This is a genomic window from Streptomyces sp. NBC_00038, from assembly GCF_026343635.1.
Lineage (GTDB): Bacteria > Actinomycetota > Actinomycetes > Streptomycetales > Streptomycetaceae > Streptomyces.
Genome location: NZ_JAPELQ010000001.1, coordinates 3149742 through 3206707, shown reverse-complemented (window position 1 = coordinate 3206707; position 56966 = coordinate 3149742). Strand labels below are relative to the sequence as shown.

General features: G+C 70.0%; 53 protein-coding genes, 1 other RNA gene and 2 pseudogenes (2 of these 56 cut by a window edge). 32 read left to right on the top strand and 24 right to left on the bottom strand.

The window, feature by feature from the left end:
- Positions 1-673: the 5' portion of a serine protease gene (locus OG219_RS14700; protein ID WP_266826649.1), read on the bottom strand. It extends 449 nt beyond the left edge of the window; only the first 673 of its 1122 coding nucleotides appear in the window; the start codon lies at positions 671-673; its stop codon lies beyond the left edge, outside the window.
- Positions 674-833: 160 nt separating this feature from the next.
- On the bottom strand, positions 834-1178 hold the full coding sequence (locus OG219_RS14695; RefSeq protein ID WP_266826647.1) for a hypothetical protein: 345 nt from the start codon (positions 1176-1178) through the stop codon (positions 834-836).
- Between the two features lie 158 nt (positions 1179-1336).
- Between OG219_RS14695 and OG219_RS14690 the strand changes: the two genes are divergently transcribed.
- Together OG219_RS14690 and OG219_RS14685 are read left to right on the top strand one after the other, a co-directional pair.
- The gene (locus OG219_RS14690; protein ID WP_266826645.1) at positions 1337-2794 is read left to right on the top strand and encodes an aldehyde dehydrogenase; all 1458 of its coding nucleotides are present in this window, start codon (positions 1337-1339) and stop codon (positions 2792-2794) included.
- 2 nt (positions 2795-2796) lie between these two features.
- The gene (locus tag OG219_RS14685; protein ID WP_266826643.1) at positions 2797-3030 is read left to right on the top strand and encodes a ferredoxin; all 234 of its coding nucleotides are present in this window, start codon (positions 2797-2799) and stop codon (positions 3028-3030) included.
- Positions 3031-3035: 5 nt separating this feature from the next.
- Here the strand turns inward: OG219_RS14685 and OG219_RS14680 are convergent, their stop codons facing one another.
- Entirely contained in the window at positions 3036-3728 is a 693-nt protein-coding gene (locus tag OG219_RS14680) for a TetR family transcriptional regulator (protein WP_266826641.1), read from the bottom strand.
- Between the two features lie 250 nt (positions 3729-3978).
- Here OG219_RS14680 and OG219_RS14675 point away from each other — a divergent pair, with 250 nt between their 5' ends.
- Genes OG219_RS14675 through OG219_RS14665 form a run of 3 tightly spaced genes read left to right on the top strand, consistent with a single transcriptional unit; the run spans position 3979 to position 7210 of the window.
- Entirely contained in the window at positions 3979-5403 is a 1425-nt protein-coding gene (locus tag OG219_RS14675) for a glycosyltransferase family 4 protein (protein WP_266826639.1), read from the top strand.
- Positions 5397-6143, top strand: a complete 747-nt coding sequence (locus tag OG219_RS14670) for a class I SAM-dependent methyltransferase (protein ID WP_266826637.1) — start codon at positions 5397-5399, stop codon at positions 6141-6143. The genes OG219_RS14675 and OG219_RS14670 overlap by 7 nt, the downstream gene beginning before the upstream one ends.
- Complete coding sequence (locus OG219_RS14665; RefSeq protein ID WP_266826635.1) at positions 6140-7210, top strand: prenyltransferase/squalene oxidase repeat-containing protein; 1071 nt, start codon at positions 6140-6142, stop codon at positions 7208-7210. The genes OG219_RS14670 and OG219_RS14665 overlap by 4 nt, the downstream gene beginning before the upstream one ends.
- A 27-nt stretch (positions 7211-7237) precedes the next feature.
- Here the strand turns inward: OG219_RS14665 and OG219_RS14660 are convergent, their stop codons facing one another.
- Positions 7238-7525, bottom strand: a complete 288-nt coding sequence (locus tag OG219_RS14660) for a hypothetical protein (RefSeq protein ID WP_266463580.1) — start codon at positions 7523-7525, stop codon at positions 7238-7240.
- A gap of 101 nt (positions 7526-7626) precedes the next feature.
- Entirely contained in the window at positions 7627-8394 is a 768-nt protein-coding gene (locus OG219_RS14655) for a pirin-like bicupin family protein (RefSeq protein ID WP_266826633.1), read from the bottom strand.
- 218 nt (positions 8395-8612) lie between these two features.
- On the opposite strand from OG219_RS14655, the gene OG219_RS14650 reads away from it, so the two are divergent.
- The 4 genes from OG219_RS14650 to OG219_RS14635 all read left to right on the top strand — a co-directional run bounded on the left by OG219_RS14650 (position 8613) and on the right by OG219_RS14635 (position 10527).
- Positions 8613-8747, top strand: a complete 135-nt coding sequence (locus tag OG219_RS14650; RefSeq protein ID WP_266826631.1) for a hypothetical protein — start codon at positions 8613-8615, stop codon at positions 8745-8747.
- Between the two features lie 18 nt (positions 8748-8765).
- Positions 8766-9110 carry a MarR family winged helix-turn-helix transcriptional regulator gene (locus OG219_RS14645; protein ID WP_266826629.1) on the top strand — a complete coding sequence of 115 codons (345 nt, stop codon included), beginning with the start codon at positions 8766-8768 and terminating at the stop codon, positions 9108-9110.
- A 272-nt stretch (positions 9111-9382) separates the two neighbouring features.
- Positions 9383-9802 (top strand): ester cyclase, encoded by a 420-nt coding sequence (locus OG219_RS14640; protein WP_266826627.1) that lies wholly within the window; start codon positions 9383-9385, stop codon positions 9800-9802.
- Positions 9803-9990: 188 nt separating this feature from the next.
- On the top strand, positions 9991-10527 hold the full coding sequence (locus tag OG219_RS14635; protein ID WP_266826625.1) for a nuclear transport factor 2 family protein: 537 nt from the start codon (positions 9991-9993) through the stop codon (positions 10525-10527).
- A gap of 204 nt (positions 10528-10731) precedes the next feature.
- On the opposite strand, the gene OG219_RS14630 is transcribed toward OG219_RS14635, so the two are convergent.
- The 6 genes from OG219_RS14630 to OG219_RS14605 all read right to left on the bottom strand — a co-directional run bounded on the left by OG219_RS14630 (position 10732) and on the right by OG219_RS14605 (position 17082).
- The gene (locus OG219_RS14630) at positions 10732-11742 is read right to left on the bottom strand and encodes an LLM class F420-dependent oxidoreductase (protein ID WP_266826623.1); all 1011 of its coding nucleotides are present in this window, start codon (positions 11740-11742) and stop codon (positions 10732-10734) included.
- A gap of 116 nt (positions 11743-11858) precedes the next feature.
- Positions 11859-12695: a DUF5336 domain-containing protein gene (locus OG219_RS14625; protein ID WP_266826621.1), complete on the bottom strand. Its 837-nt coding sequence runs from the start codon at positions 12693-12695 to the stop codon at positions 11859-11861.
- 161 nt (positions 12696-12856) lie between these two features.
- Complete coding sequence (locus tag OG219_RS14620) at positions 12857-13798, bottom strand: N-acetylmuramoyl-L-alanine amidase (RefSeq protein WP_266826619.1); 942 nt, start codon at positions 13796-13798, stop codon at positions 12857-12859.
- A gap of 71 nt (positions 13799-13869) precedes the next feature.
- Positions 13870-14508, bottom strand: a complete 639-nt coding sequence (locus OG219_RS14615) for a LysE family translocator (protein WP_266826617.1) — start codon at positions 14506-14508, stop codon at positions 13870-13872.
- Positions 14509-14581: 73 nt separating this feature from the next.
- Complete coding sequence (locus OG219_RS14610) at positions 14582-15232, bottom strand: class I SAM-dependent methyltransferase (RefSeq protein ID WP_266826615.1); 651 nt, start codon at positions 15230-15232, stop codon at positions 14582-14584.
- A gap of 110 nt (positions 15233-15342) precedes the next feature.
- A complete protein-coding gene (locus OG219_RS14605) occupies positions 15343-17082 on the bottom strand; it encodes an MFS transporter (RefSeq protein WP_266826613.1) in 1740 nt (579 codons plus the stop codon).
- A gap of 239 nt (positions 17083-17321) precedes the next feature.
- Between OG219_RS14605 and OG219_RS14600 the strand changes: the two genes are divergently transcribed.
- Positions 17322-19484 (top strand): acyl-CoA dehydrogenase, encoded by a 2163-nt coding sequence (locus tag OG219_RS14600; RefSeq protein ID WP_266826611.1) that lies wholly within the window; start codon positions 17322-17324, stop codon positions 19482-19484.
- A gap of 112 nt (positions 19485-19596) precedes the next feature.
- Here the strand turns inward: OG219_RS14600 and OG219_RS14595 are convergent, their stop codons facing one another.
- Together OG219_RS14595 and OG219_RS14590 are read right to left on the bottom strand one after the other, a co-directional pair.
- Complete coding sequence (locus tag OG219_RS14595; protein WP_266836095.1) at positions 19597-20229, bottom strand: response regulator transcription factor; 633 nt, start codon at positions 20227-20229, stop codon at positions 19597-19599.
- Positions 20230-20280: 51 nt separating this feature from the next.
- On the bottom strand, positions 20281-21501 hold the full coding sequence (locus OG219_RS14590; RefSeq protein ID WP_266826609.1) for a sensor histidine kinase: 1221 nt from the start codon (positions 21499-21501) through the stop codon (positions 20281-20283).
- Between the two features lie 322 nt (positions 21502-21823).
- Here OG219_RS14590 and OG219_RS14585 point away from each other — a divergent pair, with 322 nt between their 5' ends.
- The 3 genes from OG219_RS14585 to OG219_RS14575 all read left to right on the top strand — a co-directional run bounded on the left by OG219_RS14585 (position 21824) and on the right by OG219_RS14575 (position 24854).
- Positions 21824-22699, top strand: coding sequence for a MaoC/PaaZ C-terminal domain-containing protein (locus tag OG219_RS14585; RefSeq protein ID WP_266826607.1), 876 nt, complete (start codon positions 21824-21826; stop codon positions 22697-22699).
- Between the two features lie 98 nt (positions 22700-22797).
- Complete coding sequence (locus OG219_RS14580) at positions 22798-23874, top strand: Zn-dependent alcohol dehydrogenase (protein ID WP_266826606.1); 1077 nt, start codon at positions 22798-22800, stop codon at positions 23872-23874.
- Between the two features lie 41 nt (positions 23875-23915).
- On the top strand, positions 23916-24854 hold the full coding sequence (locus OG219_RS14575; protein ID WP_266826604.1) for a 3-oxoacyl-ACP reductase: 939 nt from the start codon (positions 23916-23918) through the stop codon (positions 24852-24854).
- Between the two features lie 111 nt (positions 24855-24965).
- On the opposite strand, the gene OG219_RS14570 is transcribed toward OG219_RS14575, so the two are convergent.
- On the bottom strand, positions 24966-25118 hold the full coding sequence (locus OG219_RS14570) for a hypothetical protein (RefSeq protein WP_266826602.1): 153 nt from the start codon (positions 25116-25118) through the stop codon (positions 24966-24968).
- Positions 25119-25163: 45 nt separating this feature from the next.
- Positions 25164-26447, bottom strand: coding sequence for a hypothetical protein (locus tag OG219_RS14565; RefSeq protein ID WP_266826600.1), 1284 nt, complete (start codon positions 26445-26447; stop codon positions 25164-25166).
- 303 nt (positions 26448-26750) lie between these two features.
- Between OG219_RS14565 and OG219_RS14560 the strand changes: the two genes are divergently transcribed.
- Genes OG219_RS14560 through OG219_RS14550 form a run of 3 tightly spaced genes read left to right on the top strand, consistent with a single transcriptional unit; the run spans position 26751 to position 29873 of the window.
- Positions 26751-27602, top strand: coding sequence for a Nif3-like dinuclear metal center hexameric protein (locus tag OG219_RS14560; RefSeq protein WP_266826598.1), 852 nt, complete (start codon positions 26751-26753; stop codon positions 27600-27602).
- Positions 27599-28342 carry a zinc ribbon domain-containing protein gene (locus OG219_RS14555; RefSeq protein ID WP_266836094.1) on the top strand — a complete coding sequence of 248 codons (744 nt, stop codon included), beginning with the start codon at positions 27599-27601 and terminating at the stop codon, positions 28340-28342. The genes OG219_RS14560 and OG219_RS14555 overlap by 4 nt, the downstream gene beginning before the upstream one ends.
- Positions 28343-28382: 40 nt before the next feature.
- A complete protein-coding gene (locus tag OG219_RS14550) occupies positions 28383-29873 on the top strand; it encodes a bifunctional RNase H/acid phosphatase (RefSeq protein WP_266826596.1) in 1491 nt (496 codons plus the stop codon).
- Positions 29874-29919: 46 nt separating this feature from the next.
- On the opposite strand, the gene eda is transcribed toward OG219_RS14550, so the two are convergent.
- Together eda and yaaA are read right to left on the bottom strand one after the other, a co-directional pair.
- Positions 29920-30564: a bifunctional 4-hydroxy-2-oxoglutarate aldolase/2-dehydro-3-deoxy-phosphogluconate aldolase gene (gene eda, locus OG219_RS14545; RefSeq protein ID WP_266826594.1), complete on the bottom strand. Its 645-nt coding sequence runs from the start codon at positions 30562-30564 to the stop codon at positions 29920-29922.
- A gap of 73 nt (positions 30565-30637) precedes the next feature.
- Positions 30638-31438 carry a peroxide stress protein YaaA gene (gene yaaA, locus OG219_RS14540; RefSeq protein WP_266826592.1) on the bottom strand — a complete coding sequence of 267 codons (801 nt, stop codon included), beginning with the start codon at positions 31436-31438 and terminating at the stop codon, positions 30638-30640.
- A gap of 197 nt (positions 31439-31635) precedes the next feature.
- Here yaaA and OG219_RS14535 point away from each other — a divergent pair, with 197 nt between their 5' ends.
- The gene (locus OG219_RS14535) at positions 31636-33084 is read left to right on the top strand and encodes an RNB domain-containing ribonuclease (protein ID WP_266826590.1); all 1449 of its coding nucleotides are present in this window, start codon (positions 31636-31638) and stop codon (positions 33082-33084) included.
- Here OG219_RS14535 and OG219_RS14530 read toward each other — a convergent pair.
- Positions 33035-33649, bottom strand: a complete 615-nt coding sequence (locus OG219_RS14530) for a hypothetical protein (RefSeq protein ID WP_266826588.1) — start codon at positions 33647-33649, stop codon at positions 33035-33037. The genes OG219_RS14535 and OG219_RS14530 overlap by 50 nt on opposite strands.
- On the bottom strand, positions 33646-34422 hold the full coding sequence (locus OG219_RS14525) for a MerR family transcriptional regulator (protein ID WP_266826586.1): 777 nt from the start codon (positions 34420-34422) through the stop codon (positions 33646-33648). The genes OG219_RS14530 and OG219_RS14525 overlap by 4 nt, the downstream gene beginning before the upstream one ends.
- A gap of 175 nt (positions 34423-34597) precedes the next feature.
- On the opposite strand from OG219_RS14525, the gene OG219_RS14520 reads away from it, so the two are divergent.
- From OG219_RS14520 to OG219_RS14490, 6 genes and pseudogenes are all read left to right on the top strand, one after another.
- Positions 34598-35173, top strand: coding sequence for a Uma2 family endonuclease (locus tag OG219_RS14520; protein WP_266826584.1), 576 nt, complete (start codon positions 34598-34600; stop codon positions 35171-35173).
- A 109-nt stretch (positions 35174-35282) separates the two neighbouring features.
- Positions 35283-36104, top strand: a complete 822-nt coding sequence (locus tag OG219_RS14515) for an AraC family transcriptional regulator (protein WP_266826582.1) — start codon at positions 35283-35285, stop codon at positions 36102-36104.
- A gap of 69 nt (positions 36105-36173) precedes the next feature.
- Positions 36174-36953 (top strand): annotated as a pseudogene (locus tag OG219_RS48255) (DMT family transporter); the annotation flags it as partial.
- 118 nt (positions 36954-37071) lie between these two features.
- Positions 37072-37477, top strand: an RNA gene (rnpB, locus tag OG219_RS14500) — RNase P RNA component class A.
- Between the two features lie 316 nt (positions 37478-37793).
- Positions 37794-38018, top strand: coding sequence for a hypothetical protein (locus OG219_RS14495; protein WP_266826576.1), 225 nt, complete (start codon positions 37794-37796; stop codon positions 38016-38018).
- A gap of 314 nt (positions 38019-38332) precedes the next feature.
- The gene (locus tag OG219_RS14490; protein WP_266826574.1) at positions 38333-41635 is read left to right on the top strand and encodes a type ISP restriction/modification enzyme; all 3303 of its coding nucleotides are present in this window, start codon (positions 38333-38335) and stop codon (positions 41633-41635) included.
- A gap of 112 nt (positions 41636-41747) precedes the next feature.
- Here OG219_RS14490 and OG219_RS14485 read toward each other — a convergent pair whose 3' ends face one another.
- Positions 41748-41945: a DUF397 domain-containing protein gene (locus OG219_RS14485; RefSeq protein WP_266826572.1), complete on the bottom strand. Its 198-nt coding sequence runs from the start codon at positions 41943-41945 to the stop codon at positions 41748-41750.
- A complete protein-coding gene (locus OG219_RS14480) occupies positions 41942-42868 on the bottom strand; it encodes a helix-turn-helix transcriptional regulator (protein ID WP_266826570.1) in 927 nt (308 codons plus the stop codon). Before OG219_RS14480 ends, OG219_RS14485 begins: the two co-directional genes overlap by 4 nt.
- A 147-nt stretch (positions 42869-43015) precedes the next feature.
- Between OG219_RS14480 and OG219_RS14475 the strand changes: the two genes are divergently transcribed.
- The 3 genes from OG219_RS14475 to OG219_RS48115 are packed head-to-tail and all read left to right on the top strand — an operon-like array spanning position 43016 to position 44281.
- Entirely contained in the window at positions 43016-43516 is a 501-nt protein-coding gene (locus OG219_RS14475; protein ID WP_266826568.1) for an ATP-binding protein, read from the top strand.
- 13 nt (positions 43517-43529) lie between these two features.
- The gene (locus OG219_RS48120; protein WP_323183275.1) at positions 43530-44162 is read left to right on the top strand and encodes a type II toxin-antitoxin system prevent-host-death family antitoxin; all 633 of its coding nucleotides are present in this window, start codon (positions 43530-43532) and stop codon (positions 44160-44162) included.
- On the top strand, positions 44141-44281 hold the full coding sequence (locus OG219_RS48115) for a hypothetical protein (protein WP_323183274.1): 141 nt from the start codon (positions 44141-44143) through the stop codon (positions 44279-44281). The genes OG219_RS48120 and OG219_RS48115 overlap by 22 nt, the downstream gene beginning before the upstream one ends.
- 26 nt (positions 44282-44307) lie before the next feature.
- Here OG219_RS48115 and OG219_RS14460 read toward each other — a convergent pair whose 3' ends face one another.
- The 3 genes from OG219_RS14460 to OG219_RS14450 form a co-directional block, all read right to left on the bottom strand.
- Positions 44308-46875: a DUF262 domain-containing protein gene (locus OG219_RS14460; RefSeq protein WP_266826566.1), complete on the bottom strand. Its 2568-nt coding sequence runs from the start codon at positions 46873-46875 to the stop codon at positions 44308-44310.
- 81 nt (positions 46876-46956) lie between these two features.
- A complete protein-coding gene (locus OG219_RS14455) occupies positions 46957-47139 on the bottom strand; it encodes a hypothetical protein (protein ID WP_266826564.1) in 183 nt (60 codons plus the stop codon).
- Between the two features lie 231 nt (positions 47140-47370).
- Positions 47371-48816 carry a DUF234 domain-containing protein gene (locus OG219_RS14450; protein ID WP_266826562.1) on the bottom strand — a complete coding sequence of 482 codons (1446 nt, stop codon included), beginning with the start codon at positions 48814-48816 and terminating at the stop codon, positions 47371-47373.
- Between the two features lie 786 nt (positions 48817-49602).
- On the opposite strand from OG219_RS14450, the pseudogene OG219_RS14445 reads away from it, so the two are divergent.
- From OG219_RS14445 to OG219_RS14420, 6 genes and pseudogenes are all read left to right on the top strand, one after another.
- A pseudogene (locus OG219_RS14445) lies at positions 49603-51570 on the top strand (hypothetical protein); the annotation flags it as partial.
- Positions 51571-51743: 173 nt separating this feature from the next.
- Positions 51744-53318, top strand: coding sequence for a GT4 family glycosyltransferase PelF (gene pelF, locus OG219_RS14440; protein ID WP_266826560.1), 1575 nt, complete (start codon positions 51744-51746; stop codon positions 53316-53318).
- The gene (locus OG219_RS14435; RefSeq protein WP_266826558.1) at positions 53315-53830 is read left to right on the top strand and encodes a hypothetical protein; all 516 of its coding nucleotides are present in this window, start codon (positions 53315-53317) and stop codon (positions 53828-53830) included. The genes pelF and OG219_RS14435 overlap by 4 nt, the downstream gene beginning before the upstream one ends.
- The gene (locus OG219_RS14430; protein ID WP_266826556.1) at positions 53827-55305 is read left to right on the top strand and encodes a hypothetical protein; all 1479 of its coding nucleotides are present in this window, start codon (positions 53827-53829) and stop codon (positions 55303-55305) included. The genes OG219_RS14435 and OG219_RS14430 overlap by 4 nt, the downstream gene beginning before the upstream one ends.
- A 48-nt stretch (positions 55306-55353) precedes the next feature.
- Positions 55354-56373 (top strand): SDR family NAD(P)-dependent oxidoreductase, encoded by a 1020-nt coding sequence (locus OG219_RS14425; protein WP_266826554.1) that lies wholly within the window; start codon positions 55354-55356, stop codon positions 56371-56373.
- A gap of 113 nt (positions 56374-56486) precedes the next feature.
- On the top strand, positions 56487-56966 hold the 5' portion of the coding sequence (locus OG219_RS14420) for a sugar phosphate nucleotidyltransferase (protein WP_266826552.1). 234 nt of this gene lie beyond the right edge of the window; 480 of the gene's 714 nt are visible here — the first part of the coding sequence; it begins with the start codon at positions 56487-56489; its stop codon lies off the right edge, out of view.

Here is a 56966-nt window from a genome sequence, read left to right as displayed (position 1 = left end):
CCTCCTCCAGCCATTCGGTGGGCGCGTACTCCCGGTCCGCGACCCAGACGCCCCACGGCTCCTGGCCGTCCTTGTAGCCCGGGATGAACTGGAAGTTGCTGAACCAACCCGCGTCCCCGCTGCCGTCGCCCAGGTGGACGCAGTGGGCCGCGGTCCAGATGGTGTTCGCGGTGTCCGAAACGATCACCGACGCGGAGCAGGCGCCCGGGCTGCCGTCGGGTTCGGTGTAGAAGAGCTTGCCCACGACGACGTTGGGGATGGAGGTGGAGGCCGGGACGTCCTGGGCGACTGCGATGTCGGCGGCCGCTGCCGCCTGGGTGGAGACGGTGGAGGAGACGGTGGCGAGGGTGGGCGATGCGGCTCCGGCGGCGGGCTGGACCGCGTCGGCGGAAGCGGTGACATGCTCGGCGTCGGCGGCGGACGTGCCCGCGAGGGCCCGCTCGCTCTTGACGTTCCCGGCGGGCACTGAGGGCAGCCGCTCGGGGGCGGCGAGTGCTCTCTTCATCCGCTCAGGGGTCCAGTAGGCCAGGACCTCCTCGGGCGACTTGGTCTCGACGTCGACGCCGACGCCGGACGGGGTCGCCGCCGGGGCTGCCGCCGAGGCCGGGGCGACCAGGCCTGCCAGCAGTACGGCGGTACAGGCCGCGGTGGTGGTCAGGAGCTTGAGTTTCATCTGCCTTGTCCTTTATTTGTGACGCGGGCATGACATATCGCACGCAGGATGGATGCCGCGTGATGGATGTCGGGTGGTGCGTGAGGAGTGACGCGTGGCGAGTGACGGGTGATGCGCGGTGGAGGTGCTCAACCCGCCGTGGCTTGACGGGAGTTGCCGATTACCAGCAGTCCGGGTCGAACAGAACCTTCAGGCCTTCGCACGGGTACACGGTCGGCATGTCGGCAGGCTCCGCGTACTGGACGATGGCCCGCTGCCAGCCCGTCCGGATCTCCGCGGTGCTCATCTTCGAGGTGTCGGGAAGCTGCTCCCCGTGCTCTGTGAGCGTCTCGCCCCAGTCGCGGATCATCTCGTCCCGGGTGGCGGGCGTCGCCGTCTGGCTGGACACCCCGGGGTGCTGCGCCTCTCCGTTCGCCGAAACGGCCCACCCGGCGCCGCAGACGGTGAGTGCCACAACCGCCACGGCGATCGCCCACCGGCGGCCCCGCCCACTGCTGTTCGCCATCCCCGTTTACCTCCCCTTGACTTGATCATCGTAGAGCCGGGGAGATCCGGAAGGTGTGGCGAAGTGGTGTGAGGGCCGTGGACTCCTCCGAGTGGAACTGGTATCAGTTTCCATATCTGATGAACCGTCAGGGAACGTCCCCGGAGAGGCAGTCGGCCATGACCGAGCTCGTGGAACACGGACAGCTGTTCATAGGCGGGGAGTTGACGGACCCGCTGGGCAAGGACGTCATCGAGGTGATCTCGCCGCACACGGAAGAGGTCATCGGACGCGTCCCGCACGCGTCGACGGCGGACGTCGACCGGGCCGTCGCCGTCGCGCGGCAGGCCTTCGACGAGGGGCCCTGGCCGCGGATGAGCCTCGACGAGCGGGTGGAGGTGGTGAGCCGGATCAAGGACGGGATCGCCGTACGCCACGAGGAGATCGCCCGCGTCATCTCCTCCGAGAACGGCTCCCCGTACTCCTGGAGCGTCCTCGCGCAGGCCCTCGGCGCGATGATGGTGTGGGACGCGGCGATCACGGTCGCGCGCGGTTTCACGTACGAGGAGACGCGCGACGGGGTCCTCGGGAAGATCCTCGTGCGGCGGGAGCCGGTGGGCGTGGTCGCGGCCGTCGTCCCGTGGAACGTGCCGCAGTTCGTGGCGGCCGCCAAGCTCGCCCCCGCGCTCCTCGCCGGCTGCACCGTCATACTCAAGCCGTCGCCCGAATCACCCCTGGACGCCTATCTGTTGGGGGAGATCGCGAAGGACGCCGGGCTGCCGGAGGGCGTCCTGTCGATCCTCCCGGCGGACCGCGAGGTGAGCGAGTACCTGGTCGGGCACCCCGGGATCGACAAGGTGTCCTTCACCGGGTCCGTCGGGGCGGGCAGGCGCGTGATGGAGGTCGCCTCGCGCAATCTCACCCGCGTGACACTGGAGTTGGGCGGCAAGTCGGCGGCGGTGGTCCTGCCGGACGCGGACATCGCGACGTCCGTCCCCGGGATCGTCGGGGCGGCCTGGATGAACAACGGGCAGGCGTGCGTCGCCCAGACCCGCATCCTGCTGCCCCGCTCGCGCTACGACGAGTTCGCGGACGCCTTCGCCGCGGCGGCGAGCGCGCTGGTCGTCGGCGACCCGCTGGACCCGGCGACCCAGGTCGGCCCGCTGGTCGCGAAGCGGCAGCAGCAGCGGAACTTCGACTACATCCGCATCGGCCAGGAGGAGGGCGCCAAGGTCCTCACCGGCGGCGGCCGTCCGCCCGGTCTCGACCGCGGCTGGTACGTCGAGCCGACCCTCTTCGGCGACGTCGACAACTCCATGCGGATCGCCCGCGAAGAGATCTTCGGCCCGGTGATCTGCCTCCTTCCCTACGGTGACGAGGACGAGGCGCTGAAGATCGCCAACGACTCCGACTACGGGCTGAGCGGCAGCGTGTGGACGGCCGACGTCGGGCACGGCATCGAGTTCGCCCGCGGGGTCCGTACCGGCACGTACAACGTGAACACCTTCAGCCTCGACATGCTCGGCCCCTTCGGCGGCTACAAGAACTCAGGGCTGGGGCGGGAGTTCGGGCCCGAGGGCCTCAGCGAGTTCCTGGAGCACAAGATGATCCACCTGCCGGCCGGCTGGGAGGCGTAGCAATGGGCGACCGCTGGCAGATCGAGGTCGACCGCTCCCTCTGCATCGGCTCGGCCCAGTGCGTCCACCTCGCCCCGGACGCGTTCCGCCTCGACACCGGCATGCAGTCCCACCCGGCCGACCCGGAGACCGACGCCAACGAGAAGATCCTGGAGGCGGCGGAGGGGTGCCCGGTGGAGGCGATCATGATCACACTGCTGGGGAGCGGGGAGCCGGTGTTCCCGCCAGAGGAGTAGCCCGGTCAGTGCTGGTCACGTGGGTCCGTGAGGTCGATCAGGCGGCAGACCGTCTCGATGTCGATCTTGACCTGGGCGATGGAGGCTCGGCCGGAGAGCCAGGTGATGAGGGCCGAGTGCCAGGTGTGCTCGATGACGCGGACGGCGGAGAGCTGGGCGGGGGTGGGGTCGTCGAGGCCCATCGCGTCGAGGATGATCACCGTGGTCATCCGGGAGACCTGGTCGACCTCGGGGCTGACGCTGCGGTCCGCGAAGGTGAGCGCGCGGACCATGGCGTCGGCGAGGTGGGGCTCGCGCTGCAGGGCGCGGAAGGCCCGCATCAGGGTCTCCGCGACGCGCTCGGCGGCCGTGTCCCCGGCCGGCGGCTTCTTGCGCAGGGTGCCGTGCATGTGTTCCAGCTGGTCCTGCATGGTGGCGACCAGCAGATGGACCTTCGACGGGAAGTAGCGGTAGAGGGTGCCGAGGGCGACCTGCGAGGACTCCGCGACCTCGCGCATCTGCACCGCGTCGAAGCCGCCCCGGCTGGCCAGTTGCGCGCTCGCGTGCAGGATCCTGCGGCGGCGCGCCTCCTGCCGCTCGGTGAGCGGGGGAGAGGCGGGGAACTCGGTGGAGTGCGTGGTGGTGCGCGGGGGGTGCGGCGCGGCGGATCCCGAGCCCGGTCGCGCGCTGTTCGTGTCCGCCTTGGCTTCCGCAGGCATGGTTCCCGTTCCGTGACATTCCGTGACATCAGCGAGAGGAGCGACGAGTCGGCGCAGCAGCGTATTCGACCGCGGTGCGGACCGGGCGACCATGCCACCTCGTCGTGGCGTGAATCACCTGATCCACCGCTCACAGCGGCGCTACCTGCCGGTAGATTCAATGCTCCTTGAACGATCAAGTCTGAAACTTGTTCTAGATTAGCGTCCCGGCGTAATCTCGCGGGAAAGTGCAGGGAGAAGGGGGCCGAGAGTGACCGCTGAGGCCATGGAGGCGGGCCCCGGGGAGGGTGCGGCCGCCGACGGCGAACGACCGTTGCGCATCGCGCTCCTCACGTACAAGGGGAACCCGTTCTGCGGCGGCCAGGGTGTGTACGTACGACACCTCTCGCGCGAGCTCGCCCGACTCGGACACCATGTCGAGGTCATCGGCTCCCAGCCCTATCCGGTGCTGGACGAAGGCCTGCCCGCCCTGAGCCTCACCGAGCTGCCCAGCCTCGACCTGTACCGCCAGCCCGACCCCTTTCGCACCCCCAGGCGCGGTGAGTACCGGGACTGGGTCGACGCGCTGGAGGTCGGCACGATGTGGACCGGCGGCTTTCCCGAGCCGCTGACGTTCTCGCTGCGCGCCCGCCACCATCTCCGGGCCCGGCGCGGCGAGTTCGACGTCATCCACGACAACCAGACGCTGGGATACGGGCTGTTGGGCGATGTCGGTGCCCCGCTGGTCACCACCATCCACCACCCCATCACCGTCGACCGGCAGTTGGAGCTGGACGCCGCCGAGGGCTGGAAGCGGCGGATGTCCGTGCGCCGCTGGTACGCCTTCACGCGCATGCAGAAGCGGGTCGCGCGCCGCCTGCCGTCCGTGCTCACCGTCTCCGGTACCTCACGCCAGGAGATCGTCGAACACCTCGGCGTACGCGACGACCGCATCCACGTCGTGCACATCGGCGCGGACACCGACCTTTTCTCGCCGGATCCCGCGGTGCCGCAGGTGCCGGGCCGGATCGTCACCACCTCCAGCGCGGACGTGCCGCTCAAGGGGCTCGTCTTCCTCGTCGAGGCGCTCGCGAAGGTGCGCACCGAGCACCCGGGCGCGCACCTCGTCGTCGTCGGCAGGCGTGCCGAGGACGGGCCCGTCGCCCAGGCCATCGAGCGGTACGGCCTCGAAGGCGCCGTCGAGTTCGTCAAGGGGATCTCCGACGCCGAACTCGTCGACCTCGTACGGTCGGCCGAGGTCGCCTGTGTGCCCTCCCTGTACGAGGGGTTCTCCCTCCCCGCCGCCGAGGCGATGGCGACGGGCACGCCGCTCGTGGCCACCACCGGCGGGGCCATCCCGGAGGTCGCGGGCCCCGACGGCGAAACCTGCCTCGCCGTGCCCCCCGGCGACTCGGGCGCACTGGCCGCCGCCCTGAGCCGAGTCCTGGGCAACCCGGAACTCCGGGCCCGCCTGGGCTCCGCCGGCCGCGCGCGCGTACTGGCCCGCTTCACCTGGGCCCGAGCCGCCGAGGGCACGGTGACCCGGTACCGCGAGGCAATGACCCGCTCCGCGGCCGAAGCCACTCTCTCCGTGGGCGAACCGCCAAGCCCTCACCGCTCCGCGCCCCAGCCTCCCGGCCGCTCCGCGGCCTCAACAGATCCCGCCCCCGATCGCGAAAGCAGGGCCACGTGCTGACCGTCGACTTCTCCCGGTTCCCGCTCGCCCCGGGCGACCGCGTACTGGACCTCGGATGCGGTGCCGGCCGGCACGCGTTCGAGTGCTACCGGCGCGGTGCCCAGGTAGTGGCGCTGGATCAGAACGGCGAGGAGATCCGCGAGGTCGCCAAGTGGTTCGAGGCGATGAAGGAGGCGGGCGAGGCGCCGGCCGGGGCCACCGCGACGGCCATGGAGGGCGACGCCCTCGCGCTGCCGTTCCCCGACGAGTCCTTCGACGTCGTGATCATCTCCGAGGTCATGGAGCACATCCCGGACGACAAGGGCGTACTCGCGGAGATGGTCCGGGTCCTCAGGCCGGGCGGCCGCATCGCGATCACCGTCCCGCGCTACGGGCCCGAGAAGGTCTGCTGGACGCTGTCCGACGCGTACCACGAGGTCGAGGGCGGCCACATCCGCATCTACAAGGCGGACGAACTGCTGAGCAAGATCAAGGAAGCCGGCCTCCGGCCGTACGGCACCCACCACGCGCACGCCCTCCACAGCCCCTACTGGTGGCTGAAGTGCGCGTTCGGCGTCGACAACGACAAGGCGCTGCCCGTGCGGGCGTACCACAAGCTCCTGGTCTGGGACATCATGAAGAAACCGCTCGCCACCCGGGTCGCGGAGAACGCGCTGAACCCGCTGATCGGCAAGAGCTTCGTGGCGTACGCGACCAAGCCCCACCTGCCCGTCGACTCCGCCGCGGTGGACGCTTCGTGACGACTCCCCGGACAGAACACCTCGTCCTGCCCGGGGTCCTCACCGCCGAGCAGGCTGCCGCCACGGTGCGCGGGATCCTCGCGGTGCAGCGCCCGGACGGTGCCATCCCGTGGTACCGCGGACATCACCTGGACCCGTGGGACCACACCGAGGCGGCCATGGCGTTGGACGCGGCGGGGGAGCACGAGGCGGCTGAGCGCGCCTACGAGTGGCTCGCGCGCCACCAGAACCAGGACGGCTCCTGGTACGCGGCCTACGCCGACGGGGACTTCGAGGACGTCACCGACCGCGGCCTGGAGACCAACTTCTGCGCGTACATCGCGGTGGGCGTCTGGCACCACTATCTCGCGACGGGCGACGACGCGTTCCTGGACCGGATGTGGCCGAACGTCTACGCGGCGATGGAGTTCGTGCTCCGGCTCCAGCAGCCCGGCGGGCAGATCGGCTGGAAGCGCGAGGCCGACGGCCGGGCCGTCGACGACGCGCTGCTGACCGGGAGTTCGTCGATCCACCACGCGCTGCGCTGCGCGCTCGCGATCGCCGAACAGCGTGAAGAGCCGCAGCCCGACTGGGAGTTGGCGGTGGGCGCGCTGCGGCACGCGATCCGCAGGCACCCCGAGCGGTTCCTCGACAAGGACCGCTACTCGATGGACTGGTACTACCCGGTGCTCGGCGGCGCGTTGACCGGCGCCGAGGCCAAGTCCCGTATCGAGGAGGGCTGGAACCGCTTCGTGGTCCCCGGAGTCGGCGTCCGCTGCGTGGTCCCCAACCCGTGGGTGACCGGCGGCGAATCGGCCGAACTGGCCCTGGCGCTCTGGGCCGTGGGCGAATCCGACCGCGCCCTGGAGATCCTCCAGTCCATCCAGCACCTGCGCGACCCGAAGAGCGGCCTGTACTGGACCGGCTACGTCTTCGAGGACCAGGCCATCTGGCCCGAGGAACTCACCAGCTGGACAGCAGGCTCGCTCCTGCTGGCCGTCGCCGCACTGGGCGGCGACGAACCCACCTGCGCCGTCTTCAGCGGCGAACGCCTTCCGACGGGCCTGGACCCCGACTGCTGCCAGTAGCCAGTAGGGGTCCAGGTCCGCGGGGTTTCAGCGCCGGTGCATCCGGTTGGCGACGGCGTGGCCGACGAAGAGGTAGACGATGGCTGCGAGGCCGTAGCCCGCGACGACGCGAGCCCATTCCTCGTCGAACGTGAACAGGTCGCGGGACCAGCCCGCAAGCCACGCCGCCACGTCGTGAACGAACTGCACCAGGTCGTTGGCGCGGTTCGCGTCCATTAGATACATGATGATCCAGAGACCGATGATGACGGCCATCGCATTCGCGACGAGCGCGATGACCGTCCCCGCCGGGTTGGAACGATTCTCAGGGGCCATGCCCTCCGGGTTGCCCGCGAATCCTGGATGAAACCCGTACGGGTTCGCTCAAGTGGCGCGGTCGCCGGCCCCGGGTGACGCCGGCCACTCCACGCTCCCGGTCACATGGCGATGGTGGCGTGCATCTCCCACACGAGGATCTCGGCGGGCTCGGTGGCGCTGACCCGGTGCCCGCCCGTCGCCGTGAAACGCACCGCGTCGCCCTCGTTGAGTTTGCCGGTGCCCTCCAGGTCCACAGAGCCGCGGGCTGTGAACAGGTGCAGGTACGGTGCCTCGGGCAGCATCACATGTTGACCGGGGCGCAGCCGTGCGACGTGCAGCGCGGCATGCCGGTTCTGGATCCGGATGGCGCTGGCGTTCTCGTGCTTGTCCATGCCGGACGCCACCGTGACCAGCCCCCCGGTCAGCAACTCGCCGTCGATTTCCAGCTGTTCGTAGCCCGGCGTGACGCCGGGCTCGTCGGGCAGGACCCACATCTGGATGAAGTGCACCGGGTCGGTGGGACGTTCGCCGGCCAGCCGGTAGGAGTCGTTCTTCTCCGAGTGCAGGATGCCGGTGCCGGCGCTCATTCGCTGGGCCAGACCGGGGTAGACCACGCCGGAGTGGCCGCTGGAATCCTGGTGGACGAGCGAGCCCTGAAGTACCCAGGTGACGATCTCCATGTCCCGATGCGGGTGCGTGTCGAAGCCCGTACCCGGCTGCACCAGATCCTCGTTGTTGACCAGCGGAAGACCGTGGTGCGTGTTGGTCGGATCCGGCTGCTGGGTACCGAGGGAGAACGAGTGTTTGGATTGGAGCCAGGACAGTTTGCTTGCCGACCGGCGGCCGGCCCGCCGTACGTCCACCCTGGGTGTCAGCAGTGCGCTCACGATGCGCTTCCTCTCCGCGCGGGGACCTGGGGGAGAGCGGTACGGGCGCGGCGTCACCGATGGCCATCGGGTCACCGAAAGCTGTTGCTGCCACCCTGCCGGCCCCAGGCAACCAAGACATTCAATATTCAACGTTCGAAGTCTACGCCTGAATCACATGAAGATTCAAGTGATCCGAGCCCCCATCCCGTGTCCGGCGGCCCTGATGCGCTCTCGAAATGTCCACCTCCGACACGTCGCCGCAGGCGGACGAGCGCGCCGACATGTGGCTCACGTCGGCCGAACTGGCGTCATGGATGTCGGTGGCCCGCCTGATGGCCCAACTCCCCTGGGCCCTGGACGCACAGCTGTAGCGCGACGCCGAGCTGAGCATGGTCGAGTACATGACCATGGCCATGCTGGTCAAGGCCCCTGAGCGGACCTTGCGCATGAGTGTGCTGGCCGAGCGCACCAGCACTTCACTGTCCCGGCTGTCGCACCTGGTGAAACGACTGGAAAACCGTGGCTACGTCCGGCGTGAACCGGGCCCGGGTGATGGGCGCTTCACCAACGCCATCCTCCTGCCTGACGGCGTGAGGAAGCTGGAATCGGCGGCGCCCGGCCATGTGGCCCATGTTCGGCAGCTCGTGGTGGACAACCTCTCCGGTGAGCGCCTGCGCCGACTCGGCCAGGATGCCGAGCGCATCGTGCGGCGCATCGACTCCCCCGCACGCTGAACGCGCCGGTCGCGCACCGGGCAGTTGCCTCGCCCTGACTCCGCGGCGGGGCCCGCGCCCTGACGGCGGCGCAGCCCCCACCGCGCCCCCGCCATGCGGCTCGAGTGTTTGACCCGCGTTCGGACCCAGGCCGCCCAACTGCCGCAACGGCAGCCTTGTTTCAATCTATGACTTGAGTGTTAAAGTCATTGGTGTGAAGGCGGAGCTCGAATCCCTCGTGTGCCGGCTCCACCTGCGGGTGGTAACGGCCGTGTGAACCAGGAGGACTGGAAATGCACCCCAATGAGAAGATCGCTCGCCGTTCCTATGAACTTGCCGAAGTGGTGGACGCCGCCGGTTTCATAGACACGTTCACCGAGGACGGGACCTTCAACATGATGACGGTCCCCATCACCTACCGCGGCGCCGAGCTCGGCACGATGGTCGAGAGTCTCGCCGCTGCGTTCCCCGACATGCACCGCGAGCTTCGGCGGGTCTACGTGGTCGGCAAAAACATGGTCATGGTGGAGCTGCGACTGCAAGGCACCCACCTGGGCCCGTTCCGGACGGCCAGCGGCATCCTCCAACCGACCGGCAGGCGCGTCGACGTCCCCACCCTGGACATGATCGAAATCGTCGGCGACAAGATCAAGCGCTTCGACTGCTACCCGATGGGCACCGTCAGGCTCCGGCAGCTCGGCGTGCCGGCCTGACACGGCAGCGCACCGTCGTGCCCGAAGACATCGTCGGCACGGTGCCGTTCCGCACCGGCGACGACGTCGAGTTCGTACGCCACCGACGGCGGCTGCACCCGCAGCCCCGGCCCTGATCAGAGCCACTTGTGTCCGCCCAAAGCCCATCGTGAAAGGCAGTACCGAGCATGCCTGATTTCGATTCTCAAGTGAACCGTCGTTCGTTCCTGGCCGGGTCGGCGAAGATCGCGGCCATCCCGGCGCTCGCTGCCGTGGCCGGCGGTATCCTCGCCGAGCCGGCTGCCGCCGCCGACTCCCAGGGAGAGTCCACGGGGCACCACAACGAGAGCATCGTTCGCCGTGCCTATCAGATCGCCGACGACGTGGACATCCCTGGCTGGACAGCGTTGTTCACCGAGGACGGGACCTTCACCGACGTGTCGGTCCCCTTCACCTACGTCGGCAACACGCTCGACAAGCCGATCGCGGACTACGCGAAGGCGTTCCCCGACATCCACCGTGTGCTTGAGCGGTTTTTCGTGTCCGGCAACATGGTCTTCGTGCAGTTGCGCCTACAGGGCACCCACCTCGGCCCGCTGGTGACGCCCAGCCGCACCATCCCCCCGACCGGCAAGCGCATAGACGCCCCCTGCGCCGACGTGTTCGAACTCGCGCACGGCAAGATCAAGCGGCTCGACCACTACCCCGAGTACACCGTCATCGCCTCGCAGCTCGGCGTGTCCTGAATCGGCGGCAACCCGCGCACTGTCGTGTCCGGCGGCAGGTGTCACCTCATGTGACCTTGTGACCTGGTCGGTTGCAGGTAGGGAGGGGGCACCTTACGCCGTCGTACCGGAGTTCGTCTCGGTCACCGGGAGCTGACGGTCGACGCGGTTGCCATATTCAGCTGAGTTGAGCCCAGCCGAGTTGAGTTGAGTTGAGCCGAGAGGTCAGGAGTTGAGCTCGGCGAGTACCCGGAGTGTGTGCGGGTCGGTCGAGAGCACCAGCAGGTCGGTCACCGGCCCCTTCCGCCACAACTCCAGCCGCTCGGCGATGCGTTCACGCGGGCCGACGAGCGAGATGTCGTCCGCGAAAGCGTCGGGCACGGCGAGTACGGCCTCCTCGCGGCGCCCGGCGAGGAACAGCTCCTGGACGCGCCGGGCCTCCTCCTCGAAGCCCATCCGCGCCATCAGATCGGCGTGGAAGTTGCGGGCCGCGTGCCCCATCCCGCCGATGTAGAAGCCGAGCATCGCCTTCACGGGCAGCAGCCCTTCGGCGAGGTCGTCGCAGACGTGCGCGCGCGCCATGGGGGCGATGAGGAAGCCCTCGGGCAACTCGGTCAGTGAGGCCTCGTACGCCTGCGGACGGGTCGGCGACCAGTACAGCGGCAGCCACCCGTCCGCGATCCGGGTCGTCTGCGCGATGTTCTTCGGGCCCTCGGCGCCCAGCAGGACGGGCAGTTCGGCCCGCAAAGGATGCGTGATGGGCTTGAGCGGCTTGCCGAGACCGGTGCCGTCCGGGCCCCGGTAGGGATGGGAGTGGAAGCGCCCGTCCAGCTCGACGGGGGCTTCACGCCTGAGGACTTGGCGTACGACATCGACGTACTCCCGGGTCGCGGTCAGCGGCGACTTCGGGAACGGGCGCCCGTACCAGCCCTCGACGACCTGCGGCCCCGAAAGGCCGAGGCCCAGCATCATGCGCCCGCCCGAGAGATGGTCGAGGGTGAGCGCGTGCATCGCGGTGGTGGTGGGGGAGCGGGCCGCCATCTGCGCAACCGCCGTCCCCAGCTTGATCCTTGACGTCTGCGCGGCGATCCAGGTCAGCGGCGTGAAGGCGTCGGAGCCCCAGGACTCGGCGGTCCACACGGAGTGGTAGCCGAGGCGCTCCGCCTCCTGCGCGAGCGGTACGTGGTCGGCGGAGGGTCCGCGTCCCCAGTAGCCGAGTGCGAGACCGAGCCGCATGTCTCCTCCAGACGCCGGGTTCTGACGGTGCGTCAGATATAGGCGGATCGAGCGTACGACAACGGCCCCCCGCCCGAAAGGGCGAGGGGCCGTGCGGGATGACCGGAACGCGCGTGTCAGCCGCGCTGGATCCCCGACGTGTCCTGCAGAACACCGCGACGGCCGTCCTGCGTCTGCGCCACCAGGCTCGGGCCGCGCTGCTCGACGGCCAGGTACCAGGTGCCCGGCGCCAGTTCGGCGATCGGCGTCGGCGAACCGTCCTCCGCGTACAGCGGACGCGGCACCGGCACGGCGAACCAGAACGGGGAGAAGTCCCCGGCCGGCTGCTGCATCTGTGGGGCAGGCGCCTGTTGCGGCTGGCTCGGCTGACCGCCGTACGGCTGGCCCTGCTGCGGCTGCGCGCCGTAGGGCTGGCCGGGCTGCTGGGCGCCCGGGTAGCCGTAACCACCCTGCGGCTGACCGCCGTAGGGCTGGGGCGCGGCGGGCTTGGGGGCGGGCAGGAGCGCGCCCTTCAGGGCCGGGACGAGGGGAGTCGCGACGGCCGCACCGGCGAGGACCAGGGTGGCGATGACGATGAGGATCAGGCCGATGCCGGCGTCGACACCGCTGTCCGAGGCGTTACCGACGTTGTCGGTGCCGCCGAGCGGGTCGAAGATGTTCCCCAGCGCGCTCCAGGCGGCGAAGACCGTGAACGCCACGCCGAACGGGCCGAGGTCCAGGCCGGCGACCTTGGGAGGCTGCGGAAGGGCATGGGACACAATGATCAACGCGGCACCGATGATGCCCGCGAAGACGACGCCCATCAACAACGGCCCGCTCTGCCACGCATTCGGGATCTCGTAGTTGTCGGGGGCCCCGTCGATGGAGTAGATCGCGAGGAACGAGGCGATCAAGAGCAATACCGCTGCTCCGATCACCACGCCGTCGCCTCGAGTGAGGGAGCGGATATTCACTTCAGTCGGTCCTTCGTCAGTCGTCTCGTCATCGGTGGAGGCGTCGCTGCCACCATGCCGCCGTAAGGCCCTGGTGTGAAGCGCGGGGGTGGCCCCTCATCGTAAGGACGACACTATCGCCCGCCTCATCAGGGTGTCCGCCGGGTTCGACGCACTGATCGTCACTCGCGCAGAAAACTCATGATTCCATCAGAGATCCCACTTGCGGCCTTCTGCCGCCAAGCCCCGCTGGTCAGCCGGGCAGCGTCCTGGCTGTCGCGCATGTTGCCGCACTCGATGAACACCTTGGGAACCGTTGACAGATTGAGACCGCCGAGATCCGTGCGGACGTCGAGGCCGGTGCCGTCGCCGATGTAGTTGGAGGGCGCGGTGCCGGTCTCGCGGGCGAAGTTGCCCGCGATGCGCTCGCCGAGATCACGGGACGTCGCGACGATCGGACGGGTGTCGGCGGCGCCGTCGTGGACGGTCCCGGGAAGGATCACGTGGAAGCCGCGCTGGCCGGCGCCCGCGCCGTCGGCGTGGATCGAGACGACCGCGTCGGCGTGCGCCTTGTTGCCGATCTCGGCACGCTCGTCGATGCACGGGCCCCAGGAACGGTCGCCGTTCTGGGTGAACTTCACCGTGGCGCCCTGCTGTTGGAGGATCGTACGCAGCCGTCGGGACACGTCGAGCGTGAACTGAGCCTCCGTATAACCCGCGTTGGTCGCCGTGCCCGTGGTGTCGCACTCCTTCGAGTTCGTGCCGATGTCCACCTTGCGGTTGATCTCGGCAGTGTGCTGGAAGTTGCCCGGGTTGTGCCCGGGGTCGATGACGACGACCTTGCCCTTGAGGGGGGTGGGGGCGGCGGGTGCGGACGACGTGGGGCTCGATTCCTTGCTGTCGCTCGCGCCGGTGCTCGACGCCGTCGGTGACCCGGCCGCGGAGGAGGTCGCCCCCCGCGCCTGCTGCGGGGCGGAACCGCCGCCGGAGTCGTCGGCCACCGCCTGCCACACCAGCCACCCGGCCAGTGCACCCGGAACCAGCGCGGCGACCGCGACGGTCAGCGGCCCGCGCCGGGAGCGGCGCGGCTGGGGAGGATCGAAGTCAGGGCCTACGTACGACACGGGTGCCACCCTACGGGGCGGCGTTCCGCGCAGTCCGCAGGGTGCCGGGGACGGCGCGCGAGCCTGCGCGTCTACTCCTTGCGGCCCGTCGCGGCGACCGTCACACCCAGGCCGATCATCGTGAGCCCGCCGACACCGCCGACCAGTGCGAGCCGCCGCGGCGAGTTGGCGAACCAGCTCCGCGCGCCGGCCGCCACCAGTCCCCAGGCGCTGTCGAAAACCACCGCGATGACATTGAAGACCAGCCCGAGCAGCAGCATCTGAGCGCTGACGTGCCCCTGGCTCCGGTCGACGAACTGAGGCAGTACGGCGGCGAAGAACACCATGGTCTTGGGGTTGGCCACGCCGACCGCGAACCCTTCCCACAGCGTGCGCAGACCGCCGCGCGTGGGACCGTCACCGGTGAACGCGGCCTGCAGCGAGCGCCGCTGCCGCACCGCCTTGACGCCGAGGTACACCAGGTACGCGGCGCCCGCCAGCTTCAGCACCGTGAAGACGAGCACCGAGCGCTCCACCACGGCCCCGACCCCGAGCGCCACCGCCACGACGAGCACGCAGGCCCCGAGCGTGTTCCCCACGACCGTCGTCAGCGCGGCACGGCGCCCCTGAGCCAGCGCCCGCCCGATCACGAACAGCACGCTGGGGCCGGGTATCACGATCAGCAGGAACGACATGGCCGCGAAGGCCAGCAGTCGGTCGGCAGGCATCATGCGGCCCAAGTGAACACGGGGGCCGCGCCCGCCTCCAGCCATTTTCCGCCGGGCGGGCCCTGCCTCAGCCGCTTCAGATACCCGGCCCCGTACGCCGCAGCACCCGCAGGGAGTCCGTCACCGACACCTCCGTGAACGCACCGGACTCCAGAGCCCGCAGGTAGACGCGGTACGGAGCCTGCCCGGTGAACTCGTCCGCCGGGTCCGGGAACACGTCGTGGATCAGCAGCAGCCCGCCCTCGGCGACGTGCGGTGCCCAGCCCTCGTAGTCGCCGGACGCGTGCTCGTCGGTGTGACCGCCGTCGATGAAGACGAGGCCGAGGGGGGTGCCCCAGAAGGCGGCGATCTGCGGCGAGCGGCCGACGACCGCGACCACGTGGTCCTCCAGGCCCGCCTTGTGGAGGGTGCGGCGGAAGGTGGGGAGTGTGTCCATGAGGCCGAGTTCCGGGTCGACCGTCGCCGGGTCGTGGTACTCCCAGCCCGGCTGCTGCTCCTCGCTGCCGCGGTGGTGGTCGACCGTGATCGCCGTGACCCCGGCGTCGCGCGCCGCGTCGGCGAGCAGGATCGTGGAGCGTCCGCAGTAGGTGCCGACCTCCAGGAGCGGCAGCCCCAGCCGGCCCGCCTCGACGGCGGCCTCGTACAGCGCGAGCCCCTCACCCGTGGGCATGAACCCCTTGGCGGCCTCGAAGGCGGCGAGAATCTCCGGCTTGGGTGCCGCGGGCATGGGGTTCCTCCATGGGAGCAGTACGGAACAGGGCGTACGTGTGTGTGGGCGCCCCATGGTGCACCAACACCCCCGTCGCCTGGGCGACGGGGGTGCACAGAACACACAGCTCAGGCCCGAACGGCCTCGACCGGCAGCGCCAGGTCCACGTCGACCGCACGCTCGTCCCCGGCGTGCGTCGCCGACGAGGCGAGCGGGCCGTGGCCGGAGGCCTTGGCGGCCAGGACGTACGGGCCCTCGGCGGGTACGGCGAGCACGTAGCTGCCGTCCTCCGCGGACAGGGTCGCGCCCGCCTGGCGGCCGCGCCGGTCGATGAGGGTGACCTTGGCGCGGGCGACGGGGTCGCCGCCGGCGTCGAGGACCCGGCCGCGGAAGCCGCCGAGAATCTCCTGCGCCCGCTCGAGGGCGGCGTCCTCCTCGCTGCTGGCGCGCAGCTGCGGCGCGGTCGCCGGGCGCCCGCGGGGGAGGAAGAGGGCCATCAGCAGGCCGATGGCGACGGCGCCCGTGGCGATCAGGAAGGAGACCCGGAAGCCGTGCATGGTGGGGACGGCGACGCCCCCGACGTTGTTCGCGGTGTTGGCAAGGACCATGCCGATGACGGCGCTGGACACCGATGTACCGATCGACCGCATCAGGGTGTTGAGGCCGTTGGCCGCACCGGTCTCCGAGGCGGGCACTGCGCCGACGATCAGCGCGGGGAGCGAGGAGTACGCGAGGCCGATGCCGGCGCCCAGGACGACCGCGATGACGATGGTCTGCCAGGCGGCGCTCATGAGGCCGAGGCCCGCGCCGTAGCCGATCGCGATGATCAGCATGCCGAGGATCAGGGTGACCTTGGGGCCGTACTTCGCGGAGATCTTGGCGTACACCGGCGCCGTGAACATCATCGTCAGGCCGAGCGGCGCCACGCACAGGCCCGCGACGACCATCGACTGGCCGAGGCCGTAGCCGGTGGACTTCGGCAGCTGGAGCAGCTGCGGCAGGACGAGCGAGACGGCGTAGAAGGCGACGCCGACCATGATCGAGGCGAGGTTGGTGAAGAGCACCGCGCGGCGGGCGGTGGTGCGCAGGTCCACCAGCGGGGCCTTCACGCGCAGCTCCATCACGCCCCACAGGAGGAGGACGACGGCCGCGGCGCCGAACAGGCCGAGCGTGGTGACCGAGGTCCAGCCCCAGTCGCTGCCCTTGGTGATCGGCAGCAGGAAGAGGATGAGGCCCGCGGAGAGTCCTATCGCGCCGAGGACGTCGAAGGTGCCCTTGGCGCGCATCGGGGACTCCGGTACGGCGACGAGGGTGAGGACGATCGAGAGGGTGCCCAGGCCCGCGGCGAGGAAGAAGAGGGCGTGCCAGTCGGCGTGCTGCGCGACCAGGGCCGCGAGCGGCAGCGCGAGTCCGCCGCCGACGCCGATCGAGGAGCTCATCAGGGCCATCGCCGAGCCGAGCTTCTCGCGGGGCAGCATGTCGCGCATCAGGCCGATGCCGAGCGGGATCGCGCCCATGGCGAAGCCCTGCAGGGAACGGCCGACGATCATCACGAGCAGCTGGCTGGTGAAACCGGCGATCAGTGAGCCGACGACCATCACGGACAGGCTCAGGATCAGCATGCGCCGCTTGCCGTACAGGTCACCGAGGCGGCCCATGATCGGGGTGGCCACGGCTCCCGCGAGGAGGGTCGAGGTCATCACCCAGGTGGCGTTGCTGGGCGCGGTGCCGAGCAGCTCCGGCAGGTCCTTGATGACCGGCACCAGCAGGGTCTGCATCACCGCGACAACGATGCCCGCGAAGGCGAGCACCGGCACGATCGCGCCGCTCGGCCTCCGCGTGGGCTGTTCTGTCGTCGTGTGCGTCATTACGTGAGGCCTCCAGGCCGAAGAAAGAGGGGTTGCTCGAAGGGTGAGCGGGGGGTGATCCGTGCGGGATACGTGCAAGGTGAACCCGGTGTGCCCGGGCAACTATTCCGATGCTTCGGCCTGCTAACGAATTCTTGACCTAGTCATGAGGATCTGACCTACCGTCAGAATGGAACGTGTTCTAGTCTTGCGCGCACCTCGGGGGAAAACCCTGGGTCCGGGTCCTTGGGGAGGCACGCATGGGCGGCGTCGGCATCGGGATCACGCCGGAGCAGCGGGAACTGGCCGAAGCGGTACGCGGCTGGATCGCGCGGGCCGCGCCGCCCGAGGAGATCCGCAAACTGCTCGACGCGCCGGCAAGCGGCAGACCCCCCTACTGGGACGGACTCGCCGCACAGGGACTGCTCGCCGTGCACCTTCCGGAGGCGTACGGCGGTGGGGGCGGGAGCCTCGTCGATCTCGCCGTGGTCGTCGAGGAGGCCGCGCGGGGCGCGTTACCGGGGCCGTACGCCGCGAGCGTGCTGGCGTCGGTGGTGCTGGCCCGGGCGGGGGCGTACGGGCTGGTCCGGGCCTTGGGGGAGGGGTCGCGGATCGGGGCCGTGGCCTTGGGCGCGGGGTCGCTGACCGCCGTGGCCGTGGACGAGGGGTTCGTGCTCGACGGGACGGCGCCGCCCGTGCTGTCGGGTGCCGACGCGGATCTGCTGGTCCTGGCGGCCACCCGGCCCGGGGGTGAAACGGTCTGGGTGACGGTGGACGCCGCCGATCTCCTCGTACGTCCCCACGAGAGCGCCGATCCGACGCGGGCGACCGCCGAGGTCCGGGCCCAGGGGGTGCGGGTCCCCGCCGACCGGGTCCTCGACACCGGCTCGGCGCTGGTCCGCGACCTCGCCGCCGTCGTCCTCGCGGCGGACGCCTGCGGTACCGCCGCGTGGGCGCTGGACACCGCCGCCGAGTACGCCAAGGTCCGCGAACAGTTCGGCCACCCCATCGGCCGCTTCCAGGGCGTGAAGCACCTGTGCGCCGACATGCTCGTACGGGTCGAGCAGGCGCGGGCGCTCACCTGGGACGCGGCGCGGGCCTCCCAGGAGCCCGACGGCGTACGGGAGTCGGTCTCCGCCCTCGCGGCCGGAGTCGCCCTCGACGCCGCGTACTCCTGTACCAAGGACTGCGTGCAGATCCTCGGCGGGATCGGGTTCACCTGGGAGCACGACGCCCACCTGTATCTGCGACGAGCCCTGGTTGCTCGGCAGTTGCTCGGGCCCGGCGACGGACACCTGCGGCGGGCGGCCGGGCTCGCGCGGGACGGCGTAAGGCGGGAACTGCGTCTGGAGCTGCCTGAGGAGGCGTCCGCGTACCGGGCGCAGGCGCGGGAGGCCATCGGGGCCGCGCACGGACTCGATCCCGCGGCCGTACGACGGCTCCTCGCACCCACCGGATACGCCGCCCCGCACCTGCCACCGCCGTACGGGCTCGGCGCCGGCCCCGTTCAACAGCTCGCCGTGCAGCAGGAGTTGGCGGCGGCGGACGTGCGGATCAGCGGTCTGGGCATCGCCACCTGGGTCGTACCCTCCCTCGTCGCGTACGGGAGCGACCGGCAGAAGGAGCGCTATCTCCTGCCGACCCTGCGCGGGGACCTCCTCTGGTGCCAGCTCTTCTCGGAGCCGGACGCCGGGTCCGACCTCGCGTCGCTGCGCACCCGCGCCGAGCGGACCGCCGACGGGCGCTGGCGCGTCAACGGGCAGAAGGTGTGGACGAGTTCGGCGCGCTGGGCGGACCACGGGATCCTCCTCGCGCGGACGGATCCGGCCGCCCCCAAGCACCGAGGGCTCACCTACTTCGTCGTCGACATGAAGAACACCGACGGCATCGACATCCGCCCACTGAAGGAGATCACCGGCGACTCCCTTTTCAACGAGGTCTACTTCAACGACGTGCTGCTTCCCGCGGACGCGGTCGTCGGCGAGGTCGACGACGGTTGGCGGGTCGCCCGTAACACCCTGGGCAACGAACGGGTGCACATGGCCGACCAGTTGGACTTCGGGGCGGGGCTTGAAGCGTTGATCGCCCGCGGGGACGGGGTGGACGCGGGGCGCCTCGGCGCACTGATCGCCGAGGGGCACGCGTTGGCCTGCATTGGGCTGCGGACGACTCTGCGGCAGGTTTCGGGGGTGGAGCCGGGGGCGGGGGCCTCGGTGCGGAAGTTGATCCAGACGGTGCATCGGCAGAAGGTTGCCGAGGTGGGGCTCGAACTCCTTGGGCCTGCGGGGGCGTTGTGCGAGGGGGCGGGGGAGCGGGCTGTGCACGGCTTTCTGCTCTCCCGGTGTCTGACTATCGCCGGTGGCACGACGCAGGTTCAGTTGAATGTTGTTGCTGAGCGGATTCTTGGGTTGCCGCGGGACTAGGAGCTGTCGTGTGTGTCGGCTGCGGGTCCGCTGTGGCTGGTCGCGCCCACGCGGCGGAGCCGCATATGGACACAGCCCCGCGCCCCTGAAGGGCGCTCCCGAACCCGGCGTGTCAGAGCCACCCCTGCTGCCGGGCCTCCCTCATCGCCTCCATGCGGTTGCGCGTGGCCGTCTTGCCGATCGCGGCGGAGAGGTAGTTGCGGACGGTCGACTCGGAGAGGTGGAGTTTGGTGGCGATGTCGGCGACGGTGGCGCCGTCCGCCGAGGCGTTCAGTACGTCGCACTCGCGGGCGGTGAGCGGATTGGGCCCGGCGCTCAGCGCGACCGCGGCGAGCGCGGGGTCGATGACGGTCTCACCGGTCAGCACGCGCCGGATCGCCTGGGCGAGTTCCTCCACGGGGCCGTCCTTGACGAGGAAGCCCGCGGCCCCCGCCTCCATGGCCCGCCGCAGATACCCGGGGCGGCCGAAAGTCGTGAGGATCAGCACCCGGCAGTCGGGCGCCTGGTCGCGCAGCTCGGCCGCCGCGTCAAGACCACTCATCCCCGGCAACTCGATGTCCAGCAGCGCCACATCGGGCCGGTGCGTCAAAGCCGCGTCCACGATCGCGTCCCCCGCCGACACCTGCGCCACCACCTGGATGTCCGCCTCCATCCCCAGCAGCAGAGCGAGCGCACCCCGCATCATTCCCTGATCCTCCGCGAGCAGGACGCGAATGGACTTGGCGGGCCGGTGATCCCGGGGCATCTCGTTCACGGGGTCAGAGTATGGGCCGGGGTCGCTGGCGGAGTTCTGGGCTCACCCCCGGTGACCGACCAGCTGTGATTCTCCTGGATCCCTCAGCGGATCCCTCAGCTCTTCCGGATCCACCGGCAGCTCGGCCGACACCGTGAACCCGCCCCGCGAACCCGGTCCCGCCTCCAGCGAGCCCCCGGCCGCCGCGAGCCGTTCCTTGAGGCCCTTGAGTCCGGTGCCCGCGACGGGCTCCTGATGGGTGGAGGAGGCGCCGGTGCCGTCGTCGGTGACGGTCAGGCGGACGCGTTCGGGGGTGCCGTCGACGGTGATGTCGCAGCGGGCGGCGCCGCTGTGCCGTACGACGTTGGTGACGGCCTCGCGGACCACCCAGCCGAGGAGTGCCTCGGTCTGGGGCGCCAGGGGTGTGCCCGACCGGCGGACGGCCGGCTCGACTCCCGCGGCGGACAGCACCGAGCGGGCGCCGTCCAGCTCCGTGGCGAGGCTGCCCTCGCGGTAGCCGGTGACCGCCTCGCGGATCTCCGTGAGGGCCTGGCGGCCGACCGACTCGATGTCCGTGACCTGGACGAGGGCCGCGGTCAGGTCGCGGTGGGCCAGCCGGCGGGCCGCCTCCGACTTCACCACGATCACCGAGAGCGTGTGGCCGAGCAGATCGTGCAGGTCGCGGGAGAAGCGCAGCCGCTCCTTCTCGACCGCGCGGCGCGCCAACTCCTCACGGGCGGCGCGCAGTTCCCGTACCGCGTCGGAGAGGGACAGGATCGCGGCGGTCACCGCGGTGGACAGGAAGGTGCCGTACGCGATGTTCACCGCGGTCCAGCCCTCGTGGAACCAGCCGATGGTCCCCGCGAGCACGCTCAGGCCGACGGCGAGGCGGCCCAGGAGCTTGCCGCGGACCACCGAGCCCACGGCGAGGCCGAGCAGCGGGAAGAACCACAGCCAGGAGTCGCCGTACCCGATGGCGAGACCGCAGGTCAGCAGTCCCATCAGGACGAGCGCGACCCGGGTGGAGCGGGCCTGGCGCCACTCCTTCGCGAAGGCGCGGAACACCACATGGATGTAGAGGGAGTTGAAGGCGAACAGACCCAGACCGCCGATCCAGGGGTTCGGCGTCTTGCCCTGGACGAGGTTGGAGAACGCGCCCATACCCATCAGCAGCCACGGCAGCATCGCGAAGCCGCCGGGCGGCAGGCCCATCTCGTCGGCTCCGGGCTCCCCGGACTTCCGCAGGGTGACCGTCTTGCAGTTCCTCTTCCACGTCCACGCCATCGCTTCTCCCCCTTGGCCATCCTGTCCGTGCGATGGGTACGACGCTACGGATCGGCGGCGCCGCCCGGCAGATGCGTTTGTAAGGAGTTGGGCGGGACAAATGTCACGGCTCGTCGATCCGGCACAGATCTGACATGGTGTCAGGAGGCTTCACAACTACTGGGCGCTGGGCTATACAAGGGGTCGCCGGACTGGAACGCGTTCTAGAAGAGGCGGGTTCCACGGCCCAGTGTCGACCTCGGTGCGGCCGACGGTGCGGACGGCCGCACCGGGGTCTCCATGCCACAACCGGATGACGTACGCGCTAGTGATCAGGAGTCCCATGCCCATTGACGCCGCCAAGGCCGTCGCAGCCGAGCCCCGGGCCGGAGAGATCGCCTGGGGTCACAAGGACGTCCAGCTCTACCACCTCGGCCTCGGCGCGGGCGCCAATCCCGACCGGCCGAGCCCCGCGACCGACCCGGACGAGCTGCGCTACACCCTGGAGTCCAGGCTGCACGTCCTGCCGAGCTTCGCGACCGTCGCGGGCGCGGGCTCCCCGGGCGTGATCGGCGGCCTCTCCATGCCGGGCGTCGAGGTCGACCTCGCCCGCGTCCTGCACGGCGGCCAGAGCATCCGGCTGCACCGCCCTATCCCGGTCGAGGGCAGGGCGACGGCCACCTCGCGGATCGCCGCCGTGTACGACAAGGGCAAGGCCGCGATCCTCGTCATGCGCACCGAAGTCACCGACACCGAGGGCCCGTTGTGGACGAACGACGCCCAGATCTTCGTACGGGGGGAAGGCGGCTGGGGCGGCGACCGCGGCCCATCCGCCCGCCTCGAAACACCGACCGGCCCCGCGGACAAGACCGTTGACCGCCCGGTCCGCGAGGACCAGGCCCTCCTCTACCGGCTCTCCGGCGACTTGAACCCGCTGCACGCCGACCCCGAGTTCGCCAAACTCGCCGGATTCGACCGGCCGATCCTGCACGGGCTGTGCACCTACGGGATCACGCTCAAGGCGGTCGTCGACACGCTGCTCGGCGGGGACGTGACCCGCGTCCGCTCGTACGCCACGCGCTTCGCCGGTGTCGTCTTCCCCGGCGAGACCCTGCGCATCCGGATGTGGCGGCAGGACGCCGGGATCCAGGTGACGGTGACCGCGGTCGAACGGGACGAGGCACCGGTCCTCGCCGACACCCTCGTCGAACACGCCTGACAGTCGTACGTACCTCCGTGACGTTCACCCTTGATGTTCATCCGTGACGTTCAACCCTCTCGTTCTTCCGTGACGTTCTTCCTGAGGGGAGCCGCACCATGCGCGCAGCCGTACAGCACGAGATAGGCCAGGACAAACTGGAAGTCCATGACGACGTCGAGGCCGTGGGCTTCGGTCCCGGCAGGGTGAGGATCCGGGTACGGGCCACGGGGCTGTGCCACTCGGACCTGTCGGCGATGAACGGCGTGCTGCCGCAGCCGGCGCCGTTCGTGCCCGGACACGAGGGCGCCGGTGAGGTCGTCGAGGTCGGCGAGGGCGTCACCAACGTCAAGGCCGGCGACCGCGTCGTCGTCTGCTGGCTGCCGGCCTGCGGAGTCTGTCCCGCCTGCAAGCGCGGCCAGACCGAACTGTGCCTGGCCGGGTTCATGAACGCCGGCACGCCCAACTTCAAGCGCCCCGGCGGAGACGTCTTCGGCTTCGCGGGCACCGGCACCTTCGCCGAGGAGGTCGTCGTCGACGCCGGGTGCGCCGTGCCGATCCCCGACGACGTGCCCTTCGACATCGCCGCCCTCATCGGCTGCGGGGTCACCACCGGACTCGGCGCCGCCCTCAACACCGCCGACGTGGAGGCCGGTTCGTCGGTCGCCGTGATCGGCTGCGGCGGCGTCGGCATCTCCGCGATCCAGGGCGCGCGGCTCAAGGGCGCGGCCGAGATCGTCGCCGTCGACCCGGTCGCCTCCCGCCGCGAGGCCGCGCTGAGGTTCGGCGCCACCCAGGCCGTCTCACCGGACGAACTCCCCGACGCCAAACAGCGGATCACCGCGGGCGAGGGCTTCGACTACGTCTTCGAGGTCGTCGGCCGCTCGGCCACCGCCCGCACCGCGTACGAGAACACCCGGCGCGGCGGCACCCTAGTCATCGTCGGCGCGGGCGCCATGGACGACTTCCTCCAGCTCAACATGTTCGAGCTGTTCTTCGACGAGAAGCGGATCCTGCCCTCGATGTACGGCGGCGGAGACGTCCTGCGTTCGTACGAGCGGACCGTCGCCCTGTGGCGTGCAGGGCGCATCGACCTGGAGGGCCTGATCACCCACCGGGTGCCGCTGGCCGAGATCAACGAGGCGCTGGACCAGATGCGGACGGGCACGGCGCTGCGTACCTGCATCGAGATCTGACCAGGCGACTTCCATGACCGCCACAACCTCTGAGGACCTTGATGTCACTGCCACTTGAGGGGCTGGCCGCGATCGTCACCGGCGCGGGCCGCGGGCTCGGCCGCGTCGAGGCGCTCGAACTCGGCCGGCTCGGCGCGGCCGTCGTCGTCAACGACTACGGCCAGTCCGGGCGCGACGGTTCCGGCGAGGCGTCGGCCACCCCCGCGGAGGAGGTCGCCGCCGAGATCCGTGACGCGGGCGGCCGGTCCTTCGCCCACACCGGGGACGTCGCCGACCACGAACAGGCCCGCGAGCTGGTCGAGTTGGCGGTCACCGAGTTCGGGAAGCTCGACATCCTGGTCAACAACGCGGGCATCCTGCGCGACCGGATGGTCTTCTCGATGTCGGAGGACGAGTGGGACTCGGTCATCCGGGTGCATCTGAAGGGCCACTTCAACACGACCCACTTCGCGTCCGTCCACTGGCGGGCCCGGTCCAAGGCGGCGGGCGGCCCGGTGTACGGGCGGATCGTGAACACCTCCTCGGAGGCGTTCCTCGCGGGCTCGGCCGGACAGCCCAACTACGCCGCCGCCAAAGGCGGGATCGTAGGGCTGACCACGTCCACGGCGCTGGCTCTCGCGAAGTACGGCGTGACCGCGAACGCGATCTGCCCACGCGCCCGGACCCGTATGACGCAGGACGTGTTCGCCGGTCTCGCCGAGCCCGACGACGGCCTGGACCCGCTCGCCCCCGAGCATGTCGCCCCGCTCGTCGGCTACTTGGCCTCGCCCGCCGCCGCGCACGTCAACGGTCAGCTCCTCGTCGTGCACGGCGGCATGGTCGCGATCGTCGAACGCCCGCGGGTGGCAGCGAAGTTCGACAGCAAGCAGGACGCCTTCACCTATGACGAGCTGGATGCGTTGCTCACCCCGCATTACGCCGAGCGGCCGACGGGGGAGACGTTCGCGGCGGCGGAGGTGTTGGGGCTCAAGCGCGGGTAGCCCTTTGCGGGCGGCTACTTAGCTGCTGGTTTGGCGCACGGAACAGCCCCGCTCGCTGTACAGCGAGCGGGGCCGTGGAGTTGCCTTGCCGATTGTGACCGCGACCTGTCGTCAGGCCTTGTTGCCCTGGTCGGACGGCTTGCGGTGGCGGCCCTGCGGGGTCGCGTCCGCGTCGCCGCCGGATACCACCGGGCCGCGGTGCTTGCCGTGGCCTTCGGCCTGGGCGTCAGTGGTCGGCCATTCCATCGTGCTGGTGTCGCTCATCTGGTGTTCACCCCGTAAACAAGATCCTTCTTGTGCCGGGGGATTCTAACCGGCGGTCAGGGCCGGGGTTTCGGCGGGGCTCGGGTTTTTCTCGCCCCCTCCGCCCCTGCCCGTCCCGTCCCTGGGGGCTGCGCCCCCAGACCCCCCTTCGGCCTGGACGGCCTCGTCCTCAAACGCCGGACGGGCTGAATGATCCCGTCCGCTCAAAGGTGCCTGTTGGAGAGGTACCGGGCGGGGTGCGGCCGCCCGTTCCGGCTCCGGGGGAGCGGGCGTGGCCCTCTCCGGTTGCGCCGCGGGCGCCTGTACCTTCGCCACCCCGTACGCCACCGTCCCCGTCGCGTACGGCAGTTGGAGCATGCCATCCCTGCTCCACAGGCCCGCCCCCGTCAACCACCCCTCGGGCGCCGGGAGATGGTGGACCTGACGTTCGGCGGGGCGCCACAGGCCCACCCAGGTGCCGGACGGGCCGTCGATGCGCAGGGCGACCGCGCAGTTCTCCGGCATCAGCACCTGGCCGGGCTGGATCGCGAACGGGGTCACCGTGCAGTCGGCCGGGTGGAGGCTCTCCGGGAAGCGGACCGGCAGGGTGCTGCCGAGGACGCCCCAGCCGAGGCGGTCGTGGCCCGGGGACGGGGCGTCGGAGCGGATGAGGAGCAGTCCGCTGTCGGGGTCCGCGAGGAGCAGCCGGTCGTTGCTGGTCTCGGCGATCTGCAGCAGCGGGGACACCTCGCCGCCGCGCTCCAGGTCGACGACGACCGTCTTGGTGCGACCGTCCTGGCAGCGGTCCAGGGCCAGCAAACGTCCCGTGCCGTCCAGCCAGACCCCGCCCGAGCAGCGGCCCGGCACCTCCGCCAGATGCTCGGGCCCGAAGGCGCCGCCCGCCACCAGCCACACCGCCGTGGACCCCCGTCCCACGGCGAGGGCGTACGCGCGATCCCCGTCCGGCGCGGGCGGCAGCAGCCGCAGCCGGGTGTCCGCGTCGGGGCACTCCACCGCACCGAGTGGCAGTTCGCCGGTGCCGGGCCCGGTCGGGTACAGCAGCGAGAACGCGTGCCGCCCGTCCGCCTCGCGGTGGATCAGGACCCGGCCGTCGGTCAGCGGCAGCACCTCGGTGCCGGGCTCCTCCGGCTGGTGGGCGGGCAGCGGTACTGCGTACGGCTCGGCGCCGTCCAGGGTCCAGCGCTCCGGGTACCAGGACTGGGACTCGCCGTCGAGGGCGAGGCGTGCCGCGTACGTTCCGTCAGCGGTGATCACGCAGGCGGGGCGGGCGGCCGGCTCGTACTCGTTCTCAGCCGCCCCGTTCCCGGGTTCGGTGGCACAGGCCGTCATCGTTCGGTCACCTCCGGCCACGAAACTAGTTTTCGCACGCACAGACGTGGGACCGCCGGGCGCACGTTTCACACATAAGGGTGGCCATGTCCCGATTCGCCTGAGGGAACGGGGGCGGATGTGCTGAACGGGACGGGCGGCGGGGGAGGGGAGTGGGGTGGGTGCAGGGGAGGGACCGTGAGAGGGGAGCGGGGCGACCGCGGCCCGTCCGTCGCCAGGGGCCCGGCCGGATCCGTCGCCGGTGTCCCGGCGGAGTGGCCCGCGGCCGGTGGGGGACCGGCCTGAGCCAGGTAGCCTTTCCCCGTGCCCCGTCTGTCTGAAGTCATCGCCGCGCTCGACGCCCTCTGGCCCCCGGAGCGGGCCGAGGGATGGGACGCGGTCGGCACGGTCTGCGGCGACCCCGACCAGGAGGTCACGCGCGTACTGTTCGCCGTCGACCCCGTCCAGGACATCGTCGACGAGGCGGTGAAGCTGGGCGCCGGCCTGCTGGTCACCCACCACCCGCTCTACCTTCGCGGTACGACGACGGTCGCGGCCGACACCTTCAAGGGCCGCGCCGTGCACACCCTGATCAAGAACGACATTGCGCTGCACGTCGCCCACACGAACGCCGACCGCGCCGACCCGGGAGTCTCCGACGCCCTCGCGGGCGCGCTCGACCTCCGCGTCGTACGACCCCTCGTGCCGGACCCGACCGACCCGGAAGGCCGCCGGGGCCTCGGCCGGGTCTGTGAGCTGGACCACCCGCTCACCGTCCGCGAGCTCGCCGCACGCGCCGCCGAGCGGCTGCCCGCCACCGCGCAGGGCATCCGCGTCGCGGGCGACCCCGAGGCGCTCGTACGGACCGTCGCGGTCAGCGGCGGCTCCGGCGACAGTCTCTTCGACGACGTACGCGCCTCGGGCGTTGACGCCTTCCTCACCGCGGACCTGCGCCACCACCCGGCGTCGGAGGCCCGCGCCCACAGTCCTCTCGCGCTGCTCGACGCGGCGCACTGGGCCACCGAGTGGCCCTGGTGCGAGTTGGCCGCCGCCCAGCTCGACGAGATCTCCGACCGGAAGGGATGGGGACTCCGCGTCCACGTCTCCAAGACGGTCACCGACCCCTGGACCGCCCACGCGGCCTCGACTACCGATACATCAGGAGCCCCCAACTGAACGCCGCGCCCGCCGACCAGATCCGACTCCTCGACGTCCAGTCCCTCGACGCGCGCCTTCAGCAGCTGGCGCACAAGCGCAGGTCGCTGCCCGAGCACGCCGAGATCGAGTCGCTGAACAAGGACCTCACGCAACTGCGCGACCTGCTCGTCGCCGCGCAGACCGAGGAGAGCGACTGCGCCCGCGAGCAGACCAAGGCGGAGCAGGACGTCGACCAGGTGCGCCAGCGCGCCGTCCGCGACCAGCAGCGCCTCGACTCGGGTGCCGTGTCGTCCCCCAAGGACCTGGAGAACCTCCAGCGCGAGATCACCTCCCTCGCCAAGCGGCAGGGCGACCTCGAAGACGTCGTCCTGGAGATCATGGAACGCCGTGAGTCCGCGCAGGAACGGTCCACCGAACTGACCGGGCGGGTCTCCTCCGTCCAGTCGAAGATCGACGACGCGACCGCGCGCCGCGACGCCTCCTACGAGTCGCTCGACGGCGAGACGGCCACGGCGACGAAGGAGCGCGAGGTCATCGCGGGCTCCGTCCCCGCCGACCTCCTCAAGCTCTACGACAAGCTGCGCCAGCAGCAGGGCGGCGTCGGTGCGGCCCGCCTCTACCAGCGCCGCTGCGAGGGCTGCCGCCTGGAGCTCAACATCACCGAGGTCAACGAGGTGAAGGCCGCGTCCCCGGACACGGTGCTCCGCTGCGAGAACTGCCGCCGCATCCTGGTGCGCACGTCCGAGTCCGGTCTCTAAGACCTGCAAGACCTGTAAGACCTGTTAAGGAGCTTGTGCGGTGCGGGAGTTCATCGTCGAGGCCGACGGCGGTTCCCGGGGCAACCCGGGACCCGCGGGCTACGGCTCCGTGGTCATCGACGCGGCCACCGGGGAAACCCTGGCGGAGGCCGCCGAGTACATCGGCGTCGCCACCAACAACGTGGCCGAGTACCGGGGTTTGATCGCCGGCTTGAAGGCGGCCCGCGAACTGGACCCCTCCGCCCCGATCCGCGTCCGCATGGACTCCAAGCTCGTAGTCGAGCAGATGTCGGGCCGCTGGAAGATCAAACACCCCGACATGAAACCCCTGGCGGCGGAGGCGGCCCGCATCCTCCCACCGTCCCAGGTCACATACGAGTGGATCCCTCGCGAGCAGAACAAACACGCCGACCGCCTGGCCAACGAGGCGATGGACGCGGGCAAGCGGGGCGAACAGTGGTCCCCGTCGGCGTCGACGGCAGAGCTGGACACGAGGGCGACGAGGACGGCTGCGCCTGAGCCGTCGGGCCCGCCGGGAGATGCATCGGCGGGCGCGGCAAGGGTAAGGGCGGCAATGGCAGGGCCGGTGCCCTCTGAAGCGCCGGTCTCGGAAACGCCCCTCCAGGGGCGCGGGGAACTGCGCGACCAGCCCCATGCGGCCCGCACTGCGAAGACTTCCGGCAGTTCCCCGTCATCGGGCGGCGCAGCCTCTGACGCGCCGGGTCAGGGAGCGCCCCTTCAGGGGCGCGGGGAACTGCGCGACCAGCCCCATGCGGCCCGCACTCCGAAGACTCCCGCCAGCCCCCCGTCCGGCGGCCCAGCCGCAAAGACCGAAGCCGACGTACGAGCCGCGCGAAACGTGGCGACGACCGCCCCGTCCACCGGCTGGGGCACAGCCCCGGACATGGGCGCCCCCGCGACCTTCGTACTACTGCGCCACGGCGAGACCCCCCTCACCCCGCAAAAGCGATTCTCGGGCAGCGGCGGATCGGACCCGTCCCTGTCGGACGTGGGCCGCGACCAGGCCGAACGAGCCGCCACCGCACTGGCCGCCCGCGGCACGATCCAGGCGATCGTGGCGTCCCCCCTCACCCGCACAAGGCAGACCGCCGCAGCCGTAGCCACCCGCCTGGGCCTCGACGTGACCGTCGAAGACGGCCTCCGCGAGACGGACTTCGGCGCCTGGGAGGGCCTGACCTTCGCGGAGGTACGGGACCGCTACCCCGACGACCTCAACGCCTGGCTGGAGTCGCCGAAGGCAGAACCCACCGGCGGCGGCGAGAGCTTCGAGGCCACCGCCGGCCGTATGGCCATCACCCGCGACAAACTCATCGCCGCGTACGCGGGCCGCACCGTCCTGCTCGTCACCCACGTAACCCCGATCAAGACCCTCGTACGCCTCGCGATCGGCGCCCCGCCGGAGTCCCTGTTCCGCATGGAACTGTCCGCGGCCTCCCTCTCCGCCGTGGCGTACTACGCGGACGGCAACGCGAGCCTGCGCCTGTTCAACGACACGTCCCACCTCCGCTGAGGAGGGCCGGTATCAAGGCCGTAGCCCTCCGCTGAGGGGGTCGACATCAAGGCCGCAGCGCCGCCGCCTCCCGAGCCAGGGACTCGATCCGCCCCCAGTCCCGCGCAGCGACCGCGTCCTCGGGAAGCATCCAACTCCCGCCCACGCACCCGACGTTGGGCAGCGCCAGATACTCCCGCGCGGAGACCGGCCCGATACCGCCCGTAGGGCAGAACCGAGCCTGCGGCAGCGGCCCCGCCAGCGACTTCAGATACGCCGTACCTCCCGCCGCCTCCGCCGGGAAGAACTTCATCTCACGCACCCCCCGCTCCAGCAGCGCCACGACCTCCGAAGTCGTGGACACCCCCGGCAGGAACGGCACCCCGGACCCCTCCATGGCGGCGAGCAGTACGTCCGTCCAGCCCGGACTGACCAGAAAACGCGCCCCCGCGGCCACGCACTCAGCCACCTGATCCGGCGAGAGAACCGTCCCGGCACCCACCACCGCGTCCGGCACCTCCGCCGCGACCGCCCGGATCGCGTCGAGCGCAGCCGGTGTCCGCAGCGTCACCTCGATGGCCCGCAGCCCACCCGCGACCAGCGCCCGCGCGAGCGGCACGGCGTCGGCGGCGTCCGTGACCACGACGACGGGGACGACCGGAGCGAGGTCCAGCACGGAGGCATGCGGAGATGAGGGCAGCGGCGAAGTCATGCCGCTCATCCTGCCCGGGGTGCGCAACATGCGCAAAGGTCATTGCGTATGCTGCAACGCAATTCGGAACGGGTCAGTGAATCTCCGTCACCACCACGTCCAGCGCCCAAGGCCTGCCCGCCTTCCCGGGCGCCGCCACCTCCACCGCGTACCCGAGATCCCGCAACGCCTCCACCAGCCTCGCCGGATCCTTCGGCGCCGCACCCGCCATGAGCAGGCTGCGCACGATCTTCCCCTTGGTCGCCTTGTTGAAGTGGCTGACGACGGACCGCTTCTCGACGCCGTTCACGAGCTGCGAGTGGAGCACCCGTACGGTCGCCGTCCGCTCGGCGACCCCGCCCTTCGGCTTCCAGGCGCCCGTGTACGCGGAGGACCGCAGATCGAGGACGAGCCCGTCACCGGCCGCCTCGGGGAGCGCGGCGGCCATCGGCGTACGCCAGTACGCGCCCAGCGCCCCCAGCGCGGGCAGCTTCACCCCCATCGAGCAGCGGTACGACGGGATCCGGTCGGTCACCCGGACCGCACCCCACAGGCCGGAGAAGACGAGGAGGGAGCGACTCGCGCGGCGCTTGGCCGCCGGGTCGAGCGAGGCGAGGTCCAGGGCGTCGTACAGGACCCCCGTGTAGATCTCCCCGGCCGGGCGCGCACCCGCCGTCCGCAACTCCGTGTTCTTGGCGATCTCGCCGCGCAGACCCTCGCTCAGCCCGAGCACCTCGCGGGCCTTCTCCTCGTCGCCGAGGCACAGCTCGACCAGCTCGTCGAGGACCGCCTGACGCGCCTCGGTGAGCCCCGCCAGCGACAGCGACTCCAGCTTCAGCGCGGTTCCCCGGCCGGAGGGCGCCTTGCCTTCGGAGGGCGGCAACAGCACGAGCACGGTGGTATCTCCCTACGGTGGATCTGGCCCGGGCAAGCCTAAGGGGTACGCGAAAGCGCACCGGGTCGGCGCTCTCGTCGACGAGGACCGCGATCTCGGTCGGACCGGCGCCCGGAGGGTCGGACCGGCCGCCCGCAGTGCCAGTCGATGCCGCCGCCCGGAGTGCCAGTCGATGCGGCGCGGCCTACGCTCGACCCATGCCTCGCCGTCGCATCCGTGTCACCGGCGCAGCCGAGGCCCCCCTGCGGGCCGCCCTGCGCGCACTGCGTACCGAGCTCGACGTACCCGAGAGCTTCCCGCCCGACGTGCTCGAAGAAGCCGCGCGGCCACCCCGCCTGCCCGCCCGCGACGCGACGGACATCCCCCTCTTCACCATCGACCCGCCGACCTCCACGGACCTCGACCAGGCGATGCACCTGTCACGCCGCGAGCGAGGCTTCCGCGTCCGGTACGCGATCGCCGATGTCGCCGCGTTCGTCGCACCCGGCGGCGCCCTGGACGCCGAGGCCCACCGCCGCGTGACGACCCTGTACTTCCCGGACGAGAAGGTCCCGCTGCACCCGGCCCAGCTCTCCGAGGGCACCGCCAGCCTGCTCCCGGACCAGACCTGCCCGGCCGTGCTGTGGACGATCGACCTCGACGCGGACGGCCGTACGGAGACGGTCGACGTGCACCGTGCCCTCGTACGCAGCCGCGCCAAGCTCGACTACGCGCACGTACAGCGCCGGATCGACGACGGGACGGCGGAGGAGCCGCTCGCGCTGCTGAAGGTCGTCGGGCTGCTGCGCGAGGGCCTCGAAGTGGAGCGCGGCGGCATCTCGCTCAACGTCCCCGAGCAGGAGATCGTCGAGAAGGACGGGACGGACGGGATGGACGGGACGTACGAACTCGCCTACCGCGCCCCGCTCCCCGCCGACGGCTGGAACGCGCAGATCTCCCTGCTCACCGGGATGGCCGCGGCCGATCTCATGCTCGCCCACGGCACCGGCGTCCTGCGCACCCTCCCCGCCGCACCCGACGGCGCGGTCGGCCGCCTCCGCCGTACCGCCAAGGCCCTGCACATCGACTGGCCGCACCACGTCTCGTACGCGCGACTCATCCGCTCCCTCGACCCGCACCGTCCGCACCACGCGGCCTTCCTCCAGGAGTGCACGACGCTGCTCCGCGGCGCGGGCTACACGGTGTTCCAGGACGGCGTCCTCCCCGAGGTCACTTCACACGCGGCAGTCGCCGCGCCCTACGCCCACTGCACGGCCCCACTGCGCCGCCTCGCCGACCGCTACGCCTCCGAGATCTGCCTCGCGGCCGTCGCCGAACAGCCGCCCCCCGACTGGGTGTTGGCCGCCCTCGGCGAACTCCCCAAGGAGATGGCCGACGGCACCCGGCGCCAGGGCACCGTCGAGCGCGAGTGCGTCGACATCGTCGAGGCGGCGCTGCTCAAGGACCGGGTCGGCGAGATCTTCGACGGCTGCGTGGTGGACGTACAGGAGCACGAACCCACGGTCGGGACCGTGCAGTTGGAGTCTCCGGCGGTGTTCGCCCGGCTGGTGGGCGGGCCCGCGCCGCTGCCGCTGGGGGAGCGGTTGCGGGTCCGACTCACGCAGGCTGACCCGGGAGCGGCGAAGGTACGGTTCGCGCCCGCGTGAGACTCCGGACGAGTTCGTCGGGGTCGTCCGCGTGGAGACGTACGAGATGGACGGCCCGTTCCCGTCCCAGGAAGGTGAAGTGCCTTACCGGGGTGGCGAGTTCGAGGGTCACCTCTGTCTGGGCGCCCACGGGGAGGTTCAGCTCGCCCTCCTCCCGTTCGTGGGTGAAGCGCACCTCGCGGCGTACGGAGGTGATGTCCTCCAGCGGTATCCGCAGGTCGACATAGGCGCCGTTGCGCACCCGCAGGGCGGTGGAGTCCAGCACGTGCGGCCGGGTCACGGAGGCCGCGTGCAGGCCGAACACGAAGACCACCGTGTAGACGTCGAGGACGAGGACGACCTGGTGCACGGCGGGATAATCACGCAGCAGCACCGACATCCCGACGGTCTCCACGACACACACGAACGCGAACCCGAACATCATCGCGGCCTGCCCACGCGCATGACCGAAACCGCGCCCCTCGCCCACCCCGTGGGGCCGCCGGGCCACCCACCGCCAGAGGCTCGCGATCAGCCGCAGCTCGTGGGCAATGAGCCGGCGTAGCAGTCTGTACACGGCCCTCATGGCGAACTCCCATCCGTACGCTGTCGCGCCGCGACCATCCGCATCGTGCGGCGGATCGCCTCCGCCTGGGCAGGCGGGAAGTCGGCGAAGAAGGCCCGTAGGAAGCTGTTGTCCTGGTCCACGTCACCCCTCGGCAACAGGGCCTCCGGCATGCTGTCGGCCAGTGCCCGTGCGGCCTCGTCCACGCGCGGGTCCCCGGGATCCGCGTCCGCGAGCTCGTCGAGCAGCGCGTACGCCCTGTGCGCCCGCTCCACCGCACCCGGCGCCGCGAACGCCACACGCAGCGCGGCCAGCAGCCGGTCCCGGTCCTCGGGATCGGCCGTCGTATCGATGAGCGCCAGCATCTCGCGGTCCTTAGCCGCCATGGCGGATTCGGACTCGGACTCGGGGCCGTGCGCCATCTCCCCGAACAACGCGGTCAGTTCGGGCGAGACGGGCCCTTCCGGAGGCACCCCTTCGCGAATGAGCGCCCGCAGCCGCTCCCGCCGCTCCCGGATCGCCTCCTCCTGCCGAGCCAGATCCTCGTCCAGCTCCGCCAGCACCTCCGCGAGCTCGCGCCCCGCGTCGTCCGCGAGCACGTCCCGAACCTCGGCGAGCCCGAGCCCCAACTCGGTCAGCCGCCGGATCCGCGCGAGGACGACGGCATGCCGCAGCCCGTACTCGCGGTACCCGTTGGGCCGCCGCTCGGGCTCGGGCAACAGCCCGAGGTGGTGATAGTGCCGCACGGTCCGCGTCGTGACACCGACGGCCGTGGCGAGTTCTCCGATCCGCATGACCTCAGTAGAAACGTTGACGTTGCGGCAGGGTCAAGCCGACGCTCGCGGCGGGCGGGCGAAGCCGGACGGCGTCGGCGGTCGTGGGCCACGATCGAGGGAACAGTTCCCGATCTCATGGACGGGTGATCACTCGATGTCCCAGTCTGGCGAGCGACTGAGAGAGGGGCGTGACTTGACTGTCGCTGCACGTGAATCGCTCGCGCAGGGCGAGGTCCTGCTGGAGGGATTTCTGGCCCTGGGAACCCCGGAGGGTTTCCGGGCCGAACTGATCGAGGGGCAGATTGTCGTGACACAGCCGCCGGACGGGGACCACGAGGACTACATCAGCCTGATCATGAAGCAGGTGATAAGGCGGTCCGGGACCGACATGGACTTCTCGGGGAACAAGGGCCTGAAACTGAAGAGCGGCGGCGCCTACCCGAAGAACCACGCGATCCCGGACGGCACCTTCACCTGCACGGAACTACGGCTCTTCCGGGGTGCCGATTCCTGGATGCCCTGCGACGGTGTCGCCATGGTCATGGAGGTCACACCCACCAAGCCGGGGACCGGCGAGGCCAAGCGCCGCTGCTACGCCCGCGGCGGCATCCCGCTCTACCTGCTCGTCGATCGCGAGGCCTCCTCGGTGACGCTGTTCAGCGACCCGGAACGGGACGACTACCGGCAACACTGCACGCTCCCCTTCGGCAAGCCGCTCGCCCTCCCGGAACCGTTCGCCTTCGACCTGGACACGACGGACTTCCTCTGAGCCCTCGGTCCCCCCACCTGCTCCCGGCGCGGACCTGAGCGCGGCATGGAAGAGGGGCGCTCAGGCGTTGCACCTCTGACAGCGAGTCGAGGTTGCGGAGGGGTACGGCGTGAGCGGACGTGAGCAGGCTCTCTGGACCCGGGCCACCCTCGGGCGCGACGGGAGCCCACTCGATCTGCTGACCGCCCGCTTCGACCGGCACCGTTACGCGCCGCACGCCCACGCGGAGTTCACTGTCGGGGTCTGCGTCGGAGGCGCCGAGCTCATCGACTACCGGGGCGGCCGGATCCGCACCAGACCGGGATCGATCGTCGTACTCGCCCCCGGCGAGGCGCACACCGGCGGGCCCGCCGAGTGCGGAGGCTACATGTACCGCGCCATGTACCCGGCCCCCTCCCTCCTCACCGAGGGCACCCTGACCTTCCCGCACTTCCGCGAACCACTCCTCGACGACCCCGAACTGGCCGCGGCCCTGCGCACCGCACACACCGAACTCAGCGCCTGCCCCGACCCGTTGGAGGCCGAATCCCGCCTCCCATGGCTGCTCACCGCCCTGGCCCGCCGCCACTCCACGGCCCGCCCGGTGTGCGACACGATCCCGGGCGCCGGCCACATCGCCCACGCCGTACGCGACCGCCTCACCGACGAACTGCAGTGCCCGCCCTCACTCGCCACCCTCGCCGCCGACCTCGGCCTCTCCCGCTACCAGCTCCTACGCGCCTTCCGTACGACGATGGGGATGCCGCCGTACGCCTGGCTCGCCCAGCACCGGGTGACCAGGGCCCGTGGTCTTCTCGAGGCCGGACGGCGCCCCGCCGAGGTCGCGGACCTGGTGGGCTTTGCGGACCAGGCGCATCTGACGCGCTGGTTCCGGCGGGTGGTCGGGGTGACTCCGGCGGCGTACCGCGCGAGTGTGTTCGCGTCGGCGTAGCGGTCTTAGCAACTGGCGTCGCGCAACAGCGTTCAAGACACGCCCGTCGACCCGCCCGAGACTGCCCCCATGACTGCACGAGGCTGGCTTCTCTTCTCCCTCATGGGAGTCCTCTGGGGCATCCCCTACCTGATGATCAAAGTGGCGGTGGACGGGGTCTCCCCGTCCATGGTGGTCTTCACCCGCTGTGCGCTCGGCGCCGCGCTCCTGCTGCCCTTCGCCGTACGGCAGGGGGGCCTGGTCCGCGTCGTACGGACACACTGGCGCCCGATGCTGGCCTTCGCCGTTATCGAGATCATCGGCCCCTGGTGGACCCTGACGGACGCGGAACGCCACCTGTCCAGCTCCACGGCCGGCCTGCTGATCGCGGGCGTACCGATCGTCGGAGTCGTCCTAGCCCGCTTCTTCGGCGACACCGAACGCCTCGGCACCCGCCGAATCACCGGTCTCGGCCTGGGCTTGGCCGGCGTAGCGGTCCTGACCGTCCCGCACCTCACCGGCGGCGACGCCCGCTCCCTCGCGGAGATGCTGGTCACGGTCCTCGGCTACGCGACCGCCCCCCTGATCGTCGCGCACTACCTGAAGCCGGTCCCCACGCTCCAGCTGATAGCCCCGTGCCTGCTGCTCGCGGCCCTGGTGTACGCCCCCGCGGCAGCGCTGACCTGGCCTTCCGAGGTCCCCTCGCCATCGGTCCTGGCCTCCCTCGCGGGCTTGGGCGTCATCTGCACGGCCCTCGCCTTCGTCGTCTTCCTGGAACTGATCCGCGAGGCGGGCGCGACGAGGGCGGTCGTCTTCACGTACGTCAACCCGGCGGTCGCGGTGGTGGCGGGCGTGACCTTCCTGGACGAGTCCCTGACCACAGCGGTCGCGGTGTCCTTCACCCTGATCCTGGCGGGCTCGTTCCTGGCCACGGCGGCCTCGGGCTCAAGACGAGCCACACGCCCGCTACCATGGTCGACACGGCAGACGAGCCGGGCGGACGGCCGCGTGGAGGTTCTTGTGAACCTCCCCGAGGAACGTCCGGGCTCCACAGGGCAGGGTGATGGCTAACGGCCACCCGGGGTGACCCGCGGGACAGTGCCACAGAAAACAGACCGCCAGGGACTTCGGTCCTCGGTAAGGGTGAAACGGTGGTGTAAGAGACCACCAGCGCCTGAGGCGACTCAGGCGGCTAGGTAAACCCCACCCGGAGCAAGGTCAAAAGGAGCCGCCGTAAAAAGCGACTCTGCGCGGACGTTCGAGGGCTGCCCGCCCAAGTCCGCGGGTAGACCGCACGAGGCCGGCGGCAACGCCGACCCTAGATGGATGGCCGTCTCCCCGGCCGCCGCGAGGCGGCTGGGTGACAGAACCCGGCGTATAGCCCGACTCGTCTGCCGCTCTGTGTTTCCGCAGGGCAGAGGTCATTTTTAGTAGTTGAAGAACCCTTCTGGTCGAATCCGGGTCGAATTCGCCCTCGCGTATTGTCCGGTGCGTCCAACCCGTCGACGGGGCAGGCCGGTTATCTCGGATGCCCTGGGGGTGTGAGGAGGGGCTCAGAAGGCGGCGGACCGCGGGGCGGGAAGCGTCGAGCGCACTCAGTATCATTGTCCGGTATGTCCCATTTGGGGAGGGCTGGTGTCACGGGGCAGGCCGCGACCCCTGGGGCGGGGAGGTCGCCACGGGGCAGCGCCCCTGCGGGCCACGGTCTCCGTGCGGATCAGGACGCTGGAGAAGAAGAAGGACCGACGCGGCAGAGAGGTCGAACTCGCCGCCCTGCAGAGGTTGTCGGAGCTGGCCGACAACCTTACCGAGGCGGACTCCGCGAAGTTCGCCGCTCTGGTGCGGCAGTTGCGCGACGAGATCGGGGTGGGATCCGGCTCCGAGGCGGGGCAAGACCGTCGACGAGTCGCTGGACTCCGTCTGGCTGCCCGGTGACGACGGCGCATCGGTCAGAGCCGTCCCCTTCTGCCCCACTCGGCCGGCTCGGCGAGCTGGTGGGCACCAGGGGCTGCTACACCGCGATCGTGCACCAGACCCGTAGGGCGGTAGGGGGCACGGACTCATATCCACATCATTCATGGGTCCGCCCCAGGGTCTGGACTTGTACTGGCGCACCCTTCACAATCTGCTTCCTGTTAATTACATTTGGTAATGGCGTGATGTCGGGGATGGCCCCGACGAATGAGAGCAGGGTGCGGCCGTGAGGTCCGCACTGGTGCCGTCGGCCGCTTTGACCGTCAGGGGGCGGCGTGGCGGTACGAGCAAATCAACGCGGCACCTACGAGGAAGCCGTACGAGCGGCCGTATCCGCCTTTGGAGCTGAGGTCACCCCGAAGCTAAAAGGCGGCGGGTGGCAGGAGGATCAGCTCCGTGGCCCGCTGGAGACCTTGATACGGGCTGTCGGGGGACGCTTGGGGTTCACCATCACGCTGACCGGTGAGGTCCCGCTCGTGGACCTGCGGGCCAGGCCCGACTATGCGGTGTCAGTCGACGGAGCGCTCGTCGGTTACATCGAATTGAAGAAACCGGGGCGCGGGGCGGACCCCTCTCTCTTCACCGGGGACAGTGCCGCCCAGTGGGAGAAGCTACGACTACTGCCCAACGTCCTCTACTGCGACGGAGACGAGTTCGCGCTGTACCGCAGCGGCCAACCCGTTGGGCAACTTGCCAGGATGAAGGGCTCAGTCCTGACATCGGGAACACGGCTCACTCCCGACGGTGGGGCTTTGGCCAGGGTGCTCCAAGACTTCCTCACCTGGCAGCCGAAGCCGCCTCGCACCACCACACAGTTGATTCGGTCCGTCGCGGGACTGTGCCGTCTGCTCTGTGACGAGGTAGCCGAGTCGATGGTTCAGGAGAAGGCCGGCAGGCGCCGCCGCGTTTTCACGGAGATCGCCGAAGAGTGGCGACGGCTGCTCTTTCCTGAGACAACGGACGACGAGTTCGTTGAACAGTTCGGCCAGACGGTGGTGTTCGCCCTGCTACTGGCAAGGGTCGAAGGCATCGCATTCGACGGCGAATCGGTACATGCCATCGCCGCGAAACTGGGCAAGCGGCACTCCCTGATGGGTAAGGCTCTCGACGTTCTCACCGAAGAGTCGGCGACGGGAGACTTGTCCACCACGCTCGACACGCTGCTGCGGGTGGTGGGAGCCGTCGATTGGAGCCGGCTTGACGACGGTTCCGGAGATTCCTACCTCCTCCTGTACGAGGACTTCTTGCAGATCTACGATCGCGAGCTGCGCGTGCGCACCGGCTCGTACTACACGCCGCACGGTGTGGTCGAGGCCATGGTTCGTTTGACCGAGGCGATTCTGAAGAGGTCCTTCGGGATCGAGACCGGATTCGCGTCATCGGAAGTGGTCGTCGTCGACCCCGCCATGGGAACGGGCACCTTCTTGCTGTCCGTCCTCAGACGGGCGGCGTCCACCATCACAGAGGAGGAGGGAGCCGGCGCACTCGGTCCCCGGCTCCGGCAGCTGGTGGGGCAGCGACTCATCGGCTTCGAACGTCAGATAGGCCCTTACGCCGTGGCGGACCTACGGATGCATGCACTGCTGAAGGACTATGGCTCTGCTGCTCCCAGAGAAGGACTGCGCCTCCTGGTGGCCGACACCCTCGACAACCCGAGGGCCGAGTTCAACTGGATCCCACACACCTACCGCCCTCTCGCAGAGTCCCGCCGACAGGCCAACAAGGTCAAGCGGGACGAACGCGTCATGGTGGTGATCGGCAACCCGCCCCACGATGCCGTTACTCGGGGCGCGGGCAAGTGGATCGAGGAAGGTGATCCGAATGTCGGTGAAGACCCACCGCTCGACGCCTTCCGACTGGCCGGCAACGGTACCTACGAGTCGAAACTGTCCAACCTGCACGTCTTCTTCTGGCGTTGGGGTACGTGGAAAGTTTTCGACGCCCACGATGACGCACCGTTCGGCGTGGTTGCCTACATCACTCCGAAAGCCTGGCTGAAGAGCCGCGCGTTCGCTGGCATGCGGCGCTACCTGCGGAAATCAGCCGATGAAGGCTGGGTCATCGATCTCTCCCCTGAAGGCCAGCGATCTGCCGTGGCGAGCCGCCTCTTCCCGGATGTCGCCCAAGAGCTCTGCATCGCAGTATTCGTGCGTAGACGAGACGACCACCGCGAGGACAGTGCCCTCGTGCACCACCTGAAAGTGCACGGGCATCGCGACGACAAGGCCCAGCGTTTGCTCAGCTTGACCCTTGACGATCCCGAGTGGCGGGACTGCGCAACGGGAGACACAGACCCCTTCCTTCCGGAAGGAGACGACTTGTGGACGAGTGCGCCCCTGCTCAGAGACCTGATGCCGTGGTCCTCGCGGGGGGTGACGCCCGGCCGAGTATGGGTCTACGCACCGGACGAGACGACGCTCCGTAAGCGATGGCGGATCTTCCTGGGCGCCGACCCATCCGAGCGCAGGAAACTCTTCGGAGAGGCCAGGGACCGCACGATCGATAGCCGAGTGACGCCCCTTGCTGGAACGACCGGCTACGACGCAACTCCGTTACGACAGGAGCGGCGACCTCAGCCCGATCCTGTCCAGGTTGGGTACCGATCCTTCGACCGCCAGTTGATCCTGCCGGATCATCGGCTGATGGTGGTCGCGCGGCCCGACCTCTGGCGGGTACGGGGAGATCATCAGGTGTTCACCGTGGAGCAGAACGCCCACCCTGTCGTAAGCGGACCGGCCCTCGTGTTCAGCGCGTTGATCCCCGACATGCACTACTTCAACGGACGCAGCGGTTGTGCCCGACCGCTCTACCGCGATGCACAGGGCGATTCTCCCAACATCGCTCCCGCCTTGCTCGACGTGCTCTCACGACGGCTCGCCACGCCAGTCGCGCCCGAAGACTTCCTGGCCTACATGGCCGGGGTGGTCTCCCATCCCTCCTACACGGAGCGCTTTCGAGAAAACCTCGAAGACCCTGGCGTCCGGATACCACTGACTGGAGACGTTCGTCTGTGGGACCGCGCAGTTCGCCTCGGTCGCCGTGTGCTGTGGTTGCACACATACGGCGACCGCTTCGCGGATCAGGCAGAAGGACGTACGCGCGAGACGCTACGGCTTCCCTCGGGCCGTCCTCGCTGTGTCGTGGAGATACCGGACACGGAGGAGGGGATGCCGCAAGCCCTCCGATACGAGCCAGAGGAGCAGCGCCTGTGGATCGGCTCCGGATGCATCACGCCCGTGCCGCCATCCACCAGGGAGTATCAGGTCTCCGGGATGAACGTCCTGGACAAGTGGTTCGGCTACCGCCGGAAGGAGCCGGCGGGCAAGCGACGACTGGAACTGGATCATGTGGTAGCCCGTCGTTGGTCTCCTGACTGGACAACCGAGTTGCTCACGCTGCTCAACATCCTCGGCTTACTGGTGCAGGAGGAACCGGCTCAACGGGAAGTGCTGGAGGCGGTCTGTTCCGGCCCGCTCATCTCCGTAAAGGATCTGACTGAGGAAGGTGTCCTTCCCGTGCCACGACACGCACTCAAGCCCGTAAAGAGCGCGGCCGGGGGAGACACGATGCCGGACTGACGGCAGAGCCGCGCCGTTCACCGCACACCCCCCCCGACTCGTGCAACGACTGCACGACCGGTACAGCCTACTTACTGGTCGGCGCGCCACAGGAGGAAGCGATCACATCGCGTCAGATCAACTCGACGAACCCCGCCCAAGCGTCACGCGAGACCGTGACCAGGGGCCCGGCGACGGCCTTGGAGTCCCGGACGTGTACAACTGCCGTACCGGCCGCGACCTCTACGCACTCGCCGCCCTCGGTTCCGCTGTAGCTGCTCTTGAACCAGGCAAGGGCCGAGGCGACGGTTGAGGACTCAGCGTTGTTCATAGCGATGCCAACAACCCTTCGATGAAATTCATCGACTCTCGCGGACTGAGAGCCTGTGATCGGATGATCCCATAGCGCGCGGCGGCGAGAACCGTCTGTTCCGGGTCGGTCTGGAGAGAACCGATTCCCTGGGCCTCGGCGTAGACGAACTTCTTGCCGTCCTTGCGCGTGACGACGGTGAACGGCCCGTTCACGCCCGCGTTGTCCTCGCATTCGAGCGGCATGACCTGGAGCTCAACGTGCTGCTTCTGACCGATCAGGAGCAGGTGTTCCAACTGCCCCCGCAGTACTTCCTTCCCACCGTACCGATGCCGCAGCACCGCTTCCGCGATCACGAAGCTCAGCAGGGGCGCGGGCCGTCGGTCGAAGATGTCCTGCCGGGCCAGCCGCGAGGTCACTCGCAGGTCGATGGTCTCCTGATCCAGCGGCGGACGGCGCATGGCAAGCAGCGCCTTCATATACTCCACAGTTTGGACGAGGCCGTTGAACACGAGCGCGCTGTACGAGAGCAGCTCAATGGCCTCCTTCTCCAGCGCCGCCATCCCCTGAAAGAACACCGGGTACTGTGCCCGCTCCACCTCGTCCTTCCACACGCTCAACAACCCTGCCGCGTGGAGTACTTCGTCCGACTTGTCGATCGTCCTGCAGCTCGGGATCCGCCGTCCCTGCTCGTACGATGCGACCGTCGCCGCCGAGTACCCGATCGCCCTTCCGAAGGTGTCGCGGTCCAGGCCCTCCCGCAGCCGCAGCGTCTTCATGGTGTGCCCGAACGCGATCACCACGCCCCGCCCGGCATCGTCCTCCGGCCGCCGCCCGCCCCCGTCGTGGCTCTCCCACCCGTCCCCGAGACTCACGACCGCTCCGCTCCCGTCGGCGTCCGGAGCCTCCTCGTCCCCCGCCGCCGTACCCCTGAGTTCCGTCATCGACCCATCGCCTCCCTGGCCCAACGCCCCCGCGGGGAACGCCGCAACGCCGCGCGCCTCGTACCCGTACCGACGCCGCGCGTACAGCCGGTCCACGCGGTGCGTCACCGCTGGTCACGCTACGCCACCAGGGGGACCGTGGTCAGCATGACAACCAAGCCCGGCAGCCCCACCACCCCCACTCAACTCGCCAACCCCACCCCGCACTTGACCACTGTCCCCGACCCGTCCGGCCACACCTTCGAGATGTGCTTCACCTCCACACCGCGCGGAGCCCGTCTCGCCCGCCGCCTGGCGGCCCTCCGGCTGGACACCTGGGGCATCCCGTACGGCACCGAACCGCACGAGGACATCGTGTTGATCGTCGCGGAGCTGACCGCCAACGCCGTGCGGCACGGCTATGTATCCGGGCGCGACTTCCACCTCCGCGTGCATGCCGCGGGCGACGGCCGCACCGTGCGCGTCGAGGTCACCGACACCCGCGCCGAGCGCCTTCCCCGGCTCCTCGCCGTCCCGGACACCGCCGGTACCGAGGAGACGGGCCGCGGGCTGCTCCTCGTATCGCGTCTGGCCGCGCGGTGGGACTGGCATCCGCGGGCCGACGGTCCGGGCAAGACCGTCTGGGCGGAGTATCGGCAGGCGCGGTAGCACCGTGTAGTACATGGAGACGACCGCTCGCGAGTTCAATCAGAACGCCTCGAAGATCCTCGCCGCCGCCGAACGCGGCGAGCGGATCACCGTGACCAAGAACGGGCGGCCGGTCGCCATACTGTCGCCGGTGACCGACGAGGACTCGAACGACTCCGGCGGTGGTTCCCGGCCGTCCAGCCCTGCCTATCCCTTCCGTGCGGATCCGATGGGGGACCTGGGCTTCCCGGACCTCGGCGGCCCGCGCTCGACAACGACGAGATCGAGGCGACGCTGCGGGACATGGGTGACGCGGGAATCTCGGAGGAAGGCGATGAGTGACATCCCGGTCACGATCGCCGACACCAAGGCGCTGTACCGGATGTTCGTACCGAAGGATCCCCGTCACACGGCCCACAGGGACGCGCTTGCCCGCGTGGGCCACCTCGTGGTCTCCCCGTTGGTCCTTGCCGAGCTCGACTACCTGCTGACGCAGAGAATCGGTCTCACGGCCTCTCTGAACGCCCTGGACTCATCGCCCGGCAGGCCGAGGCACGCCGCTTCACGGTTCCCGACGCCGCCCCTCACCTACGCGGAGCCATCGCGGTCATGCGTGGGTATGCCGACGCGGACTCCGGTGCGGGAGTGGGGCTCGCGGACGCGATGAACGTGGCGCTGGCGGCCGCCTACGAGACGGCGGACATGTTCACGACGGACCGGCACTTCCGCATGATGCGACCGCTGACCGGCCACCCCGCCTTCCGGCTGCTCCCGGACGATCTCTGAGCGGGAGGCGGGGCCCCGGCGTCCGCTCAGGCCGCGCCCCGCCTCTCCCAGCGGTCCCGGAACCACGCCAGGGTCTCGGCGAGCAGCTCTCGATTGCGGTCCTTCTCCAGCAGTGACAGGCGGAAGCCGGGGCGCAGCTCCAGCTTGCCCTCCGGGATGTCGACACCCTCCAGTTCGTTGAGCCGCCTGAGGAGTTCGGCGCGCAGGGACCGGTCGGTGAACGGTTCTCGTGCGGCCAGGTGTTGGAACACCACCTCTGCCGTGCCGCCCCGCCCACCGCCCGGATAGAGCGTCAACGGCCAGATGCCCCGGCCCGGCGCTCCCGCCTCCCCGAGCATGAGGAACGCGCTGGTCGTGACCTGGCCCGCCCCGTGTCCGATCCAGCCGCCGAGTTCCTCCCAGGGGGCGAAGAGCGCGCGTACCGCCTCGACCGTCTCGGGGGAGTCGTCCGCGGCGAGCTGATGGAAGAACCGGTCGGCGCGTGTCTCCTCGTCCTGGTTGCTCGGCACGCCCTGTGCGGTGTCCGCGCTCTCGGCCTGGTCGTCGTCCTCGGTGACCAGCAGGGCGAGGTCGTCGGCGGTGAGGCGTTGGGCGGGATCGGCGGCTCCGGTCACCGTGAATGCGACGCCGGCGGCGGTCAGCAGGGAACGGACGTCGCCTTCCTCGTCCTCGGAGGTCCAGCTGAAGCCCGCGGAGACCTTGCCCTCTGAGGTGAGCACCCGGAACGCGTTCGCCACCCCCGGTGTGCTCGCCAAGTGGTTGCCCACCGCCTGGGCGCCGGAGCCGAGGAACGCGGCGAGATCGCCGTAGGACGTCCAGGTGCCGTGGGGGAGTGCCGCGAGCACCTGGTGCGCCAGGTGCCAGTCCCGGCTGCGCTCCGCGCGGCCGACTCCGCGTAGAGGGGCCGGCCACAACGCCACCGCACGGTCGGTGAGTTCGTCGGCGCGGGCGAGGATTTCCTTCGCGCCCCAGCGTTCGGTCGCGGCGATACGACGGTTCATCTCCAGGTGGCTGCCCTGCAGCAGGCCCTGCTTGCGCTCGAAGGGGTGGTTCGACAGCTCCGAGTTGACCGCGGTGAGCGTCAGGTTCCCGAGGGTGTGCTGCAACCGCGAGTGCAGGTCTTTCGCGTTCTCTCCGTCGGCCACGTCCTCGCCCAGCATGCGCAGCCACTCGTCGCCGGGCGACTGTGGCATGACGTGCTCGATGGTGAGCTGCGCGGCGGCGAAGTCCACCGGCTCCGGATGCTCGTAGCTCTCTTCCAGCCGCCGCAGCACCATCTTGCGCTGCTGTGGTCGTCCGAACTGGTAGAAGGGCGCCTTCTGGATCTTCTCGCGCAGTTCGTCGTCGTCGGGCCAGAACCGGTTGTCGGCGGAGAGCAGTTGGTGCAGCCCGTCGGCGACGGGCACGTCGAGCGGCAGCTGCCCGGGTACGGCCTGGAAGATCCTGTTGAGGTTGTTCGGTGGGACTCGGCAGATCATCCGGCGCACCAGGAAGCTCTCGACGTACGACATCGAACGGGCGGTGTCCGCGGAGTCGAGGTCCCCGCGCTCGCGCCGGTCGAGCAGCAGCATCAGCGCGGGGTAGGTGACCTGGGCCTGCCAGGATTCCAGGCGGAGCAGATGGGCACGGACCGTCGCGTCCGGCTCCTCCTCGGGGTGGAGCAGACGGCGGAAGAGAGCGGCACTGCGGTGCAACTCCCTGATGTACGCCTCGATCTCCTCCTCGCTCGCCTTGCCGTGCTCGAAGCGCTGCTGCTGTGCCGCGTACAGATCCTGGCGGCGTACCCGGTCGTCACCGTCGAGGACCAGTTGCAGCCACATGAGCTGTTCCAGCTCTTCGTTGCTCAGGCTGTCCTGCAGCGGGAGCCAGTAGCTCTCGTAGACGTGCTCGCCGCGGGTGGGCAGCTTCATGAACAGGTAGTTGCGCAGCAGGTCCGCCTGGCTGAGCTTGAGTCCGGTGTTGTTGAGGGACTCGAAGATGCGGTGCACGTTGTCGGCGCGCTCGGCGGTCACCGCCACCAGCGTCAGCCGGGAGGTGATGGCCTGCTCGATGCGGAAGACGTCCTGCGGGGCGGCGGGATCGGCTGCCTCGACCAGCTTGCGGCGGAAGTAGGTGTAGGCCGCGGCGACACCACCGCCGGCTTGTTCCGTGAGCGGGCCCCGGACATGAGCGGCGAACTGAGGCCGGTCCGCCTGGGTCGGCAGCAGCCGGAAGTGGTCGCTGCCGTTCTTCCGCTTGTTGATCAGGTATTCCTCGTCGATGCGCTCGGCCTCGTCGGGCTCGGTATCCCTGATGTGATCGCGGATCGCGGCCAGGGCGAGGGAGAGCGTGGTCAGCCTCTGCTGGCCGTCGACGACGAGCCAGCGGGGGAACGTCGCCTCGTTCTGCGGCGACGGCGCCAGCACAACGGACCCCAGGAAATGCGTGTTCGCCTTCTCCCCGCGCTCGATCAGCTCGGCCTGCTCCAGGATGTCGCCCCACAACTGTTTGAGCTGCTTCTCCGTCCAGGAGTACGTCCGTTGATAGAGCGGCACCTGGAACTGCTGGGCCCTCCCCTGCACGAGATCGGCGAACAGCGTCTCCTTCGCCTGCATCGTTGTCCCCCCTGGCAGTTGATGCGGTCGTGGCACGTGGAAACGACCATAGGGCCTCCCACCGACAGCCACGGAAATGCTTCAGTACTCGTCCACGCGCGCGCACCCCAGCGCGTAGGCGCCGTGCTGATGCCGGAAGACCCGTACGAGGCGCTCTGGCTGCTCGCCGAGGGCCTTGACCTCGACGACATCTACCGGGACCTGATGGCCGTAAGCCAGAAGACGACCGTCGGTCCGGGCACGGGCCGCCTGGCAAGCCTTCAACTGCTGGGGTGCACCAGGAAGTTTGCAGGCGAGGGCGTTTCACTGCGCTGCGCGTGGTGTTTTGACAGCCTCTCCACGACATCAAGCCGAACCGGTGTGCATGCGATGTGCACGGCCGCTGACCACGTGAGCGCCGGGGAAGGTGAGAAGCCGCTTTCGCCCGCGGTGAATCCGTTCCCGGCGTACAGCCCGACTAGTCAGCCGGCTGGGCCCCGAACAGCCTCGGCCAGTTCACGCACCGGAGCCCCAAGCCTCGATCAGCTGCTCAGGCTCGTACGTAGCCGCCAGCCCATCCACCGTGAACCCGGAGCGGGACACCGCGACCAGTGGAGTGTCCTCGTCGGCGCCGGGTACGGACAGGGCGTCTCGGGCCAGGGCGGCCAGGGCGCGGTGGTCGAAGGGGCCGCGTTCGTGCCACTTGATTGAGCCGACGAAGGCGATTTCGCGCGCCGGTGAGCGGTCCGCTCCCACCAGGTCCACCTCGGGGTTGTTCGTACGGGGCCACCAGCCGCCCACTTCCCGGACCTGCGGCCAGGTGTTGTCGGGGAGTAAGCGGGCCAGTGACTCCCTCACGACGGGTTCGATCGCCCGCCCGCGCCATGACGTCCATCCGCGTTCGATCGCCTCGACCACGATCCGGCTCCGCCCGCGCTCGATCTCTGGGATCCCCTGTTCGAGGAAGGCGAGCCAGAAGCGGAGGTAGGGATCGGCGACGCGGTAGCGGCGGTCGCGGTCTCCGGGGCGGGTGGAGAGAGGGGTGTCGACGGCGATGAGTCGTTTGTCGGCGAGGGTGCGTAGGGCGGGGTTGAGGGAGCCGGGCGGGAGTGGTCGGTCGGCTGCTCCGGCTTTTGCGGCGATCGTGCCGAAGGTTCGTTCGCCGCTGCCGATCACGGAGAGTACGTGTCTGGCCTGGAGGGCGGTGGGGAACTCGGCGGCCAGCATCCGTTCGCCGGAGACGAGGAGCGGGGAGGTGGGGTCGTCGAGGGCGCGGGAGAGGAAGTCGACGCGGGTCTCACCTTCCTGCCACTCCTGGCAGACGAGCGGCAGCCCGCCGGTGATCAGATGGGCGTCGAAGGCGTCCGCGGCCGGGAGCCCGGTCATCGCCATGACCTCGGAGGGGGAGAGGGGCGCCAGCACCATCTCGACGCCTCGCTGATGGAACGGGCGGCCGTACGCGGAGAGCTGCTCCATCATGGCCAGGTCACTGCCGATGAGGATGAGCAGCACGGGTTTCCGGCTCAGTACCCGGTCCCACACGGTCTGCAGGGTGCCTTCCAGTACCGGGTCGCCTTCGAGCATCCAGGGCAGCTCGTCGAGTACGACGATGCTGGGGGCGTCGTCCGGGAGCACCGCGGCGAGCTGGCGGAGGGCGGTGTCCCATTCGGCCACGGTCGTGACGCCGGCGAGGAGCTCGGTGTCGGGCAGTGAGGAGTGCCTGACCTCGGCGAGGAAGCGGGCCCGTTCCCGGTGGGCGTCCTCGCCCCGGGTTGCCTGGTGCACGACGTACGGCACCTGGGCGCTCTCACAGAAGAGGTCTACGAGTCGGGACTTCCCGACCCGGCGTCGGCCGCGGAGCAGCAGGGCCCGGCCGCGCTGGTCGCCCCGGCCGTCGCGTACCCAGGCGAGGTGGCGTTCCAGGGCGGCCAGCTCGGATTTGCGGCCTACGAAGCCTGGCATGGGTCACCCTTCGAGTTTGCTCACATTGAACATACTCAAGTGAACCATAGTATGGATGAGTCGAGTAGTGGATCGGTTGCTTCGCGTGACGGGCTTTCGCTCAGATCTCAGGTTTCGGACGTCTCGGACCGGGGTCTGGCGGTGAGCGTCGCCGGTACTTGCTCGAAGAACCGGCCCGGATCCGGGTCGCCCATGGGTAGGGGTGCATTCAGGTCATCGTTCTCGAACCGGTGGTTGTATTCGACGACCTAGTGCGCCTTGACGCTGCTGGAGTCGAAGGGGACTTTCAGAATTCGTGCCACATCGCCCCATGGTTAGTCGTCGAAACGCTTGCAGTCCCAAGCGCCCACCAGCGAGTCCGATGCTGAAGTCGAAGCTTCCTTGTGGCCGCCGCCTGCGTCGCGGATCAACTCGGCGGCTATTTGGGTCGGTTGGGAGGCGGTGAGCGCGTGCGACGCGCTGCGACCTCGACGATGGTCCCCGATGTGGATCCAACCCCCACCCCTTCCTGGGAGTTCCCGGAGAGTCTCGTGTGCGGGGTGTGAACGGCGTGCTACGTAAGGTAAACATGCGTGGGATGGCTGAGAAACTTTTTCGAATTGACCACGAAACCTCCTCAAGTCGTCGGAGGATGTGTGGCGGCAAGGGTCCGGGCCGACGGGTGCGGGCTGCTTATCGGCGGGTTTTTCTATTCGTTTCGGTGTAGGTGTGCAAGAAGGTTTTTTGCTGTCCTGGTGTGGTTTTTCGCCATGCGGTAATTCACGTAGTAAGCCCAGGGGGGCTCTCATGCAAGGGTTTTCGCGGAAGGCTGCGGTCTGCGCGGCGGCGTTGTTAGTCACGCTTCTGGCGCCGGTGACCGGGGCCAGCGCCGATGAGTTGGAACCGAGGATCGACCTCAGGGTGTTGGTGGTCGATGACGGTGGCGCGGCTACCGGGGCTGTTGCGGCTGAGCTTGAGGGGGCTGGGACGCCGTACACCCAGGTGGATTTGAGTGACGCGGGTAGACCGCAGATCGATGCGGGCTTTCTGAGTGACACCGTCGATGGGCGGCCCAGGGCGAAGTTCCAGGCCGTGGTGTTGCCGAACGACAACCCCTTCGGGGCGGGGTCGGCGGAGATGGCGGCGCTTACGGCGTACGAGCAGGCGTATGGGATTCGGCAAGTCGACGCGTACACGTATGCCCAGCCGGCCGTGGGGCTCAACTGGGCGCAGGATCCTGGGTACATGGGGTCGCTGGACGGTGCGACGGCGCAGGTGACCGCGGCTGGGCTGGCGGGGCCCTTCGGGTATCTCGATGGGGCGGTTCCTTTCGAGGACAACTCGGCTGATGTGTCGGAGAGTTATGGGTTCCTGGCGGTGCCGCTTGCTCAGCAGGCGGAGGGGGCGGAGTTCACGACCTACGTGGAGGCGCCGATCCCGGGCACGGCGGTGAGTGGGTCGCTGGTTGGGGAGTATGTGCACGACGGGCGCCGGGAATTGGTTGTGACGTTCGTCTACAACGAGGCCCAGCAGCAGTACCGGCTGCTCGCGCGCGGAATCGTGGAGTGGATGACGCAGGGCGTCCATCTGGGCGCCGACCGCAACTACTTCGCGGTGCACGTCGATGATGTCTTCGGTGCCGATGACCGCTGGGACACCGAGCTGAACTGCACACCTGGAGACGTGGACTGCACCGGGGACGAGGGGACCGAGGATCCGATCCGGATGACGGTCGCGGACGCGCAGTACGCCAAGCAGTGGTCGCAGGAGCATGGTCTGACGCTCGACTTCATGTTCAACGGAGCGGGCAGCGAGACCTACAAGGACGAGAACAGCGGGGTGGACGCGCTCACCGATCAACTCGTCGCGGACAAGGACGCGTTCCGGTGGGTGAACCACACCTACGACCATCCCTTCCTGGGCTGCGTGCAGAACGTGACCGTCGTGCCGTGGGTGTGCTCCACCGACTCGGCCGGGAACGTGCAGTGGGTCCCGGAGGCGGAGATCACTGCGCAGATCGCGGACAACTTGAACTGGGCCGCGGCGAAGGGCCTGACCCTCGACAACACCGAGCTCGTCACGGGTGAGCACTCGGGCATGAGGGTGCTTCCGCAGCAGCCCGACGACAACCCGAACCTGGCGCCCGCGCTCGCCGCGACCGGAGTGACCTCGCTGGGCAGCGACAACTCGCGTGACCCGCAGCAGCGGCAGGTCGGCCAGGCGCTGACGGTGCCGCGCTTCCCGATGAACATCTTCTACAACGCGGGCAAGGCGGCAGAGATGGTGGACGAGTACAACTGGATCTACACCAGCGCCGCCGACGGCGGCAGCGGGATCTGCGACGGTTCCACTACGACCACCTGCCTGGACGCCCCGCTGGACACAGCGACCGGGTACGCCTCGTACATCGTCCCGACCGAGAGCCGGATCGCGCTCGGCCACGCGCTGTCGAACAACCCTCGCCCGCACTACATCCACCAGTCGAATCTCGCCGAGGAGCGGATCGCGTACCCGGCCCTCGAGAAGGTCCTGAGCGACTACGCGGGCCTCTTCGCCGAGAGCACCCCGCTGGTCAACCAGGGGCTGAAGGACATCAGCGTCGAACTGCAGCGCCGGGCCGCCTGGGACGCCGCCGTCGACAGCGGCCAGGTCACCGCCTACCGGATCGGGAACACCGTCACCATCAGTGCGCCCAGCGGGGTGCAGGCCCCGGCGACCATGCCCGCCGGGACGGCCGGCTTCGGCAGCCCGTACGCGGGCCTGAGATCCGGATGGGTCGACAGCGGCTCGCTGGAGACGGCGGCCGTGGTGGTGGCGCCGGTAGCGGCAGTGGCAGCGGCCGGGTAGAAGGCTGCCACACGGCAACACCGGCCGTCACGCGGCCGGAACCGCGGGCCTTGACCAGGCCCGCGGCATGAACTGACCGTTCCTTGGGGGGAATGAGACGCATGTCCACGCGAGAACTCCTGCACGCCGTGCCGCCGCCCGGCACGGACGATCAGGCGGTGGTGACACTGCTGACGGAGGGGACGTATCCGCATCAGCACGGCGGGGTGAGTGTCTGGTGCGACCAGTTGGTACGGGGGATGCCCGACGTCGGCTTCAGGGTCGTCGCGATCACCGGGACCGGCCAGGAGGCGTTCGCGTGGGAGCTGCCCCCGAATGTGGGTGGGGTGGTCTCCGTCCCCCTGTGGGGACCGGTGCCGGACGGGCGCGCGCCCCGGGGGCGGCGGCTGCGGCGGTTCCTCGGGACGTACGAGCGGTTCCTGCTCTCGCTCCTTGAGCCCGGCTCGCCGACGTCCGGGGCGGACTTCGCCGACGGTCTGTACGCCCTTGCCGCCCGGGCCCGCAAGGGGGAGCTGTCGGCGGCCATGCGCTCTGAGGAGGCGCTGCGGACGCTTACCGCGGTGTGGAACCGGCCGCACATAGCCGTGGCCGCGGCCCGGCCGACGCTGCATGACGCGCTCACCGCCACCGAACTCCTTGAGCACGCTCTGCGGCCGCTGTCCGTCGTACCGCCCGAGGGCGGAGTGGCGCACGCCGTCAGCGGGGGGCTGGCGGCGCTGCCCGGGCTGATGGCCCATCAACTGCACGGGACGCCACTGCTGCTCACCGAGCACGGCGTCTACCTCCGTGAGCGCTACCTCGGCTACCGCACGGGCGGTTACCGCTGGCCGGTGAAGTCGCTGCTGCTCGGCTTCTTCCGGCTGCTGGCCCAGGAGACCTACGCGCGTTCCGCCCTGGTCACCCCGGGCAACCGCTACAACCGACGTTGGGAGGAGCACGGTGGCACCGCACCCGACCGGATACGTACCGTCTACAACGGAGTTGACCCCGGCGCCTTCCCGCCCGCCGGGTCGGAACCCGAACCGCCCACCCTCACCTGGGCGGGACGGGTCGACCCCATCAAGGACCTGGAGACGCTGATCCGCGCCTTCGCCCTCGTACGCGAGGAGTTGCCGCAGGCGCGGCTGCGGTTGTTCGGCGGCACTCCGCGCGGTGGGGAGGCCTACCGGGAGCGCTGCCAGGGCCTCGCCGAGGAGTTGGGGGACGGGGACGCCGTCGTCTTCGAGGGCCGGGTGGAGGACATTCGCGACGCGTACGCGGCGGGGAACGTGGTGATGCTGTCCAGCATCAGCGAGGGCTTCCCCTTCACCCTCATCGAGGCGATGTCCTGTGGGCGGGCCACTGTCTCCACCGACGTGGGCGGGGTTCGGGAAGCGGTCGGGGACACCGGCCTCGTCGTACCGCCCCGCGAGCCGCGGGAGATGGCTCGGGCGGCGCTGGAGCTGCTGCGCGATCCGTCTCGGCGTGCACGGATGGGCGAGGCCGCGCGGCTGAGGGTGATCGAACAGTTCACACTCCGGCAGACCATCGACACCTTCCGCGGGATCTACGGCGAACTCGCCGCGGGGGCCGCCGACGGGCGCGAGCGGTACGCCGAGTCCGGTGTCGCCGACGGGCGCGAGCTGCAGCAGGAGCTTGCGTTGCACGGCGTACGGCGGGCGGGGGAGGCGGGGTGATCGCGCGGACGCTGTGCTCTTTCGGCGGGATCCGCGGCGAGTTCGCGGCCACATCTGCGGCCATGTCCGCGGACGGGTCGGCCGCAGGATCCTCCGCCAGGCCCGTCGCCGGATCCCCCGCCAGCTCCGCCGACGAGTTCGCCGCCGGGCGTGAGGGGTATGCCGAGGGGTCCGTCCCCGCGCGCGGGAGGTTCGCCGGGGGGTCGGTTGCGGGGCGCGGGCGGTACGCCGACGGGGTGGCCGACGAGAGCGAGGGGTACGCCGAGGGGTCCGTCCCCGGGCGTGGGCGGTCCGACGGTGAGTTCGTCCCCGGGCATGGGCAGTACGTCGGTGGGTTCGTCGCCGAGCGTGAGGCGTGCGCCGAGGGGCCGGGGCCGGTTACGGAGCGCGAGCGGTCCGTCGACGAGTCGGTCGCCGGACGCGAGCGGCGCGTCGAAGGGGCGCCCCGCGGGTGCGAACGTCACCAGCACCCCCACGCGCACGGCACCCGGCAGGCAGGTGACGCGAAGTGAGCGGCCCCCTGCGCCTCCTCCCGGGCGACGGCGACACCGCACACGAACACGCGGGCCGCCGACGCTTCCCGGCGGGATGGCCGGACAACACGGCTGCCGGTCACGCCGGTCAGGCTGGTCAAGCCGGAGCGGCGGGCCGGGCTGGTCAAACCGGCCTCCGCGCCCCCGACGCCCTCCCCACCCTCGCCCCCCGCCCCCTCCGCCGCCGCCCCTCCTGGGCCGAAGACCCCTTCGACGAACTCGCCGAACGCCTGGCGGACGTGTGCGGCGCGGCCGTACACCCGGACGAGATCGCCGCCGTACTGGAGTCGGACGGTCTGACGCAGGAACAGATCACCGGCCGCTACGGACGGCGAGACCTCTTCGAGGTCGCCGAGGAGCTGTACGAACGGGTACCCCGCCGCTTCCCCGACCCGGAACCGCCGCCGGACCCCTGGCGGACCAGCCCATGGCGGTGCGTACTGCGCGGCGCGGTCTTCGGACTCCCCGGGCTGGCCTACGTGTTGGGCGCCGGGCTTCTCGCGAGCGGCACCGGCGCCATCGCCGGGCTGGCAGCCTCGGCGCTGGTCGCCTGGGCGTGGAACCAGGGCCTGGCCCACCGCGCGTATGTGCGGCTCGCGAGCGGTGGCCGCCGTGCCGCCGCGCGCAGTCTGCGCGTCGGGGCACCGGTCGGGGCGCTGGCCGCGATGGCGGCAGGGCTGCTGCTGTCGGGGCCCGGCACCATGGCCGCGTTCGCCGCCGGGCAGGCGCTGTATCTCGCGGCGGGCACGGTGCTCCTCGTCCTTGGCCGCGAACGGGATCTGCTGCTCGCACTTGCCCCGACGGTCGCCGGAGCGGCCTCACTGCTCCTGTGGGACCCCGGCCCGGGGGCCGTCACCGCGCTGCTCCTCGTCACCGTCGCGGCGGCGGTGCTGCTGGCTGCCCGCGAGATCGTACGGTCGGGGCGTGCGGAGAGCTCGGCGGGCCCCGGCAATGGGCCGCCCGTCGTCGCCTCTCTTCCGTACGCGTTGTTCGGCCTGGCGGCGGGGGCGTTGACACTGATGGCCGCGTCGGCCGACGGGCCCGCCGTGGTCGTGCTCACCCTGAGCATGGGCGTCGCCGAGTGGCTCCTCTACCGCTACCGGAGCCTGGGCCTCGCCGCCCTGCGGCACAGCACCACGCCCAGGGGCTTCCAACTCCGGGCCGGGCGGGCGCTGTTGCTGTGCCTCGCCGGATACCTGGCGGTGCTGGCCGCGCCCACCCTGATCCGCGGGGTGTCGCCGGGACCGCTGCTGGCGCTGGGAGCCGTCCTGTGGACCGCGCTCCTGCTCCAGGCCTTCGGAACGGCCTGGCCGCCCGCCACGATCTGTCTGGCCGCCGCGCTGGGCGCGGCCCTCGGCCCCACCGCCATCCGCCCACTCGTCTGCGCCTGCGCCGCCGTCGCGCTGGTGCTCATCTCGTACGCCCTGCTGGGCCGCGCCACGGCCCACCGCTGACACCGCCTCCGTCACTCGCATCACCCTGACAACAGAGGAGACAGACCCGTGACCGAATCCCGACCCGGAACCGGAACCGGACCCGTAGCCGTCACCGGAGCCGAGGGATTCATCGGCTCGCACCTGGTGGAGGCGCTCGTCGCCGCCGGGCACCGGGTGCGCGCGATGGCCCAGTACAACTCCTTCTCCTCCTACGGCTGGCTGGAGACCCTGCCGCAGGACGTGATGGACAGCGTCGAGGTCGTGCTCGGCGACGTACGCGACCCCGGCTCGGTGGACCGGCTGCTGGCCGGCACGGAGGCCGTCTACCACCTGGCGGCGCTGATCGCGATCCCGTACTCCTACCAGGCGCCGCACAGTTACGTGGACACCAACGTCACCGGCACCCTCAACGTCCTGGAGACGGTCCGCCGGCTCGACATCCCGCGCCTCGTGCACACCTCCACCAGCGAGACGTACGGCACGGCCCAGACGGTGCCGATCACCGAGGACCACCCCATCAACACGCAGTCCCCGTACGCCGCTTCGAAGGCGGGCGGCGACCGGCTCGCCGACAGCTACCACGCGAGCTTCGACACCCAGGTGGTCACCCTGCGGCCGTTCAACACCTTCGGGCCGCGCCAGTCGATGCGGGCGGTGATCCCGACCGTCATCGGGCAGGTCGCGGCGGGGGAGCGGACCATCACCCTCGGCGACCTGCGGCCCACCCGCGACTTCACCTTCGCCAAGGACACCGCGCAGGCCTTCCTCGCGGTGGGCACCGCGCCCGCCGAGGCCGTCGTCGGGCGCACCTTCAACGCCGGTACCGGCGGCGAGATCTCGGTCGGCGACCTGGTCACCCTGATCGGCAAGCTGATGGCCGCCGACCTGGAGGTCCGCGAGGACGCGCAGCGCATCCGCCCGGCCGGGTCGGAGGTGATGCGGCTGGTCTGCGATGCGTCGCGACTGCGCACCGCCACCGGCTGGGAGCCCGCCCACAGCCTCGAAGAGGGACTGGAGGCGACCATCGCCTTCTTCCGCGACCCGGCGAACCTCGCCCGCTACAAGACGAACGTCTACAACATCTGACGGCTCCCCGACCCACCGAAGACCCACCCAAGACCTACCGAATCCCCGACCTACCGAATACCTGAACCCAGGAATCCTGCGACACCTGACCACAGTCGGAAGGAAACCCCACGATGCATGCAGTCATCCTGGCCGGAGGCAAAGGCGTGCGGTTGCGGCCCTACACGACCGCCCTGCCCAAGCCGCTCGTCCCCATCGGCGACCAGCACGCGATCCTGGAGATCGTGATGCGGCAGCTCGCCGGAGCCGGCTTCACCACCTGCACCATCGCCATCGGGCACCTCGGCCACATCATCCGGGCCTATGTCGGCAACGGCTCCCAGTGGGGCCTGCGGGTCGGTTACTCCACCGAGGACAGCCCGCTGGGCACCATGGGCCCGCTGCTGACCATGCTCGACCGGCTGCCCGAGCACTTCCTCGTCATGAACGGCGACATCCTCACCGACCTCGACTTCGGCGCCGTACTGCGCAGTCACGAGGAATCGGACTCGCCGCTGACCATCGCCACCTACGCGCGTACGGTCGCCATCGACTTCGGCGTGCTCACCACCGAAGCCGGCAAGGTCGTCGGCTTCGCCGAGAAGCCGAGCATG

Coding starts and splice junctions, on each gene's coding strand:
- OG219_RS14565 (WP_266826600.1), bottom strand. CDS start 26,447: ATGACGGCCTGTGCCACCGAACCCGGGAACGGGGCGGCTGAGAACGAG.
- OG219_RS14530 (WP_266826588.1), bottom strand. CDS start 33,649: ATGAGGGCCGTGTACAGACTGCTACGCCGGCTCATTGCCCACGAGCTG.
- OG219_RS14615 (WP_266826617.1), bottom strand. CDS start 14,508: ATGATGCCTGCCGACCGACTGCTGGCCTTCGCGGCCATGTCGTTCCTG.
- OG219_RS14480 (WP_266826570.1), bottom strand. CDS start 42,868: ATGACGGAACTCAGGGGTACGGCGGCGGGGGACGAGGAGGCTCCGGAC.
- OG219_RS14595 (WP_266836095.1), bottom strand. CDS start 20,229: ATGCCCCGGGATCACCGGCCCGCCAAGTCCATTCGCGTCCTGCTCGCG.
- OG219_RS14535 (WP_266826590.1), top strand. CDS start 31,636: ATGCCTCGCCGTCGCATCCGTGTCACCGGCGCAGCCGAGGCCCCCCTG.
- OG219_RS14685 (WP_266826643.1), top strand. CDS start 2,797: ATGGGCGACCGCTGGCAGATCGAGGTCGACCGCTCCCTCTGCATCGGC.
- OG219_RS14570 (WP_266826602.1), bottom strand. CDS start 25,118: ATGAGCGACACCAGCACGATGGAATGGCCGACCACTGACGCCCAGGCC.
- OG219_RS14650 (WP_266826631.1), top strand. CDS start 8,613: ATGTCCACCTCCGACACGTCGCCGCAGGCGGACGAGCGCGCCGACATG.
- OG219_RS14590 (WP_266826609.1), bottom strand. CDS start 21,501: ATGGCGTGGACGTGGAAGAGGAACTGCAAGACGGTCACCCTGCGGAAG.
- OG219_RS14605 (WP_266826613.1), bottom strand. CDS start 17,082: ATGACGCACACGACGACAGAACAGCCCACGCGGAGGCCGAGCGGCGCG.
- OG219_RS14450 (WP_266826562.1), bottom strand. CDS start 48,816: ATGCCAGGCTTCGTAGGCCGCAAATCCGAGCTGGCCGCCCTGGAACGC.
- OG219_RS14680 (WP_266826641.1), bottom strand. CDS start 3,728: ATGCCTGCGGAAGCCAAGGCGGACACGAACAGCGCGCGACCGGGCTCG.
- OG219_RS14695 (WP_266826647.1), bottom strand. CDS start 1,178: ATGGCGAACAGCAGTGGGCGGGGCCGCCGGTGGGCGATCGCCGTGGCG.
- OG219_RS14660 (WP_266463580.1), bottom strand. CDS start 7,525: ATGGCCCCTGAGAATCGTTCCAACCCGGCGGGGACGGTCATCGCGCTC.
- pelF (WP_266826560.1), top strand. CDS start 51,744: ATGTCCACGCGAGAACTCCTGCACGCCGTGCCGCCGCCCGGCACGGAC.
- OG219_RS14460 (WP_266826566.1), bottom strand. CDS start 46,875: ATGCAGGCGAAGGAGACGCTGTTCGCCGATCTCGTGCAGGGGAGGGCC.
- OG219_RS14630 (WP_266826623.1), bottom strand. CDS start 11,742: ATGCGGCTCGGTCTCGCACTCGGCTACTGGGGACGCGGACCCTCCGCC.
- OG219_RS14690 (WP_266826645.1), top strand. CDS start 1,337: ATGACCGAGCTCGTGGAACACGGACAGCTGTTCATAGGCGGGGAGTTG.
- OG219_RS14645 (WP_266826629.1), top strand. CDS start 8,766: ATGGTCGAGTACATGACCATGGCCATGCTGGTCAAGGCCCCTGAGCGG.
- OG219_RS14485 (WP_266826572.1), bottom strand. CDS start 41,945: ATGAACAACGCTGAGTCCTCAACCGTCGCCTCGGCCCTTGCCTGGTTC.
- eda (WP_266826594.1), bottom strand. CDS start 30,564: ATGACTTCGCCGCTGCCCTCATCTCCGCATGCCTCCGTGCTGGACCTC.
- OG219_RS14600 (WP_266826611.1), top strand. CDS start 17,322: ATGGGCGGCGTCGGCATCGGGATCACGCCGGAGCAGCGGGAACTGGCC.
- OG219_RS14475 (WP_266826568.1), top strand. CDS start 43,016: ATGACAACCAAGCCCGGCAGCCCCACCACCCCCACTCAACTCGCCAAC.
- OG219_RS14610 (WP_266826615.1), bottom strand. CDS start 15,232: ATGCCCGCGGCACCCAAGCCGGAGATTCTCGCCGCCTTCGAGGCCGCC.
- OG219_RS48120 (WP_323183275.1), top strand. CDS start 43,530: ATGGAGACGACCGCTCGCGAGTTCAATCAGAACGCCTCGAAGATCCTC.
- OG219_RS14580 (WP_266826606.1), top strand. CDS start 22,798: ATGCGCGCAGCCGTACAGCACGAGATAGGCCAGGACAAACTGGAAGTC.
- OG219_RS14640 (WP_266826627.1), top strand. CDS start 9,383: ATGCACCCCAATGAGAAGATCGCTCGCCGTTCCTATGAACTTGCCGAA.
- OG219_RS14585 (WP_266826607.1), top strand. CDS start 21,824: ATGCCCATTGACGCCGCCAAGGCCGTCGCAGCCGAGCCCCGGGCCGGA.
- OG219_RS14575 (WP_266826604.1), top strand. CDS start 23,916: ATGTCACTGCCACTTGAGGGGCTGGCCGCGATCGTCACCGGCGCGGGC.
- OG219_RS14525 (WP_266826586.1), bottom strand. CDS start 34,422: ATGCGGATCGGAGAACTCGCCACGGCCGTCGGTGTCACGACGCGGACC.